Below are 55,190 nucleotides of genomic sequence, written 5' to 3'. Positions count from 1 at the left end.
GCTCTGGCCCGAGTCGGTCGCGATCCTCTTGAGCATGGCCTTCGGCCTGCTGCTGACCGGTTGCTTCCACGAGGACGGCCTGGCCGACTGCATGGACGGCATGGGCGGTGGCTGGGATCGCGAGCGCATCCTCGCCATCATGCAGGACTCGCGCCTGGGCACCTACGGCGCCAGCGCACTCATCGGCACCCTGGTGGGCAAATTCCTGCTGCTTAGTGCGCTGCCAGCGACGATCATCATCCCGATCATGATCCTCGCGCATACGATCAGCCGCCTCAACGCCGCCAGTATGATGCTCACCGAGGCCTACGCCCGCCCCGAAGGCAAGGCCAAGCCGCTGGCGGTGCGCATGTCGGCGACCGGGTTGCTGGTCGCAGCCACCCTGGCGCTGCTGCCTTTTATCTGGATCGAGATACCGGCGCCGCTCTGGCTGGCGCTGCTGCCATTGATCGCGCTGCGTTTCTGGTTCGCCCGCTGGCTACGCAAGTGGATCGGTGGTTTCACCGGCGACTGCCTGGGCGCGCTGCAACAGCTGAGCGAGCTGACCTTCCTGCTGGGAGTCCTGGCGCTGTGCCGCTTTGTCTGATTCGCCACACCCGCGTGACGGCCACCGACCTGTGCTATGGCCGGCTGGACGTACCGCTGGCCGCGAGCTTTGCCGAAGAGGCGCGTGCCGTCCACGACACGCTGGCACGGCAGTTTCCAAAGGGCTTGCCCCCCGTCTGGAGCAGCCCGAGCCTACGCTGCCGCAGCCTGGCCGAGACGCTGGGCGTCCCCTTCCGCATCGACGCCCGTCTGCAGGAACTGAATTTCGGTGACTGGGAAGGCCGTACCTGGGCGGAACTGGACTCACCCGCCGCACGGCACTGGGGCGACAACTGGCAGACTGCCGCTCCGCCCGATGGCGAAAGCCTGCCCGAACTGCTGGAGCGCCTGCGCGCCTTTCTGGCTGAGCTGGGCGACACGGAGGCCATCCTGCTGACCCACGCCGGGCCGATTCGCGCCCTGCATCACCTGGTCGCAGGGCAACCGCTGGACGCCGCGTTCAGGCTACCGGTGGGCCATGGCGATCTCATTTTGCTGCCTCAATCCTGACGTTGTCATTGCGCCCAAGCCTGCCGCCGGCTATGGTGCGCGCGTTTTCCATTCAGGTGTGCCGCCGCAAGGCGCGCATTAAACGGGAAGCCGGTGCGTTCAATCGAACAATCCCGGCGCTGCCCCCGCAACGGTAATCGACCGCGATCCCAGGGATCGCCGTTCGCTCAAACGCCACTGTGCCCCGGCATGGGAAGGCGAGCGCGATGCGAGTCGAGAGCCCGGAGACCGGCCTGAGCGGATTCGACTGGTGTTGCGGAGGGCAGCACCGTCAAGCGCGGCCACCTGCATTCCGGACCCCACGCTTGTTCCTGCCCTCCTCAAAAGTGCTTCGATCTTTTGAGGATTCTTGACCGATGAAACTGTCCCGTTTGGCCCTGGCCATCGCCCTGACACCCGGCCTGGCGCTCGCTGCCGATGAGAGCTCTTTCAGCGCGCAATTGCCGCCCATGGTGATTACCCGCGCGACCAATTTGAAAGCGCCGACCCCAGCCAGCGTAGCAGTGATCGACCGCGAGCAGATCGAGGCCAGTGCCAGCAGCGACCTGCTCGATGTACTGCGCAGCCAGGCCGGCCTGCAGATTCGCGACACCATGGGTGACGGTAACCGCGCCGCCATCAGCCTGCGCGGTTTCGGCGAAAATGCCGCCAACAACACCCTGGTCCTGGTCGATGGTCGCCGCCTGAATCAGCCGACCCTGGCCAGCGCTGACCTGAACAGCGTCCCGCTGGCGAATATCGAGCGGATCGAGATCATTCGTGGCGCCGGGACCGTTCTCTATGGCGATCAGGCAGTGGGCGGTGTCATCAACATCATCACGCGCACCCCATCCAGCAACGAGGCCTATGTCGAAGCCAGCCGAGGCAGTCACGACCATGAAGCCTTTCGCGGGCACCTGCATCAGCAGCTCGGGGGTGGTTTCTCGCTGTATGCGAGCGGCGAAACCCGCAGCAACGACAATTACCGCGACCATAACAACGCCGACTACAGCAATGCCTTCGCCCGCCTGCGTTATGAACACGACAACGGCCACGTGTTTTATGAATACCAGACGGTGGATGACGAACTGCTTTTTCCCAACGCACTTTCTCTGGCTCAGCGCCGCCAAGACCGCAAGCAGAGCAACTCGCTGGCCTGGAACGACAGCAAAAGCCAGGTTCATCGCCTGGCGCTGGAACAGCGCCTGAGTGAAGTCTGGAGTGCGCACCTCGACTACAGCCACAGCGATCAAGATGGAGTCGGCAGTTTCGGCCCCGGCTCTGAATTCACCCAGGGCACCCGTATCGAAACCATCAGCCCGCGTCTTACCGCCCGATTCGATTCGCCTCTCGGGCAAGCCGAATGGCTGCTGGGCCATGACCATATCACCAGCGATTACGAGTACCTGGCTTCGTGGGGCGACACCCTCGCACAACAAACTCTGCGCGACTGGTACACACAGTTCAGCCAGGATCTCGGGAATGGATTGAATCTGGTGATCGGTTACCGCGTCAGCGAAGCGGATGACGAAAGCACCGCTTCCAGCCGAGCGCATCGTGATCGCGAAGGCAGCAGCAGTATCGGCCTGAGCTGGCAAGCCAACGAGCAGACCCGCGTATTCATCAGGCGCGAGGACGTTCTGCGCTGGGCCAATGTCGACGAAAACGGTTTTACTTCGCCGGATGTCACCTTTCTCAAACCGCAAACCGGCGAATCCTGGGAAAGCGGCGTCGAGTGGAACGACGGCATTCAGCAATACCGCCTCACGGTGTATCGCCTGGAACTGGAAGACGAGTTGATGTATGACCCGACCGCACCCGGCCCCAACAGCGCCTGGGGCTTCGATGGCGCCAACATCAACCTGGACAAGACCCTGCGCAAGGGCGTTCTGCTCGAAGCCGAACGCCAACTCAGCGCTGATCTGAGTATCGGTGGTCAGTACAGCTTCACCGATTCCGAGTACCGCGACGGCAGCTTCAAAGGCAATGACGTGCCCTGGGTGTCGCGCCACAGCGCCAGTGCTCACATGAGCTATGAAATCCTGCCTGGACTGCGCAGCTACGTGGAGGCGGTATATACAGGCAAGCGCTATTACTCTGGCGACGATGCCAATGTTCAGCAGAAGGCCGGCAGCTACACCTTGGTCAATGCCGCTCTGGCCTATGAATACAGGCAGTTCAACACCAAACTACGGATCAACAACCTGACCGGCAAACGCTACGATGCCTTCGCCACCGCAGCCAGCCGCTATCCCGCACCCGAGGAGGAGGTACAGCTGAGCGTTGGTTACCGTTTCTGAATGCCTTTGCCGAGGCGCCACAGACCGTCTGGATTAGCCGTAGGCGTAATCCGGGGCTGATGCCTGACTCGACACGCAGGTCCCCCGACATTCCATGCCGCCGTAGCCTGCGTCCGGCGGATCGATGAAGCATTGATCCGCCCTACACCGTCAGCACCTTGCCTTTTCAGGTAACGTGCTGACTTCTCATTACCCAGCAACCTTTTGGCCAAATGATCAATCGCATTGCTCAAATCGCCCTGGCCATGTTCTGCATACTCCCTGGCGCAAGCTATTCAGCCGCGCCGCAACGCATCCTCTCCCTCGGCCTGTGCGCGGACTGGCTGATCGCCCATCATGCGGACCGGAACAACGTGGTGGCCCTGTCGCAATTGCAACGCCGTTACCCCATCGACTGGATCGGTCCCGAGTGGCCAGTGCACGATGGCAGTCTGGAGCAGATCTTCGCGCTGCGACCCGATCTGGTGCTGGCCGGTCAGTTTTCGGCGACGCAACTGCGCCAACGCCTGGAAAGTCTGGGTGTGGAGACACAGGTGCTGCCGCTGCCGCGCACCCTGCAGCAGGTGGTGGAGTACGAAAAACAGTTCCTGCGCGCCCTGCAACTACCGGAAACGCTCGCCAGCACCGTGCCCGCCCCAATGCCCCGACCGGCCAGGCCGCAGCGCCTGCTGCTGCTCGGCGCCAACGCCATCGGCACCGGACAGGGCACGCTGGAGCACGAGATTCTCCAGCACGCCGGCTGGACCAACTACCTGACCGAACCCGGTTACCAGCGCCTGGACCTGGAGCGGATCGCCAGCGATCCCCCGGATGCGATTCTGTGGGCCGCGCCCAAGCATCGCGCACGCGCCAACCAGTTCGCCGAACACCCGGCGCTGGCCAGGAGCGTGCCGGCTGAGCGCTGGCTGACCAGCGAATTCTGGCGCTGGCAATGTCCGGGGCCATGGACCTGGGAACTGATAGGACAATTGCACCAATGGCTCGACTGATCACGCCATTGCTCGGCGGCTTGCTGCTGATCGCTGCCCTGCTCTCGCTGAGCCTGGGCTCGACGTCGGTCAACATGGCCGGCGGGCTGCTCGACTGGCTGCGTGGAGCAGATTCGCTGGAGGCCATCGTGGTCGGTGATATCCGCCTGCCACGCACCCTGCTGGCCATCTGCGTCGGCGCGGCGCTGGGTCTCTCCGGCGCCGCATTGCAGGGGCTGCTGCGCAATCCGCTGGCCGACCCCGGGCTGATCGGTGCCAGCCAGGGTGCGGCGCTCGGCGCGGCGGCGGTGTTCTATTTCGGTCTGCTGTCCTTCGCCGGCGAGATGGCGCCAGCGCTGGCCGGGCTGCTCGGTGCCGGTATCGCCCTGGTCCTGATGCTGGCCCTGGCCGGCTCCTCGCGTCCATCGATGGTGATCATGGCCGGCCTGGCGATTTCCACCGTCAGCGGCGCCGCGCTGGCGATGGTGCTCAACTTCGCGCCCAATCCCTTCGCCATGCAGGAACTGGTGTTCTGGCTGCTGGGCTCGGTGTCCGAACGCGGGCTTGATCACCTGCGCATCCTGCTGCCGGCGCTGTTGATCGGCAGCCTGCTGATCCTGCGCCAGCGGCCCCTGCTCTACGGCCTGAGCCTGGGCGAACAGGCCGCGCAGAGCCTCGGGCTGAACGTCAAACGCGGCAGCCGGCTGATCGTCCTCGGCGCCGCGGTGCTGGTCGGCTCGGCGGTGGCCGTGGCCGGCGCGATCGGCTTCGTCGGGCTGATCGTGCCGCACCTGGTTCGGCCACTGGTCAATCATCGTCCCGATCGCCTGTTGATCCCTTCGATGCTGGCCGGCGCCACGCTGGTGCTTTGCGCCGACCTAGTGGTTCGGCTGTTGCCGCCAGGGCGCGAACTCAAGCTGGGGGTGCTCACTTCGCTGATCGGGGCGCCCCTGTTCATCTGGCTGGTCTGGCGGGAGCGGCAGAAATGGAGCTGATCCGTGCCCACGGTCTGAGCGTGGACGAGCGCCTGCATGACGTCGATCTGGCACTCAATGCCGGCGAAGTGCTGGGCATCATCGGCCCCAACGGCTCGGGCAAGTCGACCCTGCTCAACTGCCTGGCCGGCGTGCAAAGGCATCGAGGCCGGATAGCCATCGACGGCCAGCCCAGCCAGCGCTTGAGCATCCATGAAAGGGCGCGCCAGGTGGCGCTGCTGCCACAGGCCAGCCAGAGCGCCTGGGCCCTGAACGTGGCGAACATCGTCACCTTGGGCCGCCTGCCCTGGGGCGACGAGGATACGGACAGGATTCACCATGCCATGCATCAGGCCGGTGTATGGCAGTGGCGCGACCGGCGCATCGACCAGCTCTCCGGTGGCGAGCAGACCCGCGTCTGGCTGGCCCGCGTGCTGGCCGGCGAGCCGCGCGTGCTGATCGCCGACGAGCCGGTGGCCAGCCTCGACCTGTACTACCAGCGGCATATTCTCGAACTGCTCAGGCAATACGCCGGCGAAGGGCGTGGCGTGCTGGTGTCCATCCACGATCTGGCATTGGCCGCACGCTACTGCGACCGCCTGTGCCTGATGCATCGGGGCCGCCTTTATCGCACCGGTACGCCGCAACAGGTGCTGACGCCGGAACACCTGGCCGAGGTGTTCCAGGTCGATGTGCATGTGGATTTCACCGTGCAGCCGCCGATCATCCAGCCGCGATGAGTGAATTGTCGGTTTACGCCTTCGGATCGTCGGATTACGCCTTCGGCTAATCCGACCTACAAAGCATGAGGCATGGTGTTGTAGGTCGGGTCGCGCTTTATCGACCCGACGAACCGAGCCGGATCGCGCCTCGGATGGCCGAGATATGCCACGAACGTTGGAATCCCGAATTACGCCTTCGGCTAATCCAGGCTACGGGCTCAGAGCACCGGCTTCGGGATGCGGTAGAGAATGATGGTCATCAGGCTGCCGAAGACCAGCAGCAGACAGGCCACGCCGCCCAGCCCCGACAGCGAACCCAGCGCCGCCAGCCAGGCCGGCAGGGCAGCCCAGTACAAGCCCATGACCTGAGCCCGCTGCAAGGTGGCCCAGCGCTCACGTTCCCCCGCCTCGTCACGCTCCTGCAGGGCAAAAAGCGCGCGCTTGAAAGCCGAAAAGGCCTTGAGGCTCGGGAACAAGGCGAACAGCCCGGTGATGAATATCGCGATGGGCGGCAGCCCCAGATTGACGTCGAGTGGCCCCAGCAACAGCCAGGGCAGCAGACACAGCGCCAGCCAGAACCACCAGAGCCGGTTCAGTCGAGTCCTTTCTTCGGTACGCTTCATGATTGTTCGGCTTCACCCTGATGAATTTCGCCGAGCAGGTGGCCGAGCTTGCCGGCCTTGGTGGCGAGGTACTTGCGGTTGTGCGGGTTATGCGCGATCTGCAGCGGCATACGCTCGGCGACACGGATGCCAAACCCCTGCAACGCCTTGACCTTGCGCGGATTGTTGGTCATCAGCTTGATTTCGGATATGCCCAGATGGTCTAGCATCGGCAGGCAGATCGCGTAGTCACGCATGTCCGGAGCGAAGCCCAGGCGCTCGTTGGCTTCGACGGTATCGGCGCCCTGGTCCTGCAGCTCGTAGGCACGGATCTTGTTCAGCAGGCCGATGCCACGGCCTTCCTGGCGCAGATACAGCAACGCGCCACGCCCTTCGTCGGCAATGGCGCTCAATGCCGCTTCCAGCTGGAAGCCGCAATCACAGCGCAGGCTGAACAGGGCATCGCCGGTGAGACATTCGGAATGCAGGCGACCCAGCACAGGCTTGCCATCTGCAACGTCACCCATGGTCAGTACGACATGCTCCTTGCCTGTGTCCTGATCGAGAAAACCATGCATGGTGAATACACCGAACGGCGTCGGCAATTGGGAAGCGGCGACGAACACGACAGACACCGGAGAAACTCCAGAAGCGGAAAAGCGGATAGTGTAACAGCAGAAGCAAGCTGCAAGCTGCAAGCTGCAAGCTGCAAGCTGCAAGCTGCAAGCTGCAAGCTGCAAGCTGCAAGCTGCAAGCCAGTGTAGGGTGGATGTCGCTTTTTACATCCACCGAGGTTCCGCTCGTCGGATCGATGAGGCGTGACCCGGCCTACAGCTGACGACCGCCACCTGTAGGACCGAATTTATTCGGCCAAAGATGCGCAGCCGAACAACAGCCGAACAAGTTCGGCCCTACAACTTGAAGCTTGTGGCTTGTGGCTTGTGGCTTGTGGCTTGTGGCTGCCGTTCTGGCGGTTTCACCTTTGCGTCAACTGCTTGTACAGCTGTGGCAGGCGGAATGGCAGCTGCTGGGGCTCCTTGATCAGGGTGTAGCCATTCGCGCCGAACATGTAGGGCAGGTAATCGCCCGCCTCGCTGTCGATGGTGATGCAGAACGGCAGCAGCCCCTGACGGCGGGCTTCGAGGACCGCCTCGCGGGTGTCTTCGACGCCGTAACGACCCTCGTAGACATCCAGGTCATTGGGCTTGCCGTCGGTCACCAGCAACAGCAGCTTGCGTCGCTGCTTGCACTTGCCGAGCAGTTCGGTGGCCTGGCGGATGGCCGCGCCCATGCGGGTGTAGTAGCCCGGCTTGAGTGCCTGGATGCGCCCACGGGTTTCGTCGCCATAGGGCTGGCGGAAGCGTTTGAGCTCCTGCATCCGCACCTGATGGCGGCGCAACGAGGAGAAGCCGTACAAGGCGAACTCATCACCGACCGCCGACAGCGCCTCGCCAAACAGCAGCAGGCTATCGCTGATCACGTCGATGACCTTGTGCTCGTCATCCAGGTGCGCATCGGTGGACATCGACAGGTCGGCGAGCAGCAGGCAGGCCAGATCGCGGCGGTTCTGACGCTGCTCCATGAACAACCCACGCTCGGCGCACTGGCCATGCTGGCGCTCGACATGGAAATCCAGCCAGGCCTGCATGTCCAGTTCCGAACCCTGCGGCTGGCCGCGCAGCCACTGGCGATCGCTGCGCAGGTGCTCGAACTGACGGCGCAGCTTGCGCGCCAGCGGGCTCAGACGCAGCGGCAAGCCCAGAGGTTCGGAGCCGCGCGGCAACATCATCTGCAGGTTGACGAAATTTTCCTGCAGGCACTGTTTGCGATAGTCCCACTCCGGCAGCTTGATGCCTTCGCCCAGCGGAACATCGTCGACATCAGCCGGCGGCAGATCCAGATGCAGCTTCAGCCCGCCGCCCTTGCGCATGCGCTGGCGCGACATGGCCATTTCATCGAGGTCCTCGGCCACGCGCGAGGCGTCCTCGTTTTCACTGTCGTCGCTCTGGCGATCCAGCTCGACGTGTTCGGTCCAACTGAACAGGTTCTCCAGACGAAACAGCATCAGGCCGCCCTTGCCGGAGTTTTCCTCGACGCGCTTGGCACGCTTGCGCATGCCCTTCTGCTCGGTGGCCGGCGCCTGCAGGTTGTTGTCCGGATCTTCATCGGCCAGCTCGGTGGCCTGTGGTACGCCAAGGTTTTCCGCTGGATACAGCCACATCGGCAACGGCCAGGGGGCGATTTCGCTGCGCGGGAATTGCTCGACGCTGCCGGGTTCCCGCAACGCCTGACGCAGCGCACGCTCCAGCGCGCCTTCGGCTTTGGACAATGTATCGGGATCGGGACGCAGCAGCAGATGCGCCTCCACCAGACGTTCATAGCGTGGCCGCATGGCCGGATATTGCTGGAGTAGCGACTGGGTCCAGCGCTGATTGTCGCGCGCCCAGTGACGCATCTCGCCCGCCTGCGCCGCAAGCAGCGCCAGCCAGCGATACAGATCCTGATTGAGTTCAGCCTCGGGATAGACCGCAAGGCTTTGTGGCAAACGCAGATTGCTCGCATCGCACCAGGCCACCGGCAATTGCTTGCAGGTCCCGGCAACCTGTTGCAGCAGGTTGCGCCGCAGCATCAGATCACGTGCATTGGCCGCTTCGACGCCAATGCCACTGGCGCCGCCCATGGCCCGAAACAGCACCGACAGCGGGCGCCGCATGCTCTCCAGCTCGACGCGTGCTTCGGGAAAATCCGGGTTCGCACGGCGGGTGATGAAGCGGTGCCAGACGCTACCGACCCACTCTTCGACTTCGATCGCAAAGGCCATGGCATTTACCCCTGTGCACCTCAAAACGGTGCATTTCAAAACAGTGCAAAACAGAAACGGCCCGCTGGGTCAGCCGGGCCGTCACTTCACATCGCAACCCGACTCAGATTGCAGCGGAGGCTGGAACCGTATCGTCAGCGGTTACCCGTCCACGCTGCCTGAAGCTGTACAGGTAGCAGACCAGGCCGATCAGGAAGAACACCCCGGCAATCAGACGCAGCCAGAAGAAGATCATCAGCTGATCAGTGGTATTCATGAACGACAGGGCGGCACCATCGGCAGGGATGCGCTGCAGCCAGATCTGGACGACGCCAGCGGCCGTCAGGAACAGTGTGATGGCAACCATCGACACAGTCATCAGCCAGAAGCCCCAGACCTCGATACGTTGCGCACGCGCATCCGGCGCTTCACCCAGGCCACGCAGACGCGGCATCGCGTAGCTGATCATGGTCATCACGATCATCGCGTAGGCACCGTAGAACGCCAGGTGGCCATGCGCTGCGGTCAGCTGCGAACCGTGGGTGTAGTAGTTCACCGGGGCCAGGGTGTGCATGAAGCCCCACACGCCAGCGCCGAAGAATGCCGTCACGGTAGTACCGATGGCCCACAGCGAAGCGGCCTTGTTCGGATGCTGACGACGACGGCGGTTCACCATGTTCAGCGAGAACAGCACCATGGCGAAGAACGGCAGCGGTTCCAGCGCGGAGAAGATCGAGCCCAGCCACAGCCAGACCACAGGCGCACCGATCCAGAAGAAGTGGTGGCCGGTACCGATGATGCCGGTGATCAGCGCCATGGCGATGATCACATAGAGCCACTTCTCGATCACTTCGCGGTCAACGCCGGTGATCTTGATCAGCACGAAGGCCAGCATCGAGCCCATGATCAGTTCCCACACGCCCTCGACCCACAGGTGCACCACGAACCACCAGTAATACTTGTCGCGCGACAGGTTTTCCGGGTTGTAGAAGGCGAACAGGAAGAACACCGCCAGGCCGATCAGACCGGTCATCATCACCGTGCTGATCACGGTCTTGCGACCTTTGAGCAGCGTCATGCCGATGTTGTAGAGGAAGCCCAGGGCCACCACCACGATACCGATCTTGGTGATTGTCGGCTGTTCGAGGAACTCTCGTCCCATGGTCGGCAACAAGTGGTTGCCAGTCATCTGCGCCAGAGCGGCGTAAGGCACCAGCAGGTAGCCGAGAATGGTCAGCACACCGGCTGCGGCAAACACCCAGAAGAGGATGATGGCCAGTTTCGGGCTGTGCAGTTCACGGTCCGCTTCCTCGGGAATGAGGTAATAGGCCGCGCCCATGAAGCCGAACAGCAACCAGACGATCAGCAGGTTGGTGTGAACCATCCGCGCTACGTTGAACGGGATCAGCGGGAACAGGAAGTCACCCACGATGTATTGCAAGCCCATGATCAGGCCGAACAGGACCTGCCCGACGAACAGAATCAAAGCAAACACGAAGTAGGGTTTGGCGACCGCCTGCGATTGGAACTTGAGATGCGGATTCATGATGCTCATCTCTTAGCCCTCCTTGTTTGGCGGCCAGTTGTTGGTATCGATCTTCGAAGTCCATTTGAGGAACTCCGCCAGATCATCCACTTCCTGCTCGCTCAGGTTGAACTGCGGCATTGCCCTGCGCCCTGGTACACCCAGAGGCTGAGCCTTCATCCACGCCGCCAGGAAGGGCTTGAAGGCCGCATCCTCACCACGACGAACGAAGACATTACCCAGCTCCGGCGCGAAGTAGGCGCCTTCACCAAGCAGGCTGTGACAGCCGATGCAGTTGTTGTTTTCCCAGACTTCCTTGCCGCGCACTACCGCCTCGGTCAACTCCGAAGCGTTGGTGCGCTCTGGAAAAGTCTGCTCTGTGTGATAGGTCAGGCCCAGGAATACCAGGAAGAAGAAGATGCTTCCCCCAAAGTAAATATTCCTGGCCATTCCCTTGGTGAAGGTCTCGGACATGGTCGCCTCCTCATGGCTTGGCGTCGCCAGTTTAAGAAGGCAGCTATCTAAAACTGCTTGATGGTAATCAAGAACATCTGATCAAACAGGTCAGGTATTAAAGGGGGCTGCAACGGAGGCTGGGAGCGGCGAGAAATGGCGGGGGAAGGTCGCTTGTCATGTCCATACGGCCCGCGCGGCGGAGCGTTAAAACCTGATCACTCGGAAAGGCTTTTCGACTTCACCTTCGTTCGTCGGATCGGTGAAGCGCGATCCGACCTACGTCGAGGTTGGCAACGGCATCGAATGGGATTTCGTAGGTCGTGTTAGCCGAAGGCGTAACCCGACGGGCGAGGCGTCGGCCTATAGCGTGCCAGACCGTCTGCTCGTCGGATCGGTGAAGCGTGATCCGACCTACGTCGAGGCTGGCAACGGCATCGAATGGGATTTCGTAGGTCGTGTTAGCCGAAGGCGTAACCCGACGGGCGAAGCGTCGGCCTACCGTGCCAGACCGTCTGCTTCGTCGGATCGGTGAAGCGTGATCCGACCTACATCGAGGCTGGCAGGCCGTAGCCTGGATTAGCCGCAGGCGTAATCCGGGTTTGCGAAGGCGTAACCCGACGGGCGAGGCGCCGGCCTGTACGCGCCAGACCGTCTGCTCGTCGGATCGGCAAAGCGCGATCCGACCTACTTCAAAGCAGCATCGCCAGCAGGATGCCGACCGCCATTACCATCGGCCAGGCAGACAGCAGCAACCGCCACATGAGAGGCGCGTGGCGCAGCTCCATGAAGCCGTCGGAGATCAGCCAGGCCTTGACCAGCGCAACCGCCAGCACGCTGACGGCCAGCAACAGGGTCGATCCGGAGCTGCCCAGGACAACAGTGGCGATGGAGAGCACCGCCAGAGCGAGCCAGCAGCCAATCAACACTTTCGAAGCGGACATCGCAACCTCGTCAGTTGAGTACATAAACCAGCGGGAACAGCAGCACCCAGACCATATCGACCATGTGCCAGTAGAGCACCCCGGACTCCATTCCGGCGTGATTCTGCGCGCTGTACGCGCGACGCCGGCAGAGTTCGGCCATCCAGCCGAGAATCACCATGCCCAGCAGCACATGCAGAAAGTGAAAGCCGGTCAGCAGCCAATACAGGGTAAAGAAGGTGTTGTGTTCCATGCCCAGCCCAAGGCTGGACAGGTGGCTGTATTCGTCGAGCTTGAGCACCACATAGACGCAGGACGTCAGCAACGCCGCCAGCAGCAGCCAGGCGGCGCGGCGCGACTGATCCATGCGCACCTGCTCCACCGCCAGCGCGGCGAACAGCCCCGAGGTCAACAGGCTGAGCGTCAGCGCCAGCCCTGTCGAGCTATCCAGCGCGGCGCGGCTTTGCGCGAACAACTCGGGATGCAGCAACTGGGTGACGGCGAAGGCGAGAATCAGGATCGCGAAGGCCGACAGCTCGACGAGAATGAAGAACCACATCGCCAGGTCGCCCGGCAGACGTCGGCTCACCCCGTTGGCGGCGTCAGCTGAAGTGGACATCGACGACATCCATCAGCGCGGCGACAGTTTGCGCATCATCAGACAGCGGCTCGGCAAGGCAGGCCATGCAGGCTTCATGCGGGCTCATGCCGGAGCGGATCATGCGCGCGGCAAAGATCAGCAGGCGGGTCGAGGCGACCTCTTCCAGATCGTGCTGTTCGAGACGGCGTAGCGCCTGCCCCAGCTTGACGATCTGCGCGGCCAGCTCGACATCCACCTGCGCCTCGTTGGCGACGATGCGCAGCTCCTCGGCAGCGGGCGGATAATCGAACCGCATGGCCACGAAACGCTGCCGGGTACTGGGCTTCATACCCTTGAGCAGGTTCTGGTAGCCGGGATTGTAGCTGACCACCAGCATGAAGCCCGGCGGCGCCTTGAGCGCCTCGCCGGTGCGCTCGATGAACAGCTCGCGACGGTCATCGGCCAGCGGGTGCAGCACCACGGCGGTGTCCTGCCGTGCCTCCACCACCTCGTCGAGATAGCAGATGCCGCCCTCACGCACCGCACGGGTCAACGGACCATCCTGCCACCAGGTGCCCTGTGAGCCGATCAGATGGCGACCCACCAGGTCGGCGGCGGACAGGTCATCGTGACAGGCCACGGTATACAGCGGCAGATTCAGCCGATGTGCCATGTGCTGGACGAAACGGGTCTTGCCGCAACCTGTCGGCCCCTTGATCAGTACCGGCATGCCATGCCGCCAGGCCTGCTCGAACAGTACCTCCTCATTGCCCAGCGCTTGATAGAACGGCGCGTCAGACATGCCGACAAGGTTCTCGGGCGCATTCATTGGCAATACCTCACTGCAACGGTTGGTTAATTCGACTGCCGCCAAAGTACCCGTCACCGCATCCTCCCCTCAAGCCATCCGCTGGCGAAGCTTGATCACGGTCAAGCCCTGATCGAAATGCAAGCCACCGCGAATTTTCACCCCACGACACAAGCCTGAAAAAAGCACACGCATTCACGTCTTTTGACTGATTTTAGCTACACGTTTCATTCCATCCGCGACACTGCGTCACGCTTGGGGGGTCACGAAACCTCTCTTGATTGCCATCAAGCGCATTCGCCGGAGCCCTCTCTAGGATGGAAATCGCACACAACAAGAAACATCTAGGAACTGCCATACCGTCGTAACTAGCAGGAGCCGCCCTAAGCGCTCCAAAAAGGAGAGACACCCATGAGCAACGTTGGTAAACCCTTACTCGCTGGCCTGATCGCCGGCATCTCACTGCTTGGCCTGGCGGTCGCCCAGGCTGCCGCTCCCGACATGACGGCGGAAGAGAAAGAAGCCGCCAAGAAGATTTACTTCGAACGCTGCGCCGGTTGCCATGGCGTGCTGCGCAAGGGCGCCACCGGCAAGAACCTGGAGCCACACTGGGAAAAAACCGAAGGTGGCCAGAAAACCGAAGGCGGCACGCTCAAGCTGGGTACCACGCGCCTTGAAAACATCATTGCGTACGGTACCGAGGGCGGGATGGTCAACTATGACGACATCCTGACCAAGGAAGAAATCAACATGATGGCCCGTTATTTACAGCACGAGCCACCCGTTCCGCCAGAGTTCTCCCTGCAGGACATGAAAGACAGCTGGAACCTGATCGTTCCGCTTGAAGAGCGTGTAACCAAGCAGATGAACAAGGTCAACCTGAACAACGTGTTCGCAGTCACCCTGCGTGACGCGGGCAAGCTGGCCCTGATCGACGGTGATACCCACAAGATCTGGAAGATTCTGGAAAGTGGTTATGCCGTACACATCTCCCGTATGTCCGCATCCGGTCGTTATGTGTACACCACCGGACGTGACGGCCTGACCACCATTATTGACCTGTGGCCTGAAGAGCCGATGACCGTTGCAACGGTTCGCTTTGGTTCTGACATGCGCTCCGTTGACGTGTCCAAGTACAAGGGCTACGAAGACAAGTACCTGATTGGTGGTACCTATTGGCCGCCACAGTACGGCATTGTGGATGGTCTGACCCTGGAGCCAATCAAGGTTGTTTCCACCCGCGGCCAGACCGTGGACGGCGAATATCACCCTGAGCCACGTGTTGCCTCTATTGTTGCCAACCCGGTCAAGCCCGAGTGGGTCGTGAGTGTCAAGGAAACCGGACAGATTCTGCTGGTTGACTACACCGACCTCGACAACCTGAAAACCACTACGATTGCATCGTCCAAGTTCCTGCATGACGGCGGTTGGGATGCTTCAAAGCGTTACTTCCTGGTCGCGGCCAACGCCTCCAACCAGGTCGCTGCGGTTGACACCAAGACCGGCAAGCTGGCTGCCATCGTAGACACCGCCAAGATTCCTCACCCGGGTCGTGGTGCCAACTTTGTCCACCCTCAGTTTGGTCCAGTCTGGGCAACAGGTCACCTGGGTGACGATGTGGTTTCCCTGATCTCTACTCCTTCCGATGAGAAGAAGTTCAAGAAGCATGCGGAGCACAACTGGAAGGTGGTGCAAGAGCTGAAGATGCCGGGTGCGGGCAACCTGTTCGTCAAGACCCACCCGAAATCCACCAACTTCTGGGCCGATGCGCCGATGAACCCCGAGCGTGAAATTGCCGAGTCCGTTTATGTGTTCGACATGAACGACCTGAGCAAAGAACCTCGTGTCCTGAACGTTGGCAAGGACTCCGGTCTGCCACAGGGCGCTGCAATTCGCCGTGCGGTACAGCCTGAGTTCAACCAAGCGGGTAACGAAGTGTGGATTTCCCTGTGGGGCGGCAAGGCTGACCAGTCCGCGGTTGTGGTTTATGACGACAAGACACTGAAGGTCAAGTCGGTCATTACCAGCCCGGAAGTGATCACCCCAACCGGCAAGTTCAACGTCTTCAACACCATGCATGACGTGTACTAACCGGCCCTGAGAGCCTGTCGGGCCTGACCACAGCGGCACAGCGTCAAGCCCGACAGTTTCCCAGGTTACCTGCTAAGCCCCCTGCGCTACGGCGCAGGGGTCAGGCAAGGAACGAACCCCATGAAAGACCATGACAGCAACGAAACACCCAAAAAAACCAGTCGCCTTGCCTTCTTATGCCGGCCAAGTACGCACTACTCACTTGGCACACTACTCATCGCGGGTATTGCAGCAGGAGTGATTCTCTGGGGCGGCTTCAACACCGCCATGGAAGCCACCAATACGGAAACCTTCTGCATCTCCTGCCACGAGATGGGCGACAACGTCTATCCCGAATACAAGGAAACCATCCACTACGAAAACCGTACCGGCGTTCGCGCAACCTGCCCGGATTGCCACGTGCCCAAGGAGTGGACGCACAAGATGGTGCGCAAGATCGAGGCCTCCAAGGAAGTCTGGGGCAAGATCACCGGCACCATCAACACACCGGAGAAATTCGAGGCCAAACGCCTGACCCTGGCACGCCGCGAATGGTCACGGATGGAGAAAAACGATTCACGCGAATGCCGCAACTGCCACAGCCTGGAAAGCATGAGTTCCGAAAAGCAGAAGCAGCGCGCACGCATGCAGCACAAGATGGCTGCCGAAGACAACATGACCTGCATCAACTGCCACAAGGGGATTGCTCACCACTTGCCTGAAGGCATGACCGAAGAAGACGAAGAGTGACCAGCCGTTCCAGGGCACTTCTAAAAACGTAGGCGAGGCAGCCAGCGCAAGGCGAAAACAGGCGAAAAAGCGCAGTTTACGAGTTGTAAATGAGCATTTTGAGCCTGTTTTCAACGCAGCGATGGCAACGCAGGTAGTTTTTAGAGGTGCCCTCCAGGCGGGCCAGCCAAGCATCGATGATGAGATGAGGAACCGAATATGAACAAGACCATGATGGCCAGTGCTGTCAGTGCCGTACTGGCCCTGGCCGCACACAACGCCCTGGCGGCCGCGCCCGCCGACTGGAGCGCCGTGCCCGCCGTCGAAACCGGCGTGTTCTACCCTGGCGTGTCGCCAGTCGAATGGATCACCAAAGGTACCGAACACGGCGGTGCGCGGGTTCTGCGCAGGGGTGAGACCTGCGCGGCCTGCCACTCCGAAGAGCTTGCCGAGATTGGCCAGAAGATCGTCAGCGGCAAGAAGATCGAGCCCGCACCGATTGCCGGCAAAGCTGCGTTCATCGCCACCACCGTCCAGGCCGCCCATGACGGCGAAAACCTCTACCTGCGCTTTACCTGGAAGCAGCCGGCGGCCTCCGGCAGCCCGGCGATGGACGAGCAGAACCCGGTCAAGATCGCCTACATGCTCGAAGCCGGCGACAAGGTTGAACTGGCCGCGCAGTCCGGCTGCTGGGCCAGCTGCCATGGCGACGCCCGCACCATGCCCGGCGCGGACGACAACAAGACCAAGTACGTCAAGGACGGTTCGCTGGCCAATGGCATCTACTACGACCTGAACCAGTGGCGTAGCGGCGAGAACAAGGCCTTCGACGGCTATGTCGCCGACCACCGCGAAATGGAAGGTGGCCAGGCGCTGGTGGGCGCCGAAGGCAAGCTCGACGGTGACACCTGGTCCGTGGTCTTCACCCGCAAGCTGGCCGGTGGCGAAGGCGATGTCAGCCTGACGCCGGGCAACACCTACAACTTCGGCTTCGCCATCCACGACGACAGCGCGACCGGTCGTTTCCACCATGTCTCGCTCGGCTACAAACTGGGCATCGACGCCGAAGGCGATATCACCGCCTCCAAGCTGTAACCAGGCGACCCCTGGTAGCGACATCGTGCGGGACCGGCGCAATGCCGGTCCCGCCCCACCTCGCCTGCAGAATTAGACGAAAGCGCCTTCGGCGATTCCATCCTACGAGATTGCACGACGCCCCATATTTTGTAGCCTGGATTAGCCGAAGGCGTAATCCGGGTCTCCGCAGGCGTAATCCGACGAACCGAAGGCGTAATCCGACAATCCATGCCTGTCAGCTCAGCCTTTAACCTACCTGGCCGCTCGCCTGTCGGATCGGCCAAGCGTGACCCGGCCTACACGTAGCCTTGTCTTTATCCCCACGCCCGTGCGCCAGATTGTCGCGTCCGCCGTTGCGCCTGCAACGAGACGAGGCCCAGGTTGATTGCAGTCAAGGACGCGCCCCACCCCGCTGCCGCATTCTCAAGCCGTGGCCAACAGTTCCCGGATGCTGGGCAATTTACCGCCCTCGACCGTAACCATGATCAGGGACAAAAGGTTGCTTCGCCCAACCGGTAAATTTAACGTGCATGTTCCGGCAAAGTCATGTCGGGCACCCAGGGGCGGGCTTCAAGAACCCCCCACTTAGCCTTGAGGAAGTACCATGAAGAAGATTCTCATTCCATTGCTTGCCATGGGCGGCGCTTTGGTCCTGCAACCAGCCATGGCTCAGGACGGCGAAGCACTGTTCAAGAGCAAGCCTTGCGCAGCCTGCCACAACGTCGACATGAAGATGGTCGGCCCGGCGCTGAAGGAAGTCGCCGCCAAATACGCAGGCCAGGATGGTGCTGTCGATCTGCTCGCCGGCCACATCAAGAACGGCAGCCAGGGCGTCTGGGGTCCGATCCCGATGCCACCAAACGCCGTAACCGAAGAAGAAGCCAAGACCCTCGCCGAGTGGGTTCTGAGCCTCAAGTAACGCAGTGTCCAGGAGGGCGTCATGACAGTGTCCCGACACGCAGTATCACGTTTGGGGCTCGCCCTGGCGTCCTTCCTCCTGATTCCCGCCGCACTGGCCGGCAACCCGACCGCTGAACGCCAGACGCAACTCGAACACCTTCTCGTGCAGGACTGCGGTTCCTGCCACGGCCTGCGCATGACCGGCGGCCTCGGCCCCGCGATCACCCACGACGCACTGGCCGGCAAACCCCGCGACAGCCTTATCGCCACCGTTACCCACGGGCGCCCCGGCACCGCGATGCCCGGCTGGAATGCCCTGCTCGACGAGCAGGATATCGTCTGGCTGGTCGATCTTCTTGTCGAAGGATATCCAAAGCCATGATCCGTCCTTTTCTGCTGCTGGCTGCGGCCAGCCTGCTGTTCGGCTGCGCGCAGCAACCCCTGCGCGGCACTGGCGACCTGGGCGTGGTGGTGGAACGCGCGACCGGCAGCCTGCAACTGATCGAGAGCAGCGGCATGACCAGCCTCGGACGCATCGAGGGCCTGGGCGACCTGTCCCACGCCTCGGTGGTGTTCTCTCGCGACCAGCGCTTCGCCTACGTCTTCGGTCGTGACGGCGGCCTGACCAAGGTCGACCTGTTGCACCAGCGCATCGACAAGCGGGTGATCCAGGGCGGCAACAGCATCGGCGGCGCCATCAGCCAGGACGGCACGCTGATCGCCGTGGGCAACTACGAGCCGGGCGGCGTCAAGGTATTCGACGCCGGGACGCTGGAACTGGTCGCCGACATTCCCGCCACCCCGCTGGCCGATGGCAGCCGCAACTCCCGCGTGGTCGGCGTCACCGACGTGCCGGGCCAGCGCTTCATCTACAGCCTGTTCGATACCGGCGAAACCTGGCTGCTGGACTTCAGCCAGGGCCACACGCCGCAGATCACCCGTTTCGAGAACATCGGCAACCAGCCCTACGATGCGCTGCTCACCCCCGAGGGTCGCTACTACATCGCCGGCCTGTTCGGCGAAGACGGCATGGCCAAGCTCGACCTCTGGCATCCCGAGCGTGGCATCGAGCGCATTCTCGACGGCTATGGTCGCGGCCAGCAGAAACTGCCGGTCTACAAGATGCCGCATCTGGAAGGCTGGACCGTGGCCGGCAACCAGACCTTCGTCCCCGCCGTCGGCCAGCACCGGGTACTGGTGATGGACAGCGAGAACTGGCAGCAGACCGCCGCCATCGACGTCGCCGGCCAGCCGATCTTCGTCATGGCGCGCCCTGATGCGCGGCAGATCTGGGTCAACTTCGCCCACCCGGACAACGGCAAGGTGCAGGTCATCGACAGTGAAACCCACGCAATCATCGCCACTCTGGAGCCGGGACCTGCGGTATTGCACATGGAATTCACCGCGCGTGGCGACCAGCTCTGGCTGTCGGTGCGCGACGGCGGCGAAATCCAGGTCTGGGACCCCTACACCCTGAAGCTGATCAAGCGCCTGCCGGCCCAGACGCCGAGTGGCATCTTCTTCAGCAGCCGCGCCCACGAGACGGGGTTATGACATGCAGCTCGACAACCTCAGCCGCCGCCTGATCGACCGTTTCCAGCATGGCATGCCGCTGTGCGCCGAACCCTACCGCGCCATGGCCGAAGCGCTGGAGTGCAGTGAAGACGAGATTCTCGCCAGCCTCCGGCAACTGGAGCAAGGCGGAGGGCTTTCACGCATCGGGCCGGTGTTCGAGCACAGCCGCGCCGGCGCCAGCACCCTGGTGGCCCTCGCCGTGCCACCCGCACGGATAGACGCCGTGGCGGCCCGCATCAACAGCCTCCCCGAGGTCAACCACAACTACCTGCGCGAACACCACTACAACCTCTGGTTCGTCCTCACCGGGCCGGATCGCGCACATATCGATACCCTGCTGACACAGATCGAAGCGGAAACCGGGCTCACGCCTCTGGATCTGCCCATGCGCCGCGCCTACCGCATCGACCTGGGTTTCCCCATCGGAGACGCGCCATGACCGCCCTTCTCGACGACCTGCAAGCCATGCACCTGCGGCGTCTGCTCGAAGCCGGCCTGCCACTGGCCGCCCGCCCTTACCAGGCACTGGCCGAACGCATCGGCGCCAGCGAACAGGCGGTGCTCGAACAGGTCCGCCACTGGAGCGAGGACGGCCTGTTCCGCCGCGTCGGTGTGGTACTCAAGCACCGCGCCATGGGCTTTCGCGCCAATGCCATGCTGGTCATGGACATTCCTGACGAACAGGTCGATGAAGTTGGTCGGCGCCTCGGCCAGGCTGCCGGCATTAACCTCTGCTACCAGCGCCCGCGGCGCCTGCCGGACTGGCCCTACAACCTGTTCTGCATGGTGCATGGCCGTGAACGCGAACAGGTCTGCGAGCAGATCGAAGCCCTGCTGGCCGAACACCAGCTGAGCCATGTGCCGCACCAGTTGCTGTTCAGCACACGCGCTTTCAAGCAGTGCGGTGGCCGCTACGCCCCATCCGCCGCTCGGGAGCTGGCCCATGGATGACCTCGACCGCCGCCTGATCAACCGCCTGCAGCATGGCCTGCCGCTGGTGCGCCAGCCCTGGCAAATGCTGGCGGCGGAGCTGGAAAGCGACTCGCAAACCCTGCGCGACCGTGTCCAGGCGCTGCTGGACGACGGCACCCTGACCCGCTTCGGGCCGATGTTCGACATCGAACGCCTCGGCGGCGCCTTCACCCTGGCCGCGCTGTCGGTGCCTGAAGAGCGCTTCGACGCGGTCGCCGCGCAGCTCGATGCGATGCCGGAAGTCGCCCACAACTATCGCCGCGAACATGCCTGGAATATGTGGTTCGTCCTTGGCTGCGCCACACCCGAAGGCATCGCCGAAGCCATCCAGCGCATCGAAGCGCAGACCGGCCTGCCGGTGCTTAACCTGCCCAAGGAGGAGACCTATCATGTCGGCCTGCACTTCCCGGTTTGATGGCCGGTTTGACGCCCGGTCCGATCTGTCCAGGCAACTGGTGGAACTCACCCAGGCCGGCCTGCCGCTGGTGGACGACCCCTGGAGCTGGATCGCCGAACGCCTGGGCATCAGCGTCGAGGCCACCCTCGAACTGCTCCAGGCGCTGCAGGGCGACGGCGCCATCCGCCGTATCGCTGCCGTACCCAATCACTACCGCTTGGGCTACCGGCACAACGGCATGACCGTCTGGGAAATCGATGACGCCGAGATCGCACGCCTCGGACCGCTGATCGGCAGCCAGCCCTTCGTCAGCCACTGCTATCGCCGGCCCCGCCGTGAAGGCTGGTACTACAACCTGTTCGCCATGGTCCACGGCCGCAACGCCGAGGAAATCGACGCCTACCGCGCCGAAATCCGCGCCCTGCTCGGTGACGCTTGCCGAGCGGATGAGATGCTGGTCAGCAGTCGCATCCTGAAAAAGACCGGCTTGCGCATCGCCGCCTCGGCAGCGCAACCCGCTCCGTAGACCGTAGCCTGGATTAGCCGAAGGCGTAATCCGGGTTTCCGAAAACGTAATCCGGCGCTCACGCGCCTGCTGACGAACAGAAGCCTCCGGGCCAGGCATGGCCCTGTAGGACCGAATTCATTCGGCCATAAATTCGCGCAAAAGGTCGAACACGTTTGACCCTGCAAGCCCCAAGGCCTTTTCCCATCGCCGGCACCGCGACCGGTTGCCCCACCCCCACGCTAGATCGGGCTTCCAGCCCATTCAGGGAGCCGCTGTCGCTCCTTTTTTGTTTCCAATCAAGGATCGGCCCGATTCGCTCGGAGATGCTGCGCCCATCGAAGACGCGAACCTGATGTGCCGTCGAGGAGAGCCGCCCATGTTGAGAATCAGCCATTACCTGCGCGCCCTGGCCCAGCCAAGCACTCGCGTACTGGGCGCTCGCAGTGCCGGCGGCACACGCCCGCCCGTGGTGATCTGGAATCTGCTGCGGCGCTGCAACCTGACCTGCAAGCACTGCTACGCCACCTCCGCCGACAGCGAGTTCCGCGACGAACTGGATACCGGCGAAGCGCTCAAGGTTATCGACGACCTGCATGACGCCGGTGTGCGCGTACTGATTCTGTCGGGCGGTGAGCCGCTGCTGCGCGACGATATCTTCCAGCTGTCCGATTACGCCCGCGACAAGGGCTTCTTCGTCGCCCTGTCCACCAACGGCACCCTGATCGACGAAAGCAACATCGAGCGCATCGCCGCCGCGCAGTTCGACTACGTCGGCATCAGCATCGACGGGCTGGAAGCGGTGCACGATGACTGGCGTCAGCTCAAGGGCAGCTTCAGTGCCTCCATGCATGCCATCGATCTGTGCCGTCAGCACGACATCCGCGTCGGCCTGCGCACCACGTTGACGCAGAACAACTACCCGCAGCTGCCAGCGCTGCTGGCCCTGATGCGCGAACACGACGTGCAGAAGTTCTATCTTTCGCACCTCAACTACAGCGGTCGGGGCAAGCGCAGCCGCAAGGCCGACGCCCATCACCAGATGACCCGCGACGCCATGCGCCAGCTGTTCGAGCAGGCCTGGGACGATGTGCAGAACGGTCGCGAAACCGATTTCGTCAGCGGCAACAACGATGCCGACGCCATCCTGCTGCTGCAGTGGGTCGAAGAACGCCTGCCGCAATACCGCGAGCGCCTGGAACAGATGTTGCGTGCCTGGGGTGGCAATGCCTCGGGCAACGGCATCGCCAATATCGACAACATCGGCGATGTACATCCCGACACCTACTGGTGGCAGCACACCGTGGGCAACGTGCGCCGTCAGAGTTTTCGCGAACTGTGGCTGGACAAGCCCGAGCCGCTGCTGGACGAGCTGCGTCAGCACCCGCGCGCAGTGGGTGGGCGCTGCGCCGAGTGCCGCTGGCTGGCCATCTGCAACGGCAATACACGCACCCGCGCCTGGGCCGAAGGCAACCTCTGGGGGGAAGACCCCGGCTGTTACCTCAGCGACGAGGAAATCGGTCTGCCAACACCCGCACGTATCCCAAGCGTTGAAATCAGCGCCCTCTAGAACAGCAGCACCCAGCGGTCGACAGAACCGTATAGAGCCAAGCGCAAAACCGTCAGCCTCGATGAGAATTCAGGAGCACCGCATGGACCAGCCAATCACACTCCCCGCGTCATTGAGTGCCTCGTTCGCCGCTGGCGAAGTCGCTCTGGTCGGTGCCGGCCCCGGCGATCCGGGCCTGCTGACCCTGCGCGCCTGGAGCCTGCTGCAACAGGCCGACGCCGTGGTCTACGACCGCCTGGTCAGCGACGACCTCATGAACCTGCTGCCAGCCATCTGCGCCCGGCATTACGTGGGCAAGACCAGCGGCTACCACAGCCTGCCGCAACCACAGATCAATCAACTGCTGGTCGATCTGGCGAAGCAGAACCTGCGCGTGGTGCGCCTCAAGGGCGGCGATCCGTTCATCTTTGGTCGCGGCGCCGAGGAAATCGAATACCTGCTGCAGAACGGCATCGACTGCCAGGTAGTGCCAGGCGTGACCGCGGCAGCCGGTTGCAGTGCCTATGCCGGTATTCCCCTGACCCACCGCGACCTGGCCCATTCCTGCCAGTTCATCACCGGCCACCTGCAGGAAGACGGCGCCCTGTTGCTGCCCTGGAACAGCCTGGTCGAGGGCAAACAGACCCTGGTGTTCTACATGGGCCTTGGCAGCCTCAACGAAATTTCCCGCAACCTGATCGCCGCAGGGCTCGCGCCGCAAACGCCCGCCGCACTCATCGGCAACGGCACCCGCGCCGAGCAGCAGGTGGTGCGCTGCACGCTCAAGGAACTGCCGAACATGGCCCGCGAACAGCAGTTGAAAGCTCCGACCCTGACGGTGATCGGCAAGGTCGTCGGCCTCTTTGCCGATGAGCAGCTGGAATACCCGGCACGCCTGCGCGCCGAGGCCAGTCCAGCGGCTGCCGAGGAGCAAGCGTCATGAAGCGAACACTCCCACTGACCCTGTTGATCCTGTGCGGCAGCCTGCAGGCCGCGCCGCAGGCAGTCACACTGGAACAGGCCGCAAGCCTCTACGAACAGCACTGCCAGAGCTGCCACGGCGTCAATCGCCTGGGCGGCGCCGGCCCCGCGCTGCTGCCGGAAAGCCTCAGTCGGATCAAGCCCGACGAAGCACGCCAGGTCATCCGCGATGGCCGCCCGGCCAGCCAGATGATGGCCTACACGCACCTGCTCGACGACGCACAGATCGACGGACTGGTCAGCTACCTCTACCAGCCCTCCGCAACGCCACCGACCTGGAGCGATGCCGACCTTCGCGCCAGCCACCGCATCCTCACCGATGTGGCCACGCTACCGACAAGCCCGCAGCATGGTGCCGACCCGCTCAACCTGTTCGTCGTGGTGGAGGCCGGCAATCATCATGTGCGCATCCTCGACGGCGAACACTTCGAGGAGCTGGCCAAATTCCAGTCGCATTTCGCCCTACACGGCGGGCCGAAATTCTCCCCCGACGGGCGCTTCGTCTACTTCGCCTCCCGCGACGGCTGGGTCAGCGTCTACGACCTGCACAACCTGAAGATGATCGCCGAAGTCCGCGCCGGCCTGAACACCCGCAACATGGCGATCAGCAACGATGGCCGCTGGGCGCTGGTAGGCAACTACCTGCCGGGCGAACTGGTGGTGCTCGATGCCCGCGACCTGTCGCTGGTCAAGCGCATCCCGGCCACCGGGCTGGACGGCACCCCTTCAAGGGTCAGCGCCGTCTACACCGCGCCGCCACGCGACAGCTTCGTAGTCGCCCTGAAGGACGTGCAGGAAGCCTGGGAACTGTCCTACGCCGGCGAGCCGACCTTCGAGCCACGCCGCATCCAGGCGGCGGACTTCCTCGACGACTTCTCCTTCACCCCCGACTACCGCCATTTGCTCGCCACCTCGCGCAAGGCCCACGGCGGCCAGGTGATCGACCTGGACACCGGCAAGGCCGTCACCGACATCCCGCTGCCGGGCATGCCGCACCTGGGCTCGGGCATCTACTGGAAACGCGATGGCAAGTGGGTCTTCGCCACGCCCAACGTCAGCCAGGGACTGATCTCGGTGCTGGACATGCAGGACTGGTCGCTGATCAAGGAAATCCCCACCGAAGGGCCGGGCTTCTTCATGCGCAGCCACGAAAATTCGAAGTACGCCTGGACCGACGTGTTCTTCGGCCCCAACAACGACGCCATCCACCTGATCGACAAACAAACCCTGGAAGTCGCCCACACCCTGCGCCCGATGCCCGGCAAGAACGCCGCCCACGTAGAGTTCACCCGCGACGGCAAACACCTGCTGCTCAGCGTCTGGGACACCGATGGCGCGCTGCTGGTGATCGAGGCCGACACCCTGAAGGAAATCAAACGCATCCCGATGAACAAGCCTTCAGGCAAGTACAACGTCGGCAACAAGATCGAATTCGCGGAGGGCACATCGCACTAGCCGATAGGTTGGATTACGCCCCGTATCGTCGGATTACGCCTTCGGCTAATTCGACCTACGAATCAGGTTTCGCAGGTCGGGTCACGCTTCACCGACCCGACGGGCGGAGTCAAAGTCATTCGCCGGACTACGCTCCGCCTCGTCGGATTACGCCTTCAGCTAATTCGACCTACGAACGACAGGTTTCGTAGGTCGGGTCACGCTTCATCGACCCGACGGGCGGAGTCAGGGTCATTTCACCGGACTACGCTTCGCTGACTGGCACAATCCAATAAGACGTGCGCTTCCGACAAGCTGTAGCTACAATTGTAGCCACATCACGAAAAGGAGCCCCATCATGGCCACTACCGCCGATACCGTTGTCCGCGCACGGATCGATAGCGCTACCAAAGAAGCCGCTGCCCGGCGCTTGTCAGAGTCCGGCCTGAGCATCTCAGAGGCCATCCGTCTGATGATGACTCAGATCGCAGCCGGTCAGGATCTACCCTACGACCGCACTCCGAACAAAGCCACCACCACCGCCATGGCCGAGCTGATGAATGGCAAGGGCAAAAAGGTCGCATCCATTGACGCACTGTTTGATGAACTGGGGAGTTGATGCTTGTACCTGTATTGTCCAGCGCCTTCAAAAAAGACTTCAAACTGGCACAGAAGCGCGGCAAGGACATGGGCAAGCTGAAAACGCTGCTCAACTTGCTGGTCAATCGTGAACCATTGCCAAGCAGCTACCTTGATCATCCGCTGAAAACAACTGGAAAGGCTTCCGCGATGCACACATCGAACCCGACTGGTTGCTGATTTATCGAGTAGAGGGTGATGAGCTACAGCTAGCCAGAACAGGAACACACGCCGATATTTTCAATAAATAGTTTCGTAGGTCGGGGCACGCTTCATCGACCCGACGGGCGGAGTCAGGGTCATTCGCCGGTGCTCCGCCCCGCCGGTTTACGCCTGCGGCTAATTCGACCTACGAACGACGGGCTTTGTGGTATCAGCGGCGCAGGCGATACCACGGTGTCAGAATCTGGCGAACTGCAGATAACTGACGGTGATCTGCTCACCCCAGAGCAAGGCAACCCAGCCGGCAATGGCCAGATAAGGCCCGAAGGGAATCGGTGTGCCGCTCTCGGCCTTGCGCATACGCAGCATGATGGTGCCCAGCACCGCGCCGACCAGTGAGGACAGCAGAATGGTCAGCGGCAGCACCTGCCAGCCGCCCCAGGCGCCGAGCATGGCCAGCAGCTTGAAGTCGCCATAACCCATGCCTTCCTTGCCGGTCACCAGCTTGAACAGCCAGTACACCGACCACAGACTCAGATAGCCCGCCACCGCGCCCCACAACGCATCCGCGAGGGACACGAACAGGCCGAAGCTGTTGACGATCAACCCCAGCCACAGCAACGGCAGCACCAGCGAATCCGGCAGCAATTGATGATCGACGTCGATCATGCTCATCGCCAGCAGCCCCCAGGTCAGCAACAGCATCGCGCCGGCCTGCCAGGTGAAACCGAAATGCCAGGCGACGTAACCCGAGAGCAGCCCACACGCCAGCTCCACCAGCGGGTAGCGCCTGCTGATCGGCGCCTTGCACGCCGAGCACTTGCCACGCAACGCCAGCCAGCTCACCAGTGGAATATTCTCCCAGGCACGAATCCGGTGATCGCAATGCGGGCAGCGTGAATGCGGCAGAAACAGATTGAACATCGCCGCGTCAGGCTCGGCAGGCAACTCCAGAAACTCCCGCGCCTGGGATTGCCACTCCCGCTGCATCATGATCGGCAATCGATAAATGACCACATTGAGAAAACTGCCCACCAGCAGCCCCAGCACCAGCGCGCACAAAACAAAGGCCAGCGTGTTGCTGGCCAGAACTTGAAAGATCATCGAGTTATCCGACCACGCTGCCGAGCTGGAAGATGGGCAGGTACATCGCAATGATCAGGCCACCCACCAGCACACCCAGCACCGCCATGATCAGCGGCTCCATCAGCGTCGTCAGGTTATCCACCATATTGTCCACTTCGTCCTCGTAGAAGCCGGCGACCTTGTCCAGCATCTCGTCCAGCGAACCGGACTCCTCGCCAATGGCCGTCATCTGGATCGCCATCGAAGGAAATACATTGGTGGTGCGCATCGAGAAGTTCAGCTGCACACCAGAGGATACATCGTTGCGAATCTTCGCCACCGCATTGCGGAACACCACGTTGCCGGTCGCCCCCGCTACCGAGTCCAGCGCATCCACCAGCGGCACACCCGCCGCAAAGGTCGTGGACAAGGTACGTGCATAACGCGCCACCACCGCCTTGTAGAGAATGTCGCCAACAATAGGCGCCTTCAGCAGCATCCTGTCGAGCGCATCACGAAACTTCTCCGAGCGTTTGTAACTGTGCTTGAACAGGAATGCCGCCACGAACAGCCCCAGAAGCACCAGATACCACCACTCCTGCAGCCAGCGCGAAAGCCCGACCACCATTTGCGTAAACGCTGGCAGTTCGGCCCCAAAGCCTTGGAACACACTCTCGAACTGCGGCACCACCTTGATCAGCAGGATCGCCGAAACAATGATCGCCACCACGATGACCGCAATCGGGTAGGTCATCGCCTTCTTGATCTTGGCCTTGAGCTGCTCGGTTTTTTCCTTATACGTGGCAATCCGATCCAGCAACGTTTCCAGCGCACCGGACTGCTCGCCGGACTCCACCAGGTTGCAATACAGATCATCGAAATATTGCGGCTTCTTGCGCAGCGAACCGGCGAAGCTGTTACCGGCGGCCACTTCCTGCTTCACCTCATCCACCAGCTTGCGCATGTTCGGATTGTCGAAGCCCTCGCCGATGATGTCGAACGACTGCAGCAACGGCACGCCAGCCTTCATCATGGTCGCCATCTGCCGGGTGAACAGCGCGATATCCATCGGCTTGATCTTCTTGCCGGAACTGAACAGCGAGACGGCCTTCTTGCGCACCTTCAGCGGATTGATACCCTGCTTGCGCAGTTGCGCCTTGATCAGCGCCGGGCTCTGCCCGGAAAGCTCACCTTTGACCTTGCCGCCCTTGCGATCAGTCCCCTCCCAGGTGAACACACTGGTTTTCAACGCTTTTTCCGCCATGGGTTAATCCTTGGTCACGCGGTTGACTTCCTCCAGGCTGGTGATGCCATGCATGGCTTTGACCAGACCCGAAAGGCGCAAATCATTGAAACCATCTTTGCGCGCCTGCAGGGCGATATCGATGGAGTTTCCTTCCTCCATGATAAGCCGCTGCAGAGCAGGCGTGATTTTAACCACTTCATAAATACCGACACGGCCCTTGTAACCGCCGTTGCAATTATCACAACCCACCGGGCCATAAAGCTGGAAAGTGCCGATCCTGTTTTCAGGGAAGCCTTCCTTGAGCAGAGCCTCGCGCGGCACCTCCACTTCCGTCTTGCAACTCGGGCAGAGTTTGCGCGCCAGGCGCTGGGCGATGATCAGGTTCACCGAAGTGGCGATGTTGAACGCCGGCACGCCCATGTTGCGCAAGCGCGTCAGGGTCTCGGCGGCGCTGTTGGTGTGCAGCGTGGACATCACCATATGCCCCGTCTGCGCCGCCTTGATGGCGATCTCGGCGGTTTCCAGGTCGCGGATCTCCCCTACCATGATGATGTCCGGGTCCTGGCGCAGGAAGGCGCGCAACGCCTGGGCGAAATCCATGCCCTGGCGCGGGTTGACGTTGACCTGGTTGATGCCCTCCAGATTGATCTCCACCGGGTCTTCGGCGGTGGAGATGTTCACATCGATGGTATTGAGGATATTCAGGCCCGTGTACAGCGAAACCGTCTTGCCCGAACCCGTCGGCCCGGTGACCAGAATCATCCCCTGCGGCTGCTTCAACGCCGCCATATAAAGCGCTTTCTGGTCCTCCTCGTAGCCCAGCGCATCGATGCCCATCTTCGCGCTGGAGGAGTCGAGAATCCGCATCACGATCTTCTCGCCCCACAGCGTCGGCAGGCTGTTGACACGAAAATCGATGGACTTGTTCTTCGACACCTTCATCTTGATGCGGCCATCCTGCGGCTTGCGCCGCTCGGCGATATCCAGCGCCGCCATCACCTTCAGGCGTGCGGAAATGCGGCTGACCAGTTGCACCGGCGGGCGCGCCACCTCGTGCAGCACGCCGTCGGTACGGAACCGCACCCGGTAGGATTTCTCGTAGGGCTCGAAGTGCAGGTCCGACGAGCCACGCTTGATCGCATCGAGCAGCATCTTGTTGACGAAGCGCACCACCGGCGCATCGTCAGCCTCGTTGTGCTCGCTCTCATCTTCAGTGGAGCCGCCACTGATCTCCACATTCAGATCGTCCAGATCCGAATCGCTCAGCCCGTCCAGCGCCGTAGCGGCGGACTCGAAAAACTTGTCGATGGCCTGGCCCAGCTTGTCATCCTCGACCAGCACCGCCTCGACATTGAGCCCGGTATTGAACTGGATATCACTGACCGCCAGGTGGTTGGTTGGGTCGGAAACGGCCACGTAGAGCTTGTTGCCGCGCCGCTGCAACGGCAGCACCCGATGCTGGCGCACCAGCTTCTCGCTGATCAGATCCTGCGGCTGGGTTTCCCTGTCCAACGTGGCAAGGTCGAAATAAGGGATGCCGAACTGCTCACCCGCCACCTCCATCACCGTACGGCTCTTGACCAGTCTGTTCTGCACCAGCCAGGTCACCAGCGGCATCTGGTTGCGCTGGGCTTGCTGCTGCGCCTGCAGTGCCGTTTTTTCATCGAGCTGGCCAGCCTGCACCAACTGTCGGGCCAGACCGCCGAGGGGAGCGTTCTCGTTCATGGGCGTCGCCTATGGAGGCTGGAAAGATCGCGCCCTTATAACGCAGTTCCCTAGGCGCGCCAAATCCGCAAAAAGCGTGTGGCAATTTTTGTCACTTGCTGACTAAAGCGGTAGGAGCGGGCCATGCCCGCGAAAGCAGACTAAACCCACACCCCTTGGAAATGGCTTCCTGTAGAGGCAACGCTCTGCAGACATGATCCCCGATCAGCGCAACACCCGTTTTCGTGGGAACGGGTCATGCCAGGGTGCAAGCCATGTTCGTGGGCATGGCCCACTCCTACAGGGTGCTAGCGCACACCGAACCCGTAGGAGCGGGCCACGCCCGCGAATACCCCCACCCCAAACCTTTCCCAGCAAGACACGCCGCCCCAACCCAGCCGCCAATCCCCAAAGAGTGACCTAACTCACAACCAGGCACTTCCACCCAGCCACCCAGCCGCGCCTGGCACGGATGCTGCTCCCCACTCGGCAGGTCCAACGACCTCACCAACACAGGAGCTTTTCAATGAAGTCCATCAAGAAGCAAAAAGGTTTTACCCTGATCGAGTTGATGATCGTAATTGCGATTATCGGCATTCTGGCGGCTATCGCCATTCCGCAGTTTAATGAATATCGCCAACGTGCTAACGACACCTCGACTGTTGCTGACGTTAAAAACAACATCACTTCCATTATCGCTTCGTTGAAGTAAACACTAATTTAAGGAGATTATGGATATGAAAAAAACTACTCTTTTTCTGGCGAGCTTGATGCTATCTAGCCTGGCTTGGGCTGTAGAGTTCCCAGCGTCAGGTCAGCTTGAAATGGATGTTTGTAACAACCTGAATGAAAACGTCTCTATCAACCTGACCACAGGCGTGGTAGCTGCCGTAGACTGTGATCCTACTAGGGTTGCAATTGCCGCCTGCCATACTGCAGGGATGGTGAAATCCCGCACTGTTGGGCAGAAGACGATCCAGGTTTCAGACACCAGTGAAGGCGCTGCGGCTGGAGCGACAAGAGATCATGTCGTATCCTGCACTGTAGGCACCGCCGATCCGGACTGTGAGATGACTGACGTAAATGGAGCTGCATTTGCTACTGCTACTACCACTAGAGGCACGGTGAATATTGCATACCCTGGCAACGGAGCATGCGACGGAGCAACTAAAGCAGATACAGTAGCGAAAACCTTGATCTAATAAGACACACCCTATAAGGAGGGAGGAATTATCCCCCCTCTTTATAACGCTTATATTTTAGCAACCTTCAAACCTGAATTTCAGGCCATCCTACCATTCCCAATAAAAATTCTTACCTAGCAAAAATCACTTGACTAGCCAATCCAGCATTGAACTCCAAATCTAACTAAGCCCTCCATTATAAATGTCCATCTTTCATAATAGTCTGATAGCGTTACGATTAGCTTTAAAAGCAAGCTACATACGTATGATCGTAGGCTCATTGTTTGTAGTCGCCATAGGGACTCTTCTGTCCGCCTATTTTGGTGGTCGCCAACCGATAACCGTAGGACTGGATGTGGGCTTTTCCATTATCCGTCTTTTGTTACCATTAATGATCGTACTGCTTGCGCAAGAATTACTATCCCGCGAGTTTGACAAGCGTTATTTTTTTTACTCATTTTCCTATCCACATGCTCGCAGCAGCCTGCTGCTTGGGCGCTTCGCTGCGATGCTGGCACTGCTGCTAGGCGCATTACTGGCACTGAGCCTACTACAACTAGGCTTGGTACATTTTATAGGTAGCATCTACCCTCAAGCCACCCCAGTGGCGTTGGGGCAGCCTTATCTAATTGTTATTGCATTCATTGCGCTCGATTTATTTTTACTGACAGCACTAGCCACCCTGCTGGCTGTAATAGCATCGACACCGAACTTTGTACTGATTGGTACCTTCGGCTTTATGCTGGTCGCGCGTTCTTATGGTGCTATAGTTGAATTGCTTAGCGACCAAGCGGGGCTGGTAAGTAATACCGAGGAGTATCGCGCTGGCCTCGGCGCATTAAGCTACCTGCTGCCAGACCTCGGCGCATTGGATATACGTATGCTGGCCTTGTATGGTGAACCAGCATTCTTGCCGAGCGACTGGCCTTGGTTGCTGTTGAGCAACCTGGGTTATGCATTTTCTCTACTGATGCTGGCGGCTTGGATGCTACAGCGTAAGCGATTTGTATAATTATGCCCAGCCGGTCATACATACCCCTACTGTTGGCCCTATTCGGATTCGGCATATTTTCTACAACCTCACAATGGCATGTTCACATGCCTGCGCCTGAGACTACGGCCATCAAAGGGCGAGTGGTCATCGCTGCTCCTATTTTGCTGGTACTGTATGGCAGCGACCGTTTTTTGGCAGCCAATCTCGAGACCATGCGCCTGGCCGCTACCGGGGTTGATTGGGGACAGGCGGATACTAGTTATCTGGTTCGCGCCCAACAAGAGGTAGCTGAGCTCAACCCCTGCCATGAGGATAACTATTATCTTGCCAATGGCTTGCTGACTTGGGGTGGAGCTGATCGTGAGGGCACAGAAGTATTACGCCGAGCCATGCAGTGCCGCTTCTGGGATGAGTTGCCGGCGTTTTTCTATGGATTCAACCAAGCATTTTTCAATAAAGACATTACCGAGGCTAGCCGCGCATTAGAGTTGGCCGCTCAACGCGCGACCGGTAATGCCGCAGGCTTTCGTAAGCTAGCGGTGATGTTGCAGGCAGAAAGCTTTGCCGACGAGAAACTTGCTCTCGACTATCTTACACAACAGCGAGATGCTGCACAGAATGATCCGAAGTTGCAGCAGCTGCTCGACAAACGCGTCATCCGCCTGCAAGACCTGATCGACCTGCGCGAGGCGCAGCGCCGCTTCGAGCCCGAGCATGGCCCGCTGGCAAACCTGGAACAATTGGTCGAGGCGGGCATCATCAACACCCTGCCCATCGACCCCCTCCGCCTCGGCTACGAGCTGCGCGACGGGCATATCGAACTGAAGAAACTGAAAATCGCCGGACTGGAGGAACAGCCTTGAGCGCAGCCGTGGAATTCAAGGGTGTCAGCCATACCTACCGGACCAAGAGCAAGCAGGTCCAAGCGGTACGTGATGTGAGCTTCAGCCTGGGCGAAGGCGAGGTGTTCGGCTTCGTCGGCCCCAACGGCGCGGGCAAGTCCACCACCATCAAGATCATGCTGGACATCATCAACGACTATCAGGGTCAGGTGACACTCTACGGCACCGATGCGCGCCAGGCCGACGCACGACGCGGCATGGCCTATGTACCGGAATCACCGGCGCTGTATGACCAGTTCACGCCGCTGGAAATCCTGCGCATGGGCCTGTCGATGTACGGCATCAGGCGCAGCGATGCCGATGCCTGGTGCATGCAATGGCTGGAGCGCTTCTCCGTGGACGGCAACGGCAAGCGCCGCATGCGTGAACTCTCCAAAGGCAACGCACAACGCGTCGCCCTGGCTCATGCCATGGCAGTCGAGCCCAAACTGCTGATCCTCGACGAGCCGCTGTCCGGCCTGGATCCGGTCGGGCGCAAGGACGTGGTGGAGATTCTCAACGACTACAAGAAGCAGGGCGGTGCGATCTTCTTCACCTCCCATGTATTGCATGACGTGGAGCGCATCGCCGACCGTTTCGGCTTTATCAACAAGGGACAACTGGTAACGGTCCGCTCCCCCCGCGAACTGGCCGCCGAACGCGCCGACTGCTTTATCCTGCGCTACCAGGCCGAACAGCCCCTGGGGCAAAGCTGCACCGCCCTGCGCCCCGGCGAGTACGAATGCGAACTGCCCCAAGCCGACCTCCCCGCCGCCATCGCCCAACTCGGCAACACCGGCGGCCACCTGCTGACCATCAAACCCGCCGTATCGCTGGAGACCGTCTTCTTCCGCATCCTCGCCGAAGCCCCGAAATAAGAAGCTCTGTACACCATGTTCGGCAAGCCGCACCCTGTCCTCCGTCCTGCCCCATCGTGCAATCCGCGCGGTGATGCGGCCAGACACCCAGGAAGGTGCAAAAGGTATCTGCGGCGCTGCTATGATGAGGCCCTCTCATAAGCGAGTGCCTTGTAATGACTGACTCGGACGTTCGCTGGCTGCAAAGGCTGGCCAACTATGAACGCGCCCTTGGGCAACTGACCCGCGCCGTCGAGCTGGCGCAGGAGCGACCGCTTAGCGAGCTGGAGCGCCAAGGTCTGATTCAGGCTTTCGAATTTGTCTTCGAGCTGGCTTGGAATCTGATGAAGGACTACTTCCTTTATCAGGGCAATCCGACCATCACGGGCTCCCGGGATGCCATTCGCACCGCGTTCAAACAGGGGCTGATCTCCGATGGCGAAGGCTGGATGGAGATGATCAAAAGCCGCAATCGAAGCTCGCATACCTATAACGAGTCCGTCGCTAATGAAATCGCCGAGGGCATTCTGGGGTGCTACCAGCAACTATTCGTACAATTTCATCAGCAAATGAAGGGGCTGGCGGCGCAAGCATGAACAGCGAGGAGCGTTTTGGACTACCGCAGTATGCGATCGATAAACTATCGGGCGTATTTCGCTCCTGCCCACAGGTCAAACGGGTTGTCCTGTATGGGTCACGCGCCAAGGGAACCTATCGCCCAGGGTCGGATATCGACTTGACGATGGAAGGACATAAACTGACCTTTGCGCAATTGCTGGCACTGGAAAACCAGATAGATGAATTGCTGCTGCCCTGGATGGTCGACCTGTCCTTACGAGCAGGTATCGACAATCCGGCCTTGCTCGAACATATCGAGCGTGTCGGCGTCCCATTCTATGAACGTGATTAGCACTATCACGGTATGGCAGATTCGTAGGATGGAATCGCCGCAGGCGCTTCCGTCGGTTACCGAGAACCTACAGATACAGATGTTCAAATCTTCGATTCAAGCCTCAGCACGCCCTGATCCTCGCGCCAGCTGACCCGTCCGAGAAAGCTCATGCCCAGCAGCGCTTCGGTGGGCGATGAGCCTTCCACCACCACCGCCTCCACGCCCATCACGTCGATGGCGCCGATCTTGACGCTGTTGAGGTGCACCTTCCAGGCCTTTGCCGTGCCGCTGGCGGTTCCGACCACGATCTGCCTGCCATCGACGCGATAGTCGATGCCCAGGCGGCGCGCCTGGTTTTCGTTGATGGCTACCGAAGTCGCGCCGGTATCGACGAGGAATTGCACCGGCTGGCCGTTGATCGAGCCGGCGATCCAGTAATGGCCGCCCTGCCCCTTGGCGATGCTCAGTTGCTTGCGTTCAGGCTCGGCATAACCGCCGCTCAGCTCGCGACTCAAGGGATAGTGACGCTCTGTACCTTCGACGCGCAGCACCGCGCCCTTGCCATCGGCACTGATCACCTGAACACCACCCGGCCCGGTCTGCCCTACCCGCACCAGCTTGCGTTGACCATCGACATTCACAACGGCGGCGCCAGGAAACAGGCCTACCACTTGTACGCGCGGCGCGGCGCTAACAGCAAAGGCAATCAGCGACAGCGTGGCCGTCAGCAGGGCAATGAAATGCATTGGTGAGGATTTCCTGAAAAACCGGGCAGAACGGCATTCTTCCATGAGCCATGGGCGGGTTACGGCGACCCGTCGCACAGTCCGACACTCAACCAAACATCAGCACGGTCAGATGCACCAGGCCACAGGCGGCGAAGCCGGCGAGGATGTCGTCGAGCATGATACCGAGGCCGCCGGTCACATTGCGGTCGATCCAGCTCAGCGGCCAGGGCTTGACGATATCCAGCACGCGAAACACGACGAAGCCGAGCAGCAGCCAGTGCCAGCCGGCAGGCACCAGCCAGAAGGTGATCCAGATGCCGGCGAATTCGTCCCAGACGATGCCTTCGTGGTCATGCACGCCCAGGTCCTGCGCGACCTTGCCGCACAGCCAGACACCGAACAGCATGCTGGCGACGATCAGCAGCCCGTAGGCCCAGCCCGGCAGGGTCTGCCACAGCGGCACGAAGGCCAGCGCCAGCAGCGAACCCCAGGTACCCGGTGCTTTCGGCAGGGTGCCGGAACCGAAACCGAAGGCCAGGTTGTGCCAGGGGTTGCTCCATACCGACAGTGGCATCGCCTCGGTGGTGGGTTGCAGGGAATCAGTCAATCCGGCTGTCCTCTCCGAATGGCCACTCAGGCCTTGAAATGGTTGTAACCCTGGCGATCAGCGGCGATGGCATTGCCGTCGGCATCCAGCAGGCACACACCCTCACCACGCTCGACACGGCCAATCACCTGCACCGGCCAGCCATCGGCCAGCAGGCCCGGCAGTTTCTCCGGCGGCAAAGTGAAGGCAAGCACATAGTCGTCGCCACCGGTCAGGCCGCACTGCAACGCCCGATCCTTCCCTACCCAACTCACCAGCGCATCCGACAGCGGTACCCGCTGCTGCTCGATGCGAAGTTGCACACCAGAGGCGGCAGCGATATGGCCGCAGTCGGCCAGCAGGCCATCGGAAATATCCAGCGCCGCCGTGGCATTGCCACGCAGGGCCTGGCCCAGCGCCAGTTGCGGCTGTGGCGCCCAGTAGCGCTCGAGCAGTTGCAACGCCTCGGCAGCCCCGCCCTCACGCTCGCCCAGCACCAGCGGCAGTGCACCCGCCGCATCGCCGAGCGCGCCACCGACGCAGAGCAGATCGCCCACGCGGGCGCCGCTGCGCAGCAATGCCTGACCCGCCGGCACGCGACCGAATACGGTCACTGTCATGCTCAGCGGACCGCGCGTGGTATCGCCGCCGATCAGGCGCATGTCGCACGCGGCGGCCATGCTATCCAACCCATGGGCGAACGCCTCCAGCCAGCCGGGTTCGGCTGCGGGCAGGGACAATGCGAGGGTAAAACCGATGGGCGTCGCCCCCATGGCCGCCAGGTCGCTGGTGGCAACCGCCAGCGCACGCTGGCCGAGCAGGCAGGGATCGCAGGGATCGGGAAAATGCACACCGGCGACGAGCGTGTCGGTGGAAACCGCCAGTTGCTCGCCAGCGGGAACGGCGAGCAAGGCACAGTCATCGCCGATGCCCAACACGACATCGCCGCCAGCCCTGGCGCAAGCGGCGGCGGCGAAGTAGTGACGGATCAGCTCGAACTCACCCATCGGGGCTGGATCAGGGCTTGCGGGCGCGGACTTCAGCGCTGCGCAGGCTGGGCGCCAGCTTGTCCAGCACGCCGTTGACGAACTTGTGTCCGTCGGTGGCGCCGAACACCTTGGCCAGCTCGATGCCCTCGTTGATCACCACACGATAGGGCACGTCGATGCGCTGCATCAGCTCGTAGGTGGACAGGCGCAGAATGGCCAGTTCCACCGGGTCGAGCTCGTCCAGCGGGCGGTCGAGATGGGGCACGATGGCGCCATCGACTTCGCCCTTGGCGCGGGCGACGCCGGTCAGCAGTTCGTGGAAATAGGTGCCATCGACGCCGGAGAAATCGTTGTCGACGCGAAACTGCGCCTCGATTTCGTTGAGGCTCTGGCCTGCCATGTGCCACTGGTACAGGGCCTGCATCGCCAGGCTGCGCGCTACACGGCGCGTGGCGATCTTGCCCTTGGCCTTCGGCTGGGGTTCCTGGCTGTCGTCACGATTGAGGCTCACTTGGCCTCCAGCTGCGCCAGCAGGCTTACCATTTCCAGTGCGGACAGTGCAGCCTCGGCACCCTTGTTGCCGGCCTTGGTGCCGGAACGCTCGATGGCCTGCTCGATGGAGTCGACGGTCAGTACGCCGAAGGCCACCGGTACGCCGAATTCCATGGAGACCTGGGCCAGGCCCTTGGTGCATTCGCCTGCGACGTATTCGAAGTGCGGCGTGCCGCCACGAATGACCGCGCCCAGGGCGATGATGGCGTCGTACTCGGCCTGCTGGGCGACCTTCTGTGCCACCAGCGGAATCTCGAAGGCCCCCGGCGCCCGGATGATGATGATGTCGTCTTCGTTAACACCGTGGCGTACCAGCGCATCGACGGCGCCGCTAACCAGGCTCTCGACGACGAAGCTGTTGAAGCGGCCCACTACCAGGGCGAATTTCCCTTGCGGGGCGATGAAGGTACCTTCGATGGTCTTCAGGGTCATGGAACAGGTCTCGTATAACGTTAAAGAGCTTGGGCGAGCCAGAAACAGGCTAGTCAAAAAAATCTGCAACCCGAGCAAGGTAGCGCGTCACGAGCGCAGGACAGACAAGGCGCAACGACCATCGGGAGTAACAGCCAAAGGCTGGCCCGAAGGGTGAGCGCAGCGAATCAAACAGGCGAGGCGGCGGAGTTTACTGTTGTAAATGAGCAAGCCGAGCCTGTTTTCAACGCAGCATGTCCAAGCGCAGTAGCGCGGTCGTCTTATACAGCGGGCAGGTATTCTACAACTTCCAGGTCAAAGCCGGATATCGCGTTGAACTTCATCGGCGAACTCATCAGGCGCATCTTGCGCACGCCGAGGTCGCGCAGGATCTGCGAACCGGCACCCACCGTGCTGTAGATCGCCGGCGTTGGCGGCACCTGACGATTGAGCTGGGCCAGCAGTTGCGGCCCGGTGAGCGGATTGCCCAGCAGCAGCACCACGCCGCTGCCGGCCTTGGCCACTTCGCCCATGGCCGCACGCAGACTCCAGCGCCCCGGCACGTTGACCAGCAGCAGGTCGCGCAGCGGCTCCATGTTGTGCACGCGCACCAGGGTGGGCTGCTCGGGGCCGATCTCGCCCATGGTCAGCGCCATGTGCACGGTGTCCTCGACGCTGTCGCGGTAGGTCACCAGATTGAACTGGCCCAGCTCGGTGTCCAGCGGCTGTTCGGAGACGCGCTCGATGGTGCGCTCGTGGATCATGCGGTAATGGATCAGGTCAGCGATGGTGCCGATCTTGATGCCATATTGCTCGGCGAAGGCCTCCAGCTCGGGGCGACGGGCCATGGTGCCGTCGTCGTTCATGATCTCGCAGATCACGCCGCTGGCATCGAAGCCGGCCATGCGCGCCAGGTCGCACGCGGCCTCGGTGTGGCCGGCACGGGCCAGCACGCCGCCGGGCTGAGCCATCAGCGGAAAGATGTGGCCGGGGCTGACGATGTCTTCGGCCTTGGCGCCTTTCGCCGCGGCGGCCTGTACGGTACGCGCGCGGTCGGCAGCCGAGATACCGGTGGTCACGCCTTCGGCCGCCTCGATGGAAACGGTGAACTTGGTGCCGAAGCCGGAACCGTTGCGCGCCGCCATCAGCGGCAGTTGCAGGGTTTCGCAGCGCTCGCGGCTCATGGGCATGCAGATCAGGCCACGGGCGAAGCGCGCCATGAAGTTGATGTGCTCGGCCTGGCAGCATTCGGCGGCCATGATCAGGTCGCCTTCGTTCTCGCGATCCTCGTCATCCATGAGGATGACCATCTTGCCGGCGCGGATGTCTTCGAGCAGTTCGTCTACGGTATTGAGTGCCATCGTCGCCATTCCTTAATTCTTCAGGTAGCCGTGTTCGGCCAGAAAACCTTCGCTGATGCCGCCGGATGTCGGCTCGGCTGCCTTGTCGCCCTGCAGCAGGCGCTCCAGGTAACGCGCCAGCAGATCCACTTCGAGATTCACCTGCCGCCCTGGCCGGTAGTCAGCCATGATGGTCTCACTCAGCGTGTGCGGCACTATGGTCAGCTCGAACTCGGCGCCATTGACCGCATTCACCGTCAGGCTGGTGCCATCGACGGTGATCGAGCCCTTGAAGGCGATGTACTTGGCCAACTCGCGCGGCGCGCGGATGCGGAACTGCACGGCGCGGGCGTTTTCCTCGCGCGCGACGATCTCGCCGACGCCATCCACGTGGCCGCTGACCAGGTGCCCGCCGAGGCGGCTGGTAGGCGTCAGGGCCTTTTCCAGATTGACCTTGCTGCCCGCCTTGAGATCGATGAAGGCGGTGCGCGCCAGGGTTTCGCGGCTGACGTCGGCCCAGAAGCCGTTGCCCGGCAGCTCCACCGCCGTCAGACAGACACCGTTGACGGCGATGCTGTCGCCGAGCTTGACGTCGCCCAGATCCAGCTTGCCGGTCTCGACCAGTACCCGCACGTCGCCACCCTTGGGCGTGAGCGCGCGGATGGTGCCGATGGCTTCGATTATTCCTGTGAACATGACGAACTCCTGTTTTGAGAAAAACAGGGCGTTGCAGATCGAAAGGGATGCAGCGCGCGCACGAACGGCGCACGCCAAGGTATCCCGCTCTCTCTCATCCGGACTTACAAGCCAAGGAAGCCTGATTACCGTCGGCCCCGGAATCGCACCGGGTCTGCTGACCTTGTCTGTTACAACCGACAAGCGCTCGCGGGCTAGGCTTTCGCCATTACCGCCGGTGGGGAGTTTCACCCCGCCCTGAGAACGTTGGACCATGTCGCGGCCCGGCGCAGGTTTTACCACAAACGCGCACGATTTGCAGCGAGTACGCCGGTTTGCAGCGACTATGGCGATCAAAGTCAGCCGCTATCGGAGGCGGCGAACGGACGAGAGCTCACCGCCCAAATACTTCACATTCGGGGCGAAACTACCGTTTCGCTTGCCTGTCCATAGCCCAGCGCATCTGCAGCGATCGGGCGCACACGTCGTTTCAATGACCTGCTTCAAGAGGGAACTTGTATGTCGGGAGTCACGTCCGTGGACGAAACGGTGGTACGTCTCGCCGCCGAGATTGAAGGCAATGGCTTTGCGGTTCTGGAAAACTACCTCCCCGCGGACGCGCTCGAACAGGGCCGTGCCTTCGTCAGCCAGCAGGCGGAACAGCATCAGGGCGAGTACTTCGCGATTCACGGCATCGAGGCGCTGAGCGGCAACCTGCCGGCAAATCTGGCGCTCAGTGCCCCACTGCGGGAGATGCTGAGCGAGCTTTATAAAGTACAGACTGGCCGCGACCCCTCGGCAGAAGAACAGGTGTTTCCGGTCATTCGTTGCCTGCAGGGCAAGAGCGGCCTCAGACAATCGCACTTCTACCATTTCGACGCCACGGCGGTGACTGCCCTGCTGCCGCTGTTCATTCCCACCGAAGGCGATCACTGCGGCGATCTGATCCTCTTTCCCAATCTGCGCCCGGTTCGCTTCAACGCCCTGCGCAACGTCATCGAGAAAGCCGTGATGCACAACGGCGCCAGCCAGAAACTGGTCGCGCTGGCGGTCAGGCGCGGATGGCTGCGACCGATCCGGCTCAAGCTGGTGCCCGGCAACCTCTATCTGTTCTGGGGCTACCGCAGCCTGCATGCCAACGACCAGTGCGACCCGGCGCTGCTGCGCGCCACCGCCCTGCTCCACTTCGGCAACCCTCACCACGACAGCTGGCTCGCGCGCCTGCTGCTAGGCACCAACAAGCGTCGGGCCAAGCTGGATCACAACGGCCTGCGGCCCGCCAGCTGAGTCCACCCGTCGGGTCGGTGAAGCATGACCCGACCAACGACAGCAGGCGCGCCATGTCCCCGTTGCCGTAGGTCGGATTAGCCGAAGGCGTAATCCGACGATCAGAAGGCACCCGACAATCCGTCCCTACACCTCGGCATCTATCGCGTCTGGCCGTCCACCCGTCGGGTCGGTGAAGCGTGACCCGACCTACGACAGCAGGCGCGCCATGCCCCGTTGCCGTAGGTCAGATTAGCCGAAGGCGTAATCCGACGAACAGCAGGCAACCCGACAATCCGTCCCTAACGCCTCGGCATCTATCACGTCTGGCCGTCCACCCGTCGGGTCGGTGAAGCGTGATCCGACCTACAACGGGCGCGCCACGATCCGCCAGTCATCACCGAAGGCACGGATATCCTCGATCTTCAGCGCGCGCGCCTCGCTCATGCGTTCCAGCGGCAGATCGAGCAGGGGCCGCGCCGACGAGCCGAGGAATTTCGCCGCGACGAAGATCTGGTATTCGTCGATCAGCCTCAGTGCGGCGAAGGCGCCGGCCAGACGCGGGCCGGCTTCGAGCAGCACTTCGTTGGCGCCGCGTTCGGCCAGCGTGGCCAGCAGCACGGGCAGATCAACACGCCCCTGACCGTTCGCCAGCATCAGCAATTCATGCCCCGCCGCGCGATAGGCATCGCTGCCTTCGCTCGACGCGGACGCCACCAGCGCCGGCCCAGCCTGGAAGAAGGGCGCATCCAGCGGTACCCGCTGGCGCCCATCGACCAGCACCCGCAGCGGCGGGCGCTGCAACGCCAGAGCCGTCTGCCCGGCATCCAGTCCCAGCTCGGCAGCGCGCACGGTAAGCCGCGCATCATCCATCAGCACCGTATCGGCGCCGGTCAGCACCACGCTGGAATGCGCACGCAGGCGCTGCACCTCGGCGCGTGCCGCCGGCCCGGTGATCCACTGGCTTTCGCCGCTGGCCATGGCCGTGCGGCCATCGAGGCTCATCGCCAGTTTGGCGCGCAGGAACGGCAAGCCGCTTTCCATGCGTTTGACGAAACCGATGTTCAGCGCTCGCGCCTCGCTTTCCAGCACGCCGCTGGCCACCTCGATGCCGACACTGCGCAGGCGCTCCAGGCCGCGCCCGGCCACCAGTGGATTGGGGTCGCACATGGCCGCGACCACCCGCGCAACACCGGCCTTCACCAGCGCCTCCGCACAGGGCGGCGTGCGGCCATGGTGGCTGCAGGGTTCGAGGGTCACATAAGCCGTGGCGCCGCATGCACGCTCGCCGGCCTGGCGCAGGGCATGGACTTCGGCATGGGGCTCGCCGGCGCGCACGTGCCAGCCTTCGCCGATCAGCTCACCATTCTTGACGATGACGCAACCGACACGCGGATTGGGATGGGTGGAATACAGCCCCTGGCGCGCCAGCCGCAGCGCATGGGCCATCCAGGCCTGGTCGGACATGCTCATTCGTGCTTCGCGGGTTCGCGGGACAGGCGCTCGATTTCCTCGCGGAACTCGTTCAGGTCCTGGAAACGGCGATAGACCGAGGCGAAGCGGATGTAGGCGATCTCATCGAGTTTCTGCAGCTCGGCCATCACCAGCTCGCCGACCACCAGCGACTTGATTTCGCGCTCGCCGGTGGCGCGCAGCTGATGCTTGATATGCGCAATGGCCGCTTCCAGCCGCTCGACGCTGACCGGGCGTTTTTCCAGCGCGCGCTGCATGCCGGCGCGCAGCTTGTCCTCGTCGAAGGGCTGGCGACTGCCGTCCTGCTTGATCAGCCTGGGCATCACCAGCTCGGCGGTTTCGAAGGTGGTGAAGCGCTCGCCACAGGCCAGGCATTCACGGCGGCGACGGACCTGATCGCCCTCGGCAACCAGGCGCGAGTCGATGACTTTGGTGTCATGTGCAACGCAGAAGGGACAATGCATGAGTTGGGCTGGTCAGACGTGAAAGAGGGCCATGGTAGCGCATCCGACCGGCAAGACAAGCTGGCGGATTTGCTGCTATACAGGCGCCCATTCAACTGTCCCGAGGAGCCGTCCGTGCCGTCACGCCCCCTTGTTTCGTTCGCACTCATGGCGCTGCTCGCAGGCTGTTCGAGCCAGCCAGCCGACGCGCCGAAAGCCACACAGCCCATCGAGCCAAGCACAGCGTCACCTGCAGAATTTCTGCATGAACTGAGCGGGACGCTGGTCGGTGCCCCCGAAGGCAGCGAAGTGGAACTGGCGCTGCTGGAAGTGGACCGCCGCAACCAGCCCGACAAACTCCTCAGCAACGTCAGGCTGACCGGGCGCGGTAACGCGCTGCCCTTTATCCTGCAGTTCAATCCCGAGGCCTTTCCCAAGAACCAGCGCGTCGAACTGCGCGGTCGCGTGACCCATTCGGGACAACTGATCATGCGTCTGCCGCCACGACAGATTCATAGCGCCTCGGACCAGGCACTCGGCCCCTTGCAACTGGTGCCGGTGCCGTGAGCCCACCCACCAGCCTGCAGTCTGCCCTTGGCGATCTGCTGGGCGACGCCCGCCTCGCCAGCGCCACCCTGCCCGGTACCGATATCCGCCTCTGGCTGATCGATCCGGCCAACATGGATCGCGCGTTCAGCCCCGAGGAAACCCGCAGGATTCTCGAAGAGCCGCCCTACTGGAGCTTCTGCTGGGCCAGCGGCCTGGTACTGGCGCGCTGGCTGGCCGAGCGCCCCGAATGGGTTCGCGGCAAGCGCGTGCTGGACTTCGGTGCCGGCTCCGGCGTGGCGGCCATCGCGGCGGCCAAGGCCGGCGCGGTCGAAGTGGTGGCCTGCGACCTCGACCCGCTGGCGTTGCAGGCCTGCCGCGCCAACGCGGCGCTCAACGGGGTGACGCTGGGCTATTCGGAAGACTTCTTCGCCGAGGCCGACCGCTTCGACCTGATCATCGTCGCCGATGTGCTCTACGACCGCGCCAACCTGCCGCTGCTGGATCAGTTTCTCAGCCGTGGCCACGAAGTGCTGGTGGCCGATTCGCGGGTGCGCGACTTCCAGCATCCGCTGTACCGGCGCCTCGACATCCTCGACGCCTGCACCTGGCCGGATCTGGCCGAGCCCGCCGAATTCCGCCATGTCAGCCTGTATCACGCGATACGGCAGAAGTGAAAGCATGAGTGCCGATGACAGCCTGCGCCTGTTCTTCGCCCTGCCCTGCCCGCCGGAGCAGGCGGCGGCCATCTGCAGCTGGCGCGACCGACAGGCGCTGGGCGGGCGCCCGGTGGCGCTGGAAAACCTGCACCTGACCCTGGCCTTCCTCGGCGCGCAGCCGGCGGCACGCCTAGATGCGCTGCGACATCTGGCCGCCGGAGTCACAAGTGACAGCTTCGAGCTGACCCTGAACCGCCTGATCACCCTCGGCAAAGGCTTCGCCTGCCTGGCGCCGAGCGAAGCACCGCCCGCCCTGCTGCAACTGGCCGGCAGCCTTGCCGAGCGCCTGGGTGCGCTGGGCATCGTGCTCGACAGCCGTCCTTACCTGCCGCACATGACGCTGGCGCGCCAGGCCCCCACGCAAGCGCAAGGCGCCGCCGCAACTTTCGGCTGGAAGGCCGAGCGCTTCGTGCTCTATCGGTCGCAGAACACCATGGATGGCGTGCGCTATAGCGAACTGGGCAGCTGGCCGCTGCGCTCCGCAGCCGCCCCGGACTGAGGTCGGATCAGGCCGGCACTTCGATCAGAAAGCGGAACAGCGGACCGTGCTGCTCCACGGCCAGGCAGTTGTAACCCTTGAGCTTGGCGTCCTCGGGAATGCCCTGTACCGATTGCGAGCAGTCGGTCACCACTTCGAGCAACTGCCCCGGCAGCATGGTTTCCAGGGTCTCCAGCGTGGCGATGGCGTTGTAGGGGCAGTGTTCGCCCCGCAGATCAAGCGAGAGATTCGGTTTGGGCTGGCTCACGGGCAGCACTCCTCTTGGGTTGGAAACGACGGGCATTGAGATGGACCAGCCACATGGCCAGCGCCAGGCCGGCGAAGCTGAACAGCAGGCCGGTGCCCGGCCCCATGCTTTCCAGCAGATCGATTTTCGGATAGGGCAGCGCCAGCGAGGTACCCAGCTCGTCCCAGTACACCGCCACCAGCGTGCCGCCGATCACGTTGCCGATGCCGACTACCCAGAAATGCACCTGCCCCTCCATGGCCCGGTACATCCAGCCGGTTTCGCAGCCACCGGCCAGGACGATGCCGATCCCGAACAGCAGGCCGCCGATCACCGCATTCGGCCCCATCCAGAAGATCTTCGCATCGGCCCCCAGCATGATGGCGCCGAAGGTGCCGACGCAGGCCACGGCCATGCCCAGCAGAATGCCGTAGGCAATCTGGGTACGCCCCGTGGTCCAGAGATCACGCGCGGCGCTGGTGAAGCAGATCTGTGCACGCTCGATCAGGCCACCGAACACCACGCCGAACAGCACCGCCATGCCCAGCGCGATCGACACGCCGAAACGCCAGGCGGCGAATGCCACGGCGATGACCGCCACCGCCACGCCCAGGCGCACCGGCAGGCGGTTGCGCTTTTCCCGCGCCTGCGCATCGGCGAACAGCGAACTGGCCTGGCTCCCCACCTTCAGCGGTACGCGCAGGAACGGCAGCAGACAGATCTTCACCCCGACCCAGGCGCCGCCGACCGTCGCCAGCATGAACGCCCAGGCGTGCAGGGAGAACATCGGAATACCGGTGAAGAACGCCGCCAGGTTGCAACCCATGGCCAGACGGGCGCCGAAACCGGCGATGATCCCGCCGATCAGCCCCTGCGCCAGGCGGCGCTTGCTGGTGGGCCAGCGCAGGCTGACGTTGTTCGCCCAGAGCGCCGTGCACAGCGCGCCGAGCAGCATGCCGATGATCATCACGCCATCGATGCGATCCAGCGGCGTGCCCTGCAGGCCGATCAGCTTGAAATAGCTCCACTCCTGCGGCTGGAACCCGAACCAGGCCAGCACGTGCCCACCCCAGCGGGTGAACTCGCCGGTCACGGCCCAGAAGGTCCCGGTGATTGCGAAGTAGTAGGCGGAAGCGACACCCAGCGCGACGAGCGCGGGCAAAGGCGACCAGAAGCGCACGAGGTAGCGCGCCCGGAAATCGGACAGAGCGGACATCATTGACTCCTTTTGCGCGACTGCAATCGCCGCACCGAGAAAAGGTGGTGCGGATTCTAGCCGTCTACGGCGCACTTTGCGCGGACATTCCGCTGATGCCGAACCACCTTCACCCCTTGCTTCCCGTAGTGGTCGCCCCCACTTAACATGGCACCTTCACACGCGCCCATTCGAGAACCCTGATGAGCCAGACTCCCTACATCTTCGATGTCACCGCCAGCAACTTCGAGCAGCTGGTGCTGGAGAACTCCTTTCACAAGCCGGTACTGGTGGATTTCTGGGCCGAGTGGTGCGCGCCGTGCAAGGCGCTGATGCCGCTGCTGGCGAAGATCACCGAGGAGTACCAGGGCGAGCTGCTGCTGGCCAAGGTCAACTGCGATATCGAACAGGAAGTGGTCGCCCGCTTCGGCGTGCGCAGCCTGCCCACCGTGGTGCTGTTCAAGGACGGCCAGCCGGTGGACGGTTTCGCTGGCGCACAGCCCGAGTCTGCCATCCGCGCCCTGCTCGAACCCCACGTCCAGCTACCGGCCACGCCTGAGGCGGACCTGCTGGCCAGCGCCCAGGCACTGTTCGCCGAGGGCCGCATCGGCGAGGCGGAAAACCTGCTCAAGCAACTGCTCACCGACGACAACGAAAACGCCGCGGCGCTGATTCTCTATGCCCGCTGCCTGGCCGAACGTGGCGAACTGGGCGAGGCCGAGACGGTACTGGGCGCGGTCAAGGGCGACGAGCACAAGCAGGCGCTGGCCGCCGCACGCGCGCAGTTGACCTTCCTGCGCCAGGCCAGCGGCCTGCCGGAAGTCGCCGACCTCAAAAGTCGCCTGGCGCAGAACGGCGAGGATGACGAGGCGACCTACCAGCTGGCCATCCAGCAACTGGCGCGCCAGCAGTACGAAACGGCGCTGGATGCCCTGCTCAGGCTCTTCGTGCGCAACCGCAACTACGCCGACGGCCTGCCGCACAAGACCCTGTTGCAAGTGTTCGACCTGCTGGGCAACGACCACCCGTTGGTCACCACTTATCGGCGCAAGCTGTATCAGGCGATTTACTGAGGCAGGCTGCTCGTCGGATTACGCCTTCGGCTAATCCGACCTACAACGGTGGTAATTCGCCACCACACAAGGCCAAATCAGACCGTAGCCTGGATTAGCCGAAGGCGTAATCCGGGTTTCTCCGAAGGCCTAATCCGACGCCAGGTCCGACCTGCTCTACCCAGCCAGCATCCGTCGCAGCTCCAGGCAATCGCGGGCATGCAGATCCGTCAACTCAGGCCAGAGATTGTCCGGCAGGTTGACCAGCACCCCCCTGGCGCCAGCCGCCTTGGCACAGGCCAGATCGAAGTGGTAGTCGCCGACCATCACCAGCGTCTGCGGCGCGACCTGCCACCTGCCCGCCAGATGCAGCAGACCACCGGGGTCCGGCTTGGGCGGCGCTTCGTCGCGACCGAGAATGTCCTCGCTGGCGAAGCAGTCGCCCATGCCCACGGCCTGCAAGGTCACCAGCGCCAGCTCATGGGCGTTGCGCGTCAGCACGCCGAGGCGGCAACCGCGATCACGCAGTTCGTGCAGCAACTCCAGTGCACCCGGTGCGGGCCGCGCGGCATGGGCCAGTTCGCGCTCGTGCTCCATCAGCCAGGCGCGCTTGGCCGCGGCCTCATCAGCCGGCAATGCGGCGAGGTGATGGAGGATGTCGTCTTGCGGTGGAATATCCAGTGCGCGCTTGATCGCCAGAAAGTCATGCACGGCGATGGTCAGGGTGCCGTCCATGTCGAACACCCAGTGGCGCGCAGCGGCCAGGGTCATTTCCAGTCCTCGCGTACGCGGATCAGGCCTTCCTGGGCCACCGAGGCAACCAGCTGACCGGCACGGTTGAAGATGCTGCCACGGGCGAAACCACGCGCATTGCCGGCCCAGGGGCTGTCCATGGCGTACAGCAACCAGTCGTCGGTGCGTACTTCGTGGTGGAACCAGATGGCGTGATCGAGGCTCGCCAGCTGGATGAACTTGTTCCAGAAGGAAACGCCGTGGGGCTGCAGCGCGGTGCTGACGAAGTTGAAATCCGAAGCGTAGGCCATCAGGTATTTGTGTACCGCTGGATTGTCCGGCAGCGTGCCGGCAGCCCGGAACCACACATGACGGACCGGCTCCATCGGCTGCGGGTTGCACGGGTCCAACAGGGTCACCGGGCGAATCTCGATGGGCTTGGGCCGACGCAGCTTTTCGATCACCCCCTGGGGCAGCACGTTCTCCAGCTTGTGCAGCAATTCCCCCTCGCTGGGCAGATTGTCCGGGCCGGGCACGTCGGGCATCGGCAGCTGGTGCTCGTAGCCGGTTTCGTCCGTCTGGAACGAAGCGCTGCAGGTGAAGATGGTCTGCCCCTTCTGGATCGCGCTGACGCGGCGCGTGGTGAAGCTGCCGCCGTCGCGCACCCGATCGACGTCATACACCACCGGCAGGTGGGAATCACCGGGGCGCAGGAAGTAGCCATGAATCGAATGCACATGCCGCTCCGGCACCACCGTCTGGCTCGCCGCCGACAACGCCTGGCCGATCACCTGACCGCCGAACAGCTGCGGAAAGCCCAGGTCCTGGCTGTTGCCACGGAACAGGTTTTCCTCGATGCGCTCCAGCGACAGCAGGCTCACCAGGGTATCGAGTGTCTCGGTCATGCAAATTTCCTTTCAGGCAGGGCCATTTTCAGGCAAAGGCGAAGATTTTACGGTTTAAACCGAACAGGCTCCAGCTGACCAACCAGACGGTGCCTGCCGCGCCTTGAGCGTGTCGTGATCAAGCCGGCATACTGCCGCCGTTTGCGGGCTGCCGAGGCAGTCGCAGTGCAACGAATGACTTCAGGCGCCAATCGATGCCCTTGCCATTGGTATTCCACGACGACTACAGCCCGCCGCTGCCACCGGGACACCGCTTCCCGATGGAGAAATTCCGCCTGCTGCGCGACCACCTGGTCGATAGCGGTTTGACCACCGATGCGCAGATTCTGCGCCCCGAACTGTGCGCAGCCGACGTGCTTGCGCTGGCCCATGACCGCGCCTATATCGAGCGCTACTGCAGCGGCGACATGGGCCGCGAAGAACTGCGCCGCCTGGGCCTGCCCTGGAGCCCGCAGCTGGCGCAGCGCACCGTGCGCGCCGTGGGTGGCTCACTGCTGGCCGCCGACCTTGCCCTCGAACATGGCCTGGCCTGCCACCTGGCCGGTGGCACCCACCACGCCCACTACGACCACGCCTCGGGCTTCTGCATCTTCAATGACCTGGCGATCATCGCCCTTTCGCTGCTGGAAAGCGGTCGCGTTGGTCGCGTGCTGATCTTCGACTGCGACGTCCATCAGGGCGACGGCACCGCACGCATCCTCGAACAGGTGCCGGACGCGGTAACCGTGTCGCTGCATTGCGAGAAGAACTTCCCCTTGCGCAAGGCCCGCAGTGACTGGGATATAGAGCTGGCGGCGGGCATGGGCGATCAGGAATACCTCAAGGTGGTGAACGACACGCTGAACTACCTGTTGCCCCTGTACCAGCCGGACCTGGTGCTCTACGACGCTGGCGTCGATGTTCACCGCGACGACACGCTGGGCCTGCTCGATCTCAGCGACGACGGCCTGGCGTTGCGCGACAGCGCCGTGATCGACCATTGCCTGGGCCGTGACATCCCGGTGGTCGGCGTGATCGGCGGCGGCTACGACAAGAATCGCGCCCTGCTCGCCCGCCGCCATGCGCAGTTGCACTTCAGCGCAGCCAGAGCCTGGAGCCGGCACGGATTGCGCTGACCGCAGCGCCCACAATGACCCGCTCCGGCGCAGTCGCTACAATGCCCGCCCTTCGCAACTGTCCGGCTGCCGTCATGACCCAAGCTGCTACTCGCATCGCCATCATCGGCGGCGGCCCCGCCGGGCTCATGGCCGCCGAAGTGCTGAGCCAGGCCGGCATCGCGGTCGATCTCCATGACGCCATGCCCTCGGTCGGGCGCAAGTTCCTGCTGGCCGGCGTCGGCGGCATGAACATCACCCATGCCGAGGACTTTCCCGCCTTCGTCGGTCGTTATCGCCAGCGCGCCAATCAGCTGCGGCCACTGCTGGACGCCTTCGGCCCGGATGCGCTGCGCGAATGGATTCACGGCCTGGGCATCGATACCTTCGTCGGCAGCTCCGGTCGCGTCTTTCCCACCGACATGAAGGCTGCGCCCTTGCTGCGCGCCTGGCTCAAGCGCCTGCGCGACAGCGGCGTGCAGATTCATACCCGCCAGCGCTGGCTGGGCTGGAGCGAAGACGGCCAGTTGCGCATCGCAGGAGCGGAAGGCGAATCGCTGCTGAACCCGACTGCCACCCTGCTCGCCCTGGGCGGCGGCAGCTGGGCGCGGCTGGGTTCCGATGGCGCCTGGGTGCCGCTGCTGCAGGCTCGTGGCGTCGGCATCGCGCCGCTGCAACCGGCCAACTGCGGCTTCGAGGTTGCAGGCTGGAGCCAGCATCTTGTGGAGAAATTCGCCGGCGCGCCGCTGAAGACCGTCAGTCTCGTGCTGCCCGGCACGTCCCCGCGCAAAGGCGAATTCGTCCTCACCGCCAGCGGCATCGAAGGCAGCCTGGTCTATGCGCTGTCCGCTGAAATCCGCGAACGCATCAATGCCAGCGGCGCGGCAACGGTATTGCTCGACCTGCTGCCGGATCGCTCGCAGCAGCAGATCGCCGCCGCCCTGACCAAACCGCGCGGCTCGCAATCGATGGCCAAACACCTGCATCGGCAACTGAAGCTCGACGGCGTCAAGGCCGCACTGCTACGCGAACTGACCGCTGCCGAGACCTTCCAGGCCCCGCAAGCGCTTGCCGCCGCCATCAAGGCCTTGCCGATTACACTGGTTCGCCCGCGCCCGCTGGATGAAGCCATCAGCAGCGCCGGCGGCGTGCCCTTCGAGGCACTGGACGAAAACCTGATGCTGCGCCAGCTGCCCGGCGTGTTCTGCGCGGGCGAGATGCTCGACTGGGAAGCGCCCACCGGCGGCTACCTGCTGACCGCCTGCTTCGCCACTGGTCGTGCTGCCGCCGAAGGGGTGCTGCGCTGGCTGGGGCCGCGATAACGAGCGCAGCTATTACTCGGCACGCCCGGAGGCATCACGATCCCGCTCGTACCGCTTCGCGAGCGGAAACGGCGGTAACCAGGACTCACGCCGGATGGTCCAGCTTTCATAAGTCGGCATCAGTTGGTCGGGCGCATCCAGCGTGCCCAGATGCACTTCGATTTCATCCGCGCTACGGGCGAACACCGACGACCCGCAACGCGGGCAGAAATGGCGCCCAGCATAGTCACGGGTTTCGCCCTCGATGCTCACCGCCTCCTGCGGAAACACCGCGGCTGCGTAGAAAAGGGCACCATGATGCTTGCGGCAGTCGAGACAGTGACACAGGCCGACCCGGTAGGGGCGCCCCGAAGCCAGAATCCGCACGTCGCCACACAAGCAACCGCCGGTGAATCGGTCCATGCTGCGTCTCCTCTGATCAGGCGGTGTTTATGACGATAGCACCAGGCGCCTGATGCACTCGGCCTGCCAGATGGCATGAACTCACTTGGGCCGGTACATCTTGAAGCGTGCCTCGCGCCCCAGCTGAAAATAGTCCGCCGGCCCACCGCCGCGCAGGATCGGCTCCGCCGCCGCGGTGTCGTAGACGCCATCGACCAGCAGCAACTGGGCAATATGCACCGCCACCACCTCGCCAAGCACCAGCCAGCTCGACACCGGCGTCTTGTCCGCGCCCTGCAGCTGGATGATCTGGGTCACCTTGCACTCGAACGACACCGGGCTTTCCAGCACCCGCGGCACGGCGACCAAGCTGGAGGGTACCGGCGTCAGCCCGCTCAGGGCGAACTCGTCCACCTCGGGCGCGACAGCGGCGCAGCTCTGGTTCATCGCCTCGGCCAGCGGCCGGGTTGCCAGGTTCCAGCAGAACTCGCCGGTCGCCTCGATGTTGTTCAGGCTGTCCTTGCGCCCCACGCTGGAAAAGCCAATGATCGGCGGCGTGTAGTTGAAGGCGTTGAAGAAGCTGTAGGGCGCCAGGTTCAACCGGCCTTCGGCATCCTGCGAGGAGATCCAGCCGATGGGCCGCGGGCCGACGATGGCATTGAACGGATCATGGGGCAGCCCATGGCCCTGGCGGGGTTCGTAGTAGTACGTATCGCCGTGCATGCAGTGCTCCCGAAGCATCTCAACGTGACCGCAAGGAGATTCGCCACGCATATCGCGACGCCTTTGCGAAAGTGGAATCATCTGCGCACGGTGCGTGCATTGGCAACGCTCGTGGAGCCGCTCACCTACGCCGCCACTGATGACCGGCGCAGGTAAGGACAGACTCTCAAGCAGGCTCAACCACCTTCAGGGAATCGGATTCCCCAGACCCGGCTCGTTCGGATCGTCGAGGTCCGGCCTGCCAGGATCCTCGACGTCCGGCCCGATGCCAGGCCCGCCACCTCCGTCGGGGTCCTGAATGTCCGGATTGTCCGTGATGAAGTCCGGGTCAGGAGCATGCACAGGGTTCTGCTCCTGTCCTGGAACGGGTTGCTGGTCGTGGAGTCGGTCAAGCGGATCGATACTCATGATTCACCTCCGGTCGAGCCGAGAATGGCTCATCCTCTTTGAGGCGATTCATGGAGAATGGTGCGGCCCAACCACTAGGTCAGCACCGTCATCACGGCGCGCTGGTAGGCCGGGCGCTGTCGCAAGCGCTGGTACCAGGCGTGAAGATGCGGCAACTCGGCACGCTCGATGGGCATTTCGAACCAGGCATAGGCGAAGCAACCGAGCGGGATATCGCCCATGCCGAGGCTCGCACCAGACAGATACGGTTGCTCGGTCAGGACACGATCGGCAATGGCCAGCTGCTGGCCGCATTCGGCCAGCGCCACCTCTACCGCGGCCATGTCGCGCTTTTCGGTCGCAGTACGCACCATGTTCCAGAACACCACCCGAAAGGGGGCTGCCAGGGACGAGGTCGTCCAGTCCATCCATTTGTCCGCCTCCGCACGCTGGCGCGGGTCGGGATTCCACAGTAACGGCTCGCCGTATTGTGCCGCCAGGTAGCGAACGATGGCGTTGGACTCCCAGAGCACCAGCTCGCCATCTTCCAGGCAGGGCACCAGGCGGTTCGGGTTCTTCGCGACGTAGGCCGGCTCGCCGACGATGCCGAAGACACCGCCCGCATCCACGCGGGTGTAGGAAACGTCAAGTTCCTCCAGGCACCAGAGCGCCTTCTTCACATTGGTCGAGTTGGCCCGGCCCCACAGCTTCAACATGCGATGTCCCCTGTCTGCTCGCGTCGAACATGAACCCTAGCCGCAGAGAGGCCACCCGTGCCACACCGAATTGACAGTCAAACCGCCCTACGCGCCGGAAACTGACTGGTTGCGACTTCTCGCCATCGCCAGTGCCACGACAGCAACGGCCAGCGGGACGAAGGAAACCCACAGGACCGTATCCCAGCCATAGGCGCTCAGCAGGCCGCCCGACAGGAAGGAGCCGACGGCCATCAGACCGAATACGATGAAGTCGTTGAGCGACTGGACCCGTGTTTTTTCCTCGGGCCGATGACATTCCAGCACCAGGGCGGAGGCGCCCAGGAAACCGAAATTCCACCCCACGCCGAGCAGGATCAGCGCCAGCCAGAAGTGGGCGACATCGACACCCGCAAGCCCCACGGCGGCGGACAACCCTGTCAGCAGCAGGCCGAGGATGGCTATGCGTCCCGCTCCGAAGCGCGTGATCAGGCTGCCCGTGAAGAAGCTGGGGGCATACATCGCGATCACGTGCCACTGCAACCCCAGGTTGGACGACTCCTGGGAGTGGCCGTGCATGTGCATCGCCAGCGGCGCGGCGGTCATCAGGAAATTCATCAGCATGTAGGTGACGGCGCCACAAGTCGCCGCCGCGATGAAGCGCGGTTGCCGCAGGATTATCGGAAGCGCACGGCCACCGGCAGCCTCC

63 protein-coding genes, 1 pseudogene and 2 riboswitches (2 of these 66 cut by a window edge) are annotated in these 55,190 nt (G+C 62.6%); of the genes and pseudogenes, 35 read left to right on the top strand and 29 right to left on the bottom strand.

Features of this window, described 5'->3' with window-relative positions:
• The 6 genes from G7020_RS06005 to G7020_RS05980 form a co-directional block, all read left to right on the top strand.
• Positions 1–586 carry the 3' portion of an adenosylcobinamide-GDP ribazoletransferase gene (locus tag G7020_RS06005; RefSeq protein WP_219852595.1) on the top strand. 191 nt of this gene lie to the left of the window's left edge, so the window shows 586 of its 777 coding nt (coding positions 192–777); its start codon lies off the left edge, out of view; its stop codon occupies positions 584–586.
• Positions 571–1,095, top strand: a complete 525-nt coding sequence (locus tag G7020_RS06000; protein ID WP_181083019.1) for a histidine phosphatase family protein — start codon at positions 571–573, stop codon at positions 1,093–1,095. Before G7020_RS06005 ends, G7020_RS06000 begins: the two co-directional genes overlap by 16 nt.
• A 37-nt stretch (positions 1,096–1,132) precedes the next feature.
• Positions 1,133–1,346, top strand: a riboswitch (cobalamin riboswitch).
• 105 nt (positions 1,347–1,451) lie between these two features.
• A complete protein-coding gene (locus G7020_RS05995) occupies positions 1,452–3,374 on the top strand; it encodes a TonB-dependent receptor (protein ID WP_181083018.1) in 1,923 nt (640 codons plus the stop codon).
• A 212-nt stretch (positions 3,375–3,586) separates the two neighbouring features.
• The gene (locus G7020_RS05990) at positions 3,587–4,363 is read left to right on the top strand and encodes an ABC transporter substrate-binding protein (protein ID WP_258189257.1); all 777 of its coding nucleotides are present in this window, start codon (positions 3,587–3,589) and stop codon (positions 4,361–4,363) included.
• On the top strand, positions 4,351–5,337 hold the full coding sequence (locus G7020_RS05985; RefSeq protein ID WP_181083017.1) for a FecCD family ABC transporter permease: 987 nt from the start codon (positions 4,351–4,353) through the stop codon (positions 5,335–5,337). Before G7020_RS05990 ends, G7020_RS05985 begins: the two co-directional genes overlap by 13 nt.
• Positions 5,328–6,056, top strand: coding sequence for an ABC transporter ATP-binding protein (locus tag G7020_RS05980; RefSeq protein ID WP_181083016.1), 729 nt, complete (start codon positions 5,328–5,330; stop codon positions 6,054–6,056). Before G7020_RS05985 ends, G7020_RS05980 begins: the two co-directional genes overlap by 10 nt.
• A 200-nt stretch (positions 6,057–6,256) precedes the next feature.
• Here the strand turns inward: G7020_RS05980 and G7020_RS05975 are convergent, their stop codons facing one another.
• The 8 genes from G7020_RS05975 to G7020_RS05940 form a co-directional block, all read right to left on the bottom strand.
• Positions 6,257–6,661 (bottom strand): hypothetical protein, encoded by a 405-nt coding sequence (locus G7020_RS05975; protein WP_181083015.1) that lies wholly within the window; start codon positions 6,659–6,661, stop codon positions 6,257–6,259.
• Positions 6,658–7,275 (bottom strand): GTP cyclohydrolase II, encoded by a 618-nt coding sequence (gene ribA, locus G7020_RS05970; RefSeq protein WP_181083014.1) that lies wholly within the window; start codon positions 7,273–7,275, stop codon positions 6,658–6,660. The genes G7020_RS05975 and ribA overlap by 4 nt, the downstream gene beginning before the upstream one ends.
• A 341-nt stretch (positions 7,276–7,616) precedes the next feature.
• Positions 7,617–9,461, bottom strand: a complete 1,845-nt coding sequence (locus tag G7020_RS05965) for a nitric oxide reductase activation protein NorD (RefSeq protein WP_181083013.1) — start codon at positions 9,459–9,461, stop codon at positions 7,617–7,619.
• Positions 9,462–9,564: 103 nt separating this feature from the next.
• Positions 9,565–10,995 carry a cbb3-type cytochrome c oxidase subunit I gene (locus tag G7020_RS05960; protein WP_181083012.1) on the bottom strand — a complete coding sequence of 477 codons (1,431 nt, stop codon included), beginning with the start codon at positions 10,993–10,995 and terminating at the stop codon, positions 9,565–9,567.
• A gap of 3 nt (positions 10,996–10,998) precedes the next feature.
• Positions 10,999–11,439, bottom strand: a complete 441-nt coding sequence (locus G7020_RS05955; RefSeq protein WP_037023739.1) for a c-type cytochrome — start codon at positions 11,437–11,439, stop codon at positions 10,999–11,001.
• A 671-nt stretch (positions 11,440–12,110) separates the two neighbouring features.
• Positions 12,111–12,362, bottom strand: coding sequence for a cytochrome C oxidase subunit IV family protein (locus tag G7020_RS05950; RefSeq protein ID WP_181083011.1), 252 nt, complete (start codon positions 12,360–12,362; stop codon positions 12,111–12,113).
• A 10-nt stretch (positions 12,363–12,372) separates the two neighbouring features.
• Positions 12,373–12,960 carry a cytochrome c oxidase subunit 3 gene (locus G7020_RS05945; RefSeq protein WP_181083010.1) on the bottom strand — a complete coding sequence of 196 codons (588 nt, stop codon included), beginning with the start codon at positions 12,958–12,960 and terminating at the stop codon, positions 12,373–12,375.
• Positions 12,944–13,750: a CbbQ/NirQ/NorQ/GpvN family protein gene (locus G7020_RS05940; protein ID WP_272872412.1), complete on the bottom strand. Its 807-nt coding sequence runs from the start codon at positions 13,748–13,750 to the stop codon at positions 12,944–12,946. Before G7020_RS05940 ends, G7020_RS05945 begins: the two co-directional genes overlap by 17 nt.
• 390 nt (positions 13,751–14,140) lie before the next feature.
• Here G7020_RS05940 and G7020_RS05935 point away from each other — a divergent pair, with 390 nt between their 5' ends.
• From G7020_RS05935 to G7020_RS05865, 15 genes and pseudogenes are all read left to right on the top strand, one after another.
• The gene (locus tag G7020_RS05935) at positions 14,141–15,820 is read left to right on the top strand and encodes a cytochrome D1 domain-containing protein (protein ID WP_181083009.1); all 1,680 of its coding nucleotides are present in this window, start codon (positions 14,141–14,143) and stop codon (positions 15,818–15,820) included.
• Positions 15,821–15,940: 120 nt separating this feature from the next.
• Positions 15,941–16,549, top strand: a complete 609-nt coding sequence (locus G7020_RS05930) for a NapC/NirT family cytochrome c (protein ID WP_181083008.1) — start codon at positions 15,941–15,943, stop codon at positions 16,547–16,549.
• A gap of 198 nt (positions 16,550–16,747) precedes the next feature.
• Positions 16,748–17,623, top strand: a complete 876-nt coding sequence (locus G7020_RS05925; protein ID WP_181083007.1) for an ethylbenzene dehydrogenase-related protein — start codon at positions 16,748–16,750, stop codon at positions 17,621–17,623.
• Positions 17,624–18,209: 586 nt separating this feature from the next.
• Positions 18,210–18,524 carry a c-type cytochrome gene (locus tag G7020_RS05920; protein WP_181083006.1) on the top strand — a complete coding sequence of 105 codons (315 nt, stop codon included), beginning with the start codon at positions 18,210–18,212 and terminating at the stop codon, positions 18,522–18,524.
• Positions 18,525–18,545: 21 nt separating this feature from the next.
• Positions 18,546–18,887: a c-type cytochrome gene (locus G7020_RS05915; protein ID WP_181083005.1), complete on the top strand. Its 342-nt coding sequence runs from the start codon at positions 18,546–18,548 to the stop codon at positions 18,885–18,887.
• Complete coding sequence (locus G7020_RS05910) at positions 18,884–20,059, top strand: cytochrome D1 domain-containing protein (protein WP_181083004.1); 1,176 nt, start codon at positions 18,884–18,886, stop codon at positions 20,057–20,059. Before G7020_RS05915 ends, G7020_RS05910 begins: the two co-directional genes overlap by 4 nt.
• A 1-nt stretch (position 20,060) precedes the next feature.
• Positions 20,061–20,519, top strand: coding sequence for an Lrp/AsnC family transcriptional regulator (locus G7020_RS05905; RefSeq protein WP_181083003.1), 459 nt, complete (start codon positions 20,061–20,063; stop codon positions 20,517–20,519).
• Positions 20,516–21,031 carry an AsnC family protein gene (locus tag G7020_RS05900; RefSeq protein ID WP_181083002.1) on the top strand — a complete coding sequence of 172 codons (516 nt, stop codon included), beginning with the start codon at positions 20,516–20,518 and terminating at the stop codon, positions 21,029–21,031. Before G7020_RS05905 ends, G7020_RS05900 begins: the two co-directional genes overlap by 4 nt.
• Entirely contained in the window at positions 21,024–21,467 is a 444-nt protein-coding gene (locus G7020_RS05895) for an Lrp/AsnC family transcriptional regulator (RefSeq protein WP_181083001.1), read from the top strand. The genes G7020_RS05900 and G7020_RS05895 overlap by 8 nt, the downstream gene beginning before the upstream one ends.
• Positions 21,442–21,975, top strand: coding sequence for an Lrp/AsnC family transcriptional regulator (locus G7020_RS05890; RefSeq protein WP_181083000.1), 534 nt, complete (start codon positions 21,442–21,444; stop codon positions 21,973–21,975). The genes G7020_RS05895 and G7020_RS05890 overlap by 26 nt, the downstream gene beginning before the upstream one ends.
• A 358-nt stretch (positions 21,976–22,333) precedes the next feature.
• Positions 22,334–23,524, top strand: a complete 1,191-nt coding sequence (gene nirJ, locus G7020_RS05885; protein ID WP_181082999.1) for a heme d1 biosynthesis radical SAM protein NirJ — start codon at positions 22,334–22,336, stop codon at positions 23,522–23,524.
• Positions 23,525–23,606: 82 nt separating this feature from the next.
• Positions 23,607–24,446: a uroporphyrinogen-III C-methyltransferase gene (gene cobA, locus G7020_RS05880; RefSeq protein WP_181082998.1), complete on the top strand. Its 840-nt coding sequence runs from the start codon at positions 23,607–23,609 to the stop codon at positions 24,444–24,446.
• A complete protein-coding gene (locus G7020_RS05875; protein ID WP_181082997.1) occupies positions 24,443–25,939 on the top strand; it encodes a nitrite reductase in 1,497 nt (498 codons plus the stop codon). Before cobA ends, G7020_RS05875 begins: the two co-directional genes overlap by 4 nt.
• A 337-nt stretch (positions 25,940–26,276) precedes the next feature.
• Positions 26,277–26,537, top strand: a complete 261-nt coding sequence (locus G7020_RS05870; protein ID WP_181082996.1) for a type II toxin-antitoxin system RelB/DinJ family antitoxin — start codon at positions 26,277–26,279, stop codon at positions 26,535–26,537.
• Positions 26,537–26,808: pseudogene (locus G7020_RS05865) on the top strand (type II toxin-antitoxin system YafQ family toxin). Before G7020_RS05870 ends, G7020_RS05865 begins: the two are co-directional and overlap by 1 nt.
• A gap of 148 nt (positions 26,809–26,956) precedes the next feature.
• Here the strand turns inward: G7020_RS05865 and G7020_RS05860 are convergent.
• From G7020_RS05860 to pilB, 3 genes are read right to left on the bottom strand one after another with little or no spacing between them, the layout of a single operon-like run.
• Entirely contained in the window at positions 26,957–27,823 is an 867-nt protein-coding gene (locus G7020_RS05860) for a prepilin peptidase (protein WP_181082995.1), read from the bottom strand.
• Positions 27,824–27,827: 4 nt separating this feature from the next.
• Positions 27,828–29,048 (bottom strand): type II secretion system F family protein, encoded by a 1,221-nt coding sequence (locus tag G7020_RS05855; protein WP_181082994.1) that lies wholly within the window; start codon positions 29,046–29,048, stop codon positions 27,828–27,830.
• A 3-nt stretch (positions 29,049–29,051) separates the two neighbouring features.
• The gene (gene pilB, locus G7020_RS05850; protein ID WP_181082993.1) at positions 29,052–30,755 is read right to left on the bottom strand and encodes a type IV-A pilus assembly ATPase PilB; all 1,704 of its coding nucleotides are present in this window, start codon (positions 30,753–30,755) and stop codon (positions 29,052–29,054) included.
• A 505-nt stretch (positions 30,756–31,260) separates the two neighbouring features.
• Between pilB and G7020_RS24250 the strand changes: the two genes are divergently transcribed.
• The 7 genes from G7020_RS24250 to G7020_RS05815 all read left to right on the top strand — a co-directional run bounded on the left by G7020_RS24250 (position 31,261) and on the right by G7020_RS05815 (position 35,560).
• Positions 31,261–31,446, top strand: coding sequence for a prepilin-type N-terminal cleavage/methylation domain-containing protein (locus G7020_RS24250; protein ID WP_181082992.1), 186 nt, complete (start codon positions 31,261–31,263; stop codon positions 31,444–31,446).
• 25 nt (positions 31,447–31,471) lie between these two features.
• Positions 31,472–31,936, top strand: coding sequence for a hypothetical protein (locus tag G7020_RS05840; protein WP_181082991.1), 465 nt, complete (start codon positions 31,472–31,474; stop codon positions 31,934–31,936).
• Between the two features lie 184 nt (positions 31,937–32,120).
• Positions 32,121–32,930: a hypothetical protein gene (locus G7020_RS05835; RefSeq protein ID WP_258189256.1), complete on the top strand. Its 810-nt coding sequence runs from the start codon at positions 32,121–32,123 to the stop codon at positions 32,928–32,930.
• An 86-nt stretch (positions 32,931–33,016) separates the two neighbouring features.
• On the top strand, positions 33,017–33,775 hold the full coding sequence (locus G7020_RS05830; protein WP_258189255.1) for a hypothetical protein: 759 nt from the start codon (positions 33,017–33,019) through the stop codon (positions 33,773–33,775).
• Positions 33,772–34,671 carry an ABC transporter ATP-binding protein gene (locus tag G7020_RS05825; RefSeq protein WP_181082989.1) on the top strand — a complete coding sequence of 300 codons (900 nt, stop codon included), beginning with the start codon at positions 33,772–33,774 and terminating at the stop codon, positions 34,669–34,671. Before G7020_RS05830 ends, G7020_RS05825 begins: the two co-directional genes overlap by 4 nt.
• A gap of 155 nt (positions 34,672–34,826) precedes the next feature.
• On the top strand, positions 34,827–35,246 hold the full coding sequence (locus G7020_RS05820; RefSeq protein WP_181082988.1) for a nucleotidyltransferase substrate binding protein: 420 nt from the start codon (positions 34,827–34,829) through the stop codon (positions 35,244–35,246).
• Entirely contained in the window at positions 35,243–35,560 is a 318-nt protein-coding gene (locus tag G7020_RS05815; protein WP_181082987.1) for a nucleotidyltransferase family protein, read from the top strand. Before G7020_RS05820 ends, G7020_RS05815 begins: the two co-directional genes overlap by 4 nt.
• Before the next feature lie 83 nt (positions 35,561–35,643).
• Here the strand turns inward: G7020_RS05815 and G7020_RS05810 are convergent, their stop codons facing one another.
• The 7 genes from G7020_RS05810 to G7020_RS05780 form a co-directional block, all read right to left on the bottom strand.
• A complete protein-coding gene (locus G7020_RS05810) occupies positions 35,644–36,288 on the bottom strand; it encodes a retropepsin-like aspartic protease family protein (protein ID WP_181082986.1) in 645 nt (214 codons plus the stop codon).
• An 88-nt stretch (positions 36,289–36,376) separates the two neighbouring features.
• Positions 36,377–36,877 (bottom strand): phosphatidylglycerophosphatase A family protein, encoded by a 501-nt coding sequence (locus G7020_RS05805; protein ID WP_423835561.1) that lies wholly within the window; start codon positions 36,875–36,877, stop codon positions 36,377–36,379.
• Between the two features lie 26 nt (positions 36,878–36,903).
• Positions 36,904–37,863: a thiamine-phosphate kinase gene (gene thiL / locus G7020_RS05800; RefSeq protein ID WP_181082985.1), complete on the bottom strand. Its 960-nt coding sequence runs from the start codon at positions 37,861–37,863 to the stop codon at positions 36,904–36,906.
• A gap of 10 nt (positions 37,864–37,873) precedes the next feature.
• On the bottom strand, positions 37,874–38,356 hold the full coding sequence (gene nusB / locus G7020_RS05795) for a transcription antitermination factor NusB (RefSeq protein ID WP_181082984.1): 483 nt from the start codon (positions 38,354–38,356) through the stop codon (positions 37,874–37,876).
• Positions 38,353–38,829: a 6,7-dimethyl-8-ribityllumazine synthase gene (gene ribE / locus G7020_RS05790; RefSeq protein WP_181082983.1), complete on the bottom strand. Its 477-nt coding sequence runs from the start codon at positions 38,827–38,829 to the stop codon at positions 38,353–38,355. The genes nusB and ribE overlap by 4 nt, the downstream gene beginning before the upstream one ends.
• Positions 38,830–39,089: 260 nt before the next feature.
• The gene (gene ribBA / locus G7020_RS05785; RefSeq protein ID WP_181082982.1) at positions 39,090–40,169 is read right to left on the bottom strand and encodes a bifunctional 3,4-dihydroxy-2-butanone-4-phosphate synthase/GTP cyclohydrolase II; all 1,080 of its coding nucleotides are present in this window, start codon (positions 40,167–40,169) and stop codon (positions 39,090–39,092) included.
• Positions 40,170–40,181: 12 nt separating this feature from the next.
• Complete coding sequence (locus tag G7020_RS05780; RefSeq protein ID WP_181082981.1) at positions 40,182–40,844, bottom strand: riboflavin synthase; 663 nt, start codon at positions 40,842–40,844, stop codon at positions 40,182–40,184.
• An 82-nt stretch (positions 40,845–40,926) separates the two neighbouring features.
• A riboswitch (FMN riboswitch) is annotated at positions 40,927–41,093 on the bottom strand.
• Between the two features lie 249 nt (positions 41,094–41,342).
• Here G7020_RS05780 and G7020_RS05775 point away from each other — a divergent pair.
• Positions 41,343–42,110 (top strand): hypothetical protein, encoded by a 768-nt coding sequence (locus G7020_RS05775; RefSeq protein ID WP_181082980.1) that lies wholly within the window; start codon positions 41,343–41,345, stop codon positions 42,108–42,110.
• A 345-nt stretch (positions 42,111–42,455) separates the two neighbouring features.
• Here the strand turns inward: G7020_RS05775 and ribD are convergent, their stop codons facing one another.
• Positions 42,456–43,562 (bottom strand): bifunctional diaminohydroxyphosphoribosylaminopyrimidine deaminase/5-amino-6-(5-phosphoribosylamino)uracil reductase RibD, encoded by a 1,107-nt coding sequence (gene ribD / locus G7020_RS05770; protein ID WP_181082979.1) that lies wholly within the window; start codon positions 43,560–43,562, stop codon positions 42,456–42,458.
• Positions 43,559–44,026 (bottom strand): transcriptional regulator NrdR, encoded by a 468-nt coding sequence (nrdR, locus tag G7020_RS05765; protein ID WP_014854041.1) that lies wholly within the window; start codon positions 44,024–44,026, stop codon positions 43,559–43,561. The genes ribD and nrdR overlap by 4 nt, the downstream gene beginning before the upstream one ends.
• Before the next feature lie 114 nt (positions 44,027–44,140).
• Between nrdR and G7020_RS05760 the strand changes: the two genes are divergently transcribed.
• The 3 genes from G7020_RS05760 to thpR are packed head-to-tail and all read left to right on the top strand — an operon-like array spanning position 44,141 to position 45,769.
• Positions 44,141–44,572, top strand: a complete 432-nt coding sequence (locus G7020_RS05760; RefSeq protein WP_181082978.1) for a YbaY family lipoprotein — start codon at positions 44,141–44,143, stop codon at positions 44,570–44,572.
• Complete coding sequence (locus tag G7020_RS05755; protein WP_181082977.1) at positions 44,569–45,228, top strand: 50S ribosomal protein L11 methyltransferase; 660 nt, start codon at positions 44,569–44,571, stop codon at positions 45,226–45,228. Before G7020_RS05760 ends, G7020_RS05755 begins: the two co-directional genes overlap by 4 nt.
• A 4-nt stretch (positions 45,229–45,232) precedes the next feature.
• The gene (gene thpR / locus G7020_RS05750; RefSeq protein WP_181082976.1) at positions 45,233–45,769 is read left to right on the top strand and encodes an RNA 2',3'-cyclic phosphodiesterase; all 537 of its coding nucleotides are present in this window, start codon (positions 45,233–45,235) and stop codon (positions 45,767–45,769) included.
• A gap of 7 nt (positions 45,770–45,776) precedes the next feature.
• Here the strand turns inward: thpR and yedF are convergent, their stop codons facing one another.
• Both yedF and yedE read right to left on the bottom strand, forming a co-directional pair.
• Positions 45,777–46,016 carry a sulfurtransferase-like selenium metabolism protein YedF gene (gene yedF, locus G7020_RS05745; RefSeq protein WP_014854046.1) on the bottom strand — a complete coding sequence of 80 codons (240 nt, stop codon included), beginning with the start codon at positions 46,014–46,016 and terminating at the stop codon, positions 45,777–45,779.
• Positions 45,985–47,211: a selenium metabolism membrane protein YedE/FdhT gene (gene yedE, locus G7020_RS05740; RefSeq protein ID WP_181082975.1), complete on the bottom strand. Its 1,227-nt coding sequence runs from the start codon at positions 47,209–47,211 to the stop codon at positions 45,985–45,987. Before yedE ends, yedF begins: the two co-directional genes overlap by 32 nt.
• A gap of 182 nt (positions 47,212–47,393) precedes the next feature.
• Here yedE and trxA point away from each other — a divergent pair, with 182 nt between their 5' ends.
• Entirely contained in the window at positions 47,394–48,263 is an 870-nt protein-coding gene (gene trxA / locus G7020_RS05735) for a thioredoxin (protein WP_181082974.1), read from the top strand.
• Positions 48,264–48,419: 156 nt separating this feature from the next.
• On the opposite strand, the gene G7020_RS05730 is transcribed toward trxA, so the two are convergent.
• A complete protein-coding gene (locus G7020_RS05730; RefSeq protein ID WP_181082973.1) occupies positions 48,420–49,013 on the bottom strand; it encodes an HAD family hydrolase in 594 nt (197 codons plus the stop codon).
• Positions 49,010–49,879, bottom strand: a complete 870-nt coding sequence (gene tesB, locus G7020_RS05725) for an acyl-CoA thioesterase II (RefSeq protein WP_181082972.1) — start codon at positions 49,877–49,879, stop codon at positions 49,010–49,012. The genes G7020_RS05730 and tesB overlap by 4 nt, the downstream gene beginning before the upstream one ends.
• Before the next feature lie 194 nt (positions 49,880–50,073).
• Here tesB and G7020_RS05720 point away from each other — a divergent pair, with 194 nt between their 5' ends.
• Both G7020_RS05720 and G7020_RS05715 read left to right on the top strand, forming a co-directional pair.
• On the top strand, positions 50,074–50,994 hold the full coding sequence (locus tag G7020_RS05720; RefSeq protein ID WP_181082971.1) for a histone deacetylase family protein: 921 nt from the start codon (positions 50,074–50,076) through the stop codon (positions 50,992–50,994).
• Between the two features lie 41 nt (positions 50,995–51,035).
• Positions 51,036–52,295, top strand: coding sequence for a TIGR03862 family flavoprotein (locus G7020_RS05715; protein ID WP_423835560.1), 1,260 nt, complete (start codon positions 51,036–51,038; stop codon positions 52,293–52,295).
• Positions 52,296–52,307: 12 nt separating this feature from the next.
• Here the strand turns inward: G7020_RS05715 and G7020_RS05710 are convergent, their stop codons facing one another.
• The 5 genes from G7020_RS05710 to G7020_RS05690 all read right to left on the bottom strand — a co-directional run.
• A complete protein-coding gene (locus G7020_RS05710; RefSeq protein ID WP_181082969.1) occupies positions 52,308–52,697 on the bottom strand; it encodes a GFA family protein in 390 nt (129 codons plus the stop codon).
• Between the two features lie 81 nt (positions 52,698–52,778).
• Positions 52,779–53,399: a flavin reductase family protein gene (locus tag G7020_RS05705; RefSeq protein WP_181082968.1), complete on the bottom strand. Its 621-nt coding sequence runs from the start codon at positions 53,397–53,399 to the stop codon at positions 52,779–52,781.
• A 186-nt stretch (positions 53,400–53,585) separates the two neighbouring features.
• Entirely contained in the window at positions 53,586–53,807 is a 222-nt protein-coding gene (locus G7020_RS05700; RefSeq protein WP_181082967.1) for a hypothetical protein, read from the bottom strand.
• Positions 53,808–53,881: 74 nt separating this feature from the next.
• On the bottom strand, positions 53,882–54,502 hold the full coding sequence (locus tag G7020_RS05695) for a glutathione S-transferase family protein (protein WP_181082966.1): 621 nt from the start codon (positions 54,500–54,502) through the stop codon (positions 53,882–53,884).
• 87 nt (positions 54,503–54,589) lie between these two features.
• Positions 54,590–55,190, bottom strand: partial view of an MFS transporter gene (locus G7020_RS05690; protein WP_258189254.1) — the 3' portion only. The gene runs 632 nt beyond the window's last position; only the last 601 of its 1,233 coding nucleotides appear in the window; the start codon falls outside the window, past its right edge; it ends in the stop codon at positions 54,590–54,592.

It is taken from the genome of Stutzerimonas stutzeri, assembly GCF_013522825.1.
In the GTDB taxonomy this organism is placed as follows: Bacteria; Pseudomonadota; Gammaproteobacteria; order Pseudomonadales; family Pseudomonadaceae; genus Stutzerimonas; species Stutzerimonas stutzeri_AK.
This window is presented reverse-complemented; position numbering and strand designations above follow the sequence as displayed.

Coding starts and splice junctions, on each gene's coding strand:
- G7020_RS05995 (WP_181083018.1), top strand. CDS start 1,452: ATGAAACTGTCCCGTTTGGCCCTGGCCATCGCCCTGACACCCGGCCTG.
- G7020_RS05990 (WP_258189257.1), top strand. CDS start 3,587: ATGATCAATCGCATTGCTCAAATCGCCCTGGCCATGTTCTGCATACTC.
- G7020_RS05985 (WP_181083017.1), top strand. CDS start 4,351: ATGGCTCGACTGATCACGCCATTGCTCGGCGGCTTGCTGCTGATCGCT.
- G7020_RS05980 (WP_181083016.1), top strand. CDS start 5,328: ATGGAGCTGATCCGTGCCCACGGTCTGAGCGTGGACGAGCGCCTGCAT.
- G7020_RS05975 (WP_181083015.1), bottom strand. CDS start 6,661: ATGAAGCGTACCGAAGAAAGGACTCGACTGAACCGGCTCTGGTGGTTC.
- G7020_RS05965 (WP_181083013.1), bottom strand. CDS start 9,461: ATGGCCTTTGCGATCGAAGTCGAAGAGTGGGTCGGTAGCGTCTGGCAC.
- G7020_RS05960 (WP_181083012.1), bottom strand. CDS start 10,995: ATGAGCATCATGAATCCGCATCTCAAGTTCCAATCGCAGGCGGTCGCC.
- G7020_RS05955 (WP_037023739.1), bottom strand. CDS start 11,439: ATGTCCGAGACCTTCACCAAGGGAATGGCCAGGAATATTTACTTTGGG.
- G7020_RS05950 (WP_181083011.1), bottom strand. CDS start 12,362: ATGTCCGCTTCGAAAGTGTTGATTGGCTGCTGGCTCGCTCTGGCGGTG.
- G7020_RS05945 (WP_181083010.1), bottom strand. CDS start 12,960: ATGTCCACTTCAGCTGACGCCGCCAACGGGGTGAGCCGACGTCTGCCG.
- G7020_RS05940 (WP_272872412.1), bottom strand. CDS start 13,750: ATGAATGCGCCCGAGAACCTTGTCGGCATGTCTGACGCGCCGTTCTAT.
- G7020_RS05935 (WP_181083009.1), top strand. CDS start 14,141: ATGAGCAACGTTGGTAAACCCTTACTCGCTGGCCTGATCGCCGGCATC.
- G7020_RS05930 (WP_181083008.1), top strand. CDS start 15,941: ATGAAAGACCATGACAGCAACGAAACACCCAAAAAAACCAGTCGCCTT.
- G7020_RS05925 (WP_181083007.1), top strand. CDS start 16,748: ATGAACAAGACCATGATGGCCAGTGCTGTCAGTGCCGTACTGGCCCTG.
- G7020_RS05920 (WP_181083006.1), top strand. CDS start 18,210: ATGAAGAAGATTCTCATTCCATTGCTTGCCATGGGCGGCGCTTTGGTC.
- G7020_RS05915 (WP_181083005.1), top strand. CDS start 18,546: ATGACAGTGTCCCGACACGCAGTATCACGTTTGGGGCTCGCCCTGGCG.
- G7020_RS05910 (WP_181083004.1), top strand. CDS start 18,884: ATGATCCGTCCTTTTCTGCTGCTGGCTGCGGCCAGCCTGCTGTTCGGC.
- G7020_RS05905 (WP_181083003.1), top strand. CDS start 20,061: ATGCAGCTCGACAACCTCAGCCGCCGCCTGATCGACCGTTTCCAGCAT.
- G7020_RS05900 (WP_181083002.1), top strand. CDS start 20,516: ATGACCGCCCTTCTCGACGACCTGCAAGCCATGCACCTGCGGCGTCTG.
- G7020_RS05895 (WP_181083001.1), top strand. CDS start 21,024: ATGGATGACCTCGACCGCCGCCTGATCAACCGCCTGCAGCATGGCCTG.
- G7020_RS05890 (WP_181083000.1), top strand. CDS start 21,442: ATGTCGGCCTGCACTTCCCGGTTTGATGGCCGGTTTGACGCCCGGTCC.
- nirJ (WP_181082999.1), top strand. CDS start 22,334: ATGTTGAGAATCAGCCATTACCTGCGCGCCCTGGCCCAGCCAAGCACT.
- cobA (WP_181082998.1), top strand. CDS start 23,607: ATGGACCAGCCAATCACACTCCCCGCGTCATTGAGTGCCTCGTTCGCC.
- G7020_RS05875 (WP_181082997.1), top strand. CDS start 24,443: ATGAAGCGAACACTCCCACTGACCCTGTTGATCCTGTGCGGCAGCCTG.
- G7020_RS05870 (WP_181082996.1), top strand. CDS start 26,277: ATGGCCACTACCGCCGATACCGTTGTCCGCGCACGGATCGATAGCGCT.
- G7020_RS05860 (WP_181082995.1), bottom strand. CDS start 27,823: ATGATCTTTCAAGTTCTGGCCAGCAACACGCTGGCCTTTGTTTTGTGC.
- G7020_RS05855 (WP_181082994.1), bottom strand. CDS start 29,048: ATGGCGGAAAAAGCGTTGAAAACCAGTGTGTTCACCTGGGAGGGGACT.
- pilB (WP_181082993.1), bottom strand. CDS start 30,755: ATGAACGAGAACGCTCCCCTCGGCGGTCTGGCCCGACAGTTGGTGCAG.
- G7020_RS24250 (WP_181082992.1), top strand. CDS start 31,261: ATGAAGTCCATCAAGAAGCAAAAAGGTTTTACCCTGATCGAGTTGATG.
- G7020_RS05840 (WP_181082991.1), top strand. CDS start 31,472: ATGAAAAAAACTACTCTTTTTCTGGCGAGCTTGATGCTATCTAGCCTG.
- G7020_RS05835 (WP_258189256.1), top strand. CDS start 32,121: ATGTCCATCTTTCATAATAGTCTGATAGCGTTACGATTAGCTTTAAAA.
- G7020_RS05830 (WP_258189255.1), top strand. CDS start 33,017: ATGCCTGCGCCTGAGACTACGGCCATCAAAGGGCGAGTGGTCATCGCT.
- G7020_RS05820 (WP_181082988.1), top strand. CDS start 34,827: ATGACTGACTCGGACGTTCGCTGGCTGCAAAGGCTGGCCAACTATGAA.
- G7020_RS05815 (WP_181082987.1), top strand. CDS start 35,243: ATGAACAGCGAGGAGCGTTTTGGACTACCGCAGTATGCGATCGATAAA.
- G7020_RS05810 (WP_181082986.1), bottom strand. CDS start 36,288: ATGCATTTCATTGCCCTGCTGACGGCCACGCTGTCGCTGATTGCCTTT.
- thiL (WP_181082985.1), bottom strand. CDS start 37,863: ATGGGTGAGTTCGAGCTGATCCGTCACTACTTCGCCGCCGCCGCTTGC.
- ribE (WP_181082983.1), bottom strand. CDS start 38,829: ATGACCCTGAAGACCATCGAAGGTACCTTCATCGCCCCGCAAGGGAAA.
- ribBA (WP_181082982.1), bottom strand. CDS start 40,169: ATGGCACTCAATACCGTAGACGAACTGCTCGAAGACATCCGCGCCGGC.
- G7020_RS05780 (WP_181082981.1), bottom strand. CDS start 40,844: ATGTTCACAGGAATAATCGAAGCCATCGGCACCATCCGCGCGCTCACG.
- G7020_RS05775 (WP_181082980.1), top strand. CDS start 41,343: ATGTCGGGAGTCACGTCCGTGGACGAAACGGTGGTACGTCTCGCCGCC.
- ribD (WP_181082979.1), bottom strand. CDS start 43,562: ATGAGCATGTCCGACCAGGCCTGGATGGCCCATGCGCTGCGGCTGGCG.
- nrdR (WP_014854041.1), bottom strand. CDS start 44,026: ATGCATTGTCCCTTCTGCGTTGCACATGACACCAAAGTCATCGACTCG.
- thpR (WP_181082976.1), top strand. CDS start 45,233: ATGAGTGCCGATGACAGCCTGCGCCTGTTCTTCGCCCTGCCCTGCCCG.
- yedE (WP_181082975.1), bottom strand. CDS start 47,211: ATGTCCGCTCTGTCCGATTTCCGGGCGCGCTACCTCGTGCGCTTCTGG.
- trxA (WP_181082974.1), top strand. CDS start 47,394: ATGAGCCAGACTCCCTACATCTTCGATGTCACCGCCAGCAACTTCGAG.
- G7020_RS05730 (WP_181082973.1), bottom strand. CDS start 49,013: ATGACCCTGGCCGCTGCGCGCCACTGGGTGTTCGACATGGACGGCACC.
- tesB (WP_181082972.1), bottom strand. CDS start 49,879: ATGACCGAGACACTCGATACCCTGGTGAGCCTGCTGTCGCTGGAGCGC.
- G7020_RS05720 (WP_181082971.1), top strand. CDS start 50,074: ATGCCCTTGCCATTGGTATTCCACGACGACTACAGCCCGCCGCTGCCA.
- G7020_RS05715 (WP_423835560.1), top strand. CDS start 51,036: ATGCCCGCCCTTCGCAACTGTCCGGCTGCCGTCATGACCCAAGCTGCT.
- G7020_RS05710 (WP_181082969.1), bottom strand. CDS start 52,697: ATGGACCGATTCACCGGCGGTTGCTTGTGTGGCGACGTGCGGATTCTG.
- G7020_RS05705 (WP_181082968.1), bottom strand. CDS start 53,399: ATGCACGGCGATACGTACTACTACGAACCCCGCCAGGGCCATGGGCTG.
- G7020_RS05700 (WP_181082967.1), bottom strand. CDS start 53,807: ATGAGTATCGATCCGCTTGACCGACTCCACGACCAGCAACCCGTTCCA.
- G7020_RS05695 (WP_181082966.1), bottom strand. CDS start 54,502: ATGTTGAAGCTGTGGGGCCGGGCCAACTCGACCAATGTGAAGAAGGCG.